Origin of the sequence: Flavobacterium sp. FlaQc-48, from assembly GCF_044007335.1 — a bacterium.
Lineage (GTDB): Bacteria > Bacteroidota > Bacteroidia > Flavobacteriales > Flavobacteriaceae > Flavobacterium.
Genome location: NZ_JBIPCR010000022.1, coordinates 57,672 through 114,338, shown reverse-complemented (window position 1 = coordinate 114,338; position 56,667 = coordinate 57,672). Strand labels below are relative to the sequence as shown.

At 34.7% G+C, this 56,667-nt stretch carries 57 protein-coding genes and 2 tRNA genes (1 of these 59 cut by a window edge); 30 read left to right on the top strand and 29 right to left on the bottom strand.

Annotated features, from left to right (window positions below):
- A partial coding sequence (locus ACHRWY_RS24615; RefSeq protein WP_395358129.1) for a hypothetical protein occupies positions 1 to 257 on the top strand: 257 nt, incomplete at its 5' end.
- Positions 258 to 304: 47 nt separating this feature from the next.
- Here the strand turns inward: ACHRWY_RS24615 and rsmG are convergent.
- Positions 305 to 934 carry a 16S rRNA (guanine(527)-N(7))-methyltransferase RsmG gene (rsmG, locus tag ACHRWY_RS24610; protein WP_395358127.1) on the bottom strand — a complete coding sequence of 210 codons (630 nt, stop codon included), beginning with the start codon at positions 932 to 934 and terminating at the stop codon, positions 305 to 307.
- 107 nt (positions 935 to 1,041) lie between these two features.
- On the opposite strand from rsmG, the gene ACHRWY_RS24605 reads away from it, so the two are divergent.
- The 8 genes from ACHRWY_RS24605 (at position 1,042) to ACHRWY_RS24570 (ending at position 9,084) form a co-directional block, all read left to right on the top strand.
- Positions 1,042 to 2,136: a fatty acid desaturase family protein gene (locus ACHRWY_RS24605; protein ID WP_395358125.1), complete on the top strand. Its 1,095-nt coding sequence runs from the start codon at positions 1,042 to 1,044 to the stop codon at positions 2,134 to 2,136.
- A gap of 71 nt (positions 2,137 to 2,207) precedes the next feature.
- Entirely contained in the window at positions 2,208 to 3,398 is a 1,191-nt protein-coding gene (locus tag ACHRWY_RS24600; RefSeq protein WP_395358123.1) for a pyridoxal phosphate-dependent aminotransferase, read from the top strand.
- Positions 3,399 to 3,759: 361 nt separating this feature from the next.
- Positions 3,760 to 4,215, top strand: a complete 456-nt coding sequence (locus tag ACHRWY_RS24595) for a PA2169 family four-helix-bundle protein (RefSeq protein WP_395358121.1) — start codon at positions 3,760 to 3,762, stop codon at positions 4,213 to 4,215.
- 244 nt (positions 4,216 to 4,459) lie between these two features.
- Positions 4,460 to 6,331, top strand: coding sequence for a U32 family peptidase (locus tag ACHRWY_RS24590; RefSeq protein ID WP_395358119.1), 1,872 nt, complete (start codon positions 4,460 to 4,462; stop codon positions 6,329 to 6,331).
- A gap of 212 nt (positions 6,332 to 6,543) precedes the next feature.
- Positions 6,544 to 7,032, top strand: a complete 489-nt coding sequence (locus ACHRWY_RS24585) for a hypothetical protein (RefSeq protein WP_395358117.1) — start codon at positions 6,544 to 6,546, stop codon at positions 7,030 to 7,032.
- Positions 7,029 to 8,189, top strand: a complete 1,161-nt coding sequence (gene purT, locus ACHRWY_RS24580; protein ID WP_395358115.1) for a formate-dependent phosphoribosylglycinamide formyltransferase — start codon at positions 7,029 to 7,031, stop codon at positions 8,187 to 8,189. Before ACHRWY_RS24585 ends, purT begins: the two co-directional genes overlap by 4 nt.
- A gap of 2 nt (positions 8,190 to 8,191) precedes the next feature.
- On the top strand, positions 8,192 to 8,509 hold the full coding sequence (locus tag ACHRWY_RS24575; RefSeq protein ID WP_395358113.1) for a DUF6370 family protein: 318 nt from the start codon (positions 8,192 to 8,194) through the stop codon (positions 8,507 to 8,509).
- Entirely contained in the window at positions 8,509 to 9,084 is a 576-nt protein-coding gene (locus tag ACHRWY_RS24570) for a Crp/Fnr family transcriptional regulator (RefSeq protein WP_395358111.1), read from the top strand. The genes ACHRWY_RS24575 and ACHRWY_RS24570 overlap by 1 nt, the downstream gene beginning before the upstream one ends.
- 139 nt (positions 9,085 to 9,223) lie before the next feature.
- On the opposite strand, the gene aceA is transcribed toward ACHRWY_RS24570, so the two are convergent.
- Together aceA and aceB are read right to left on the bottom strand one after the other, a co-directional pair.
- Complete coding sequence (gene aceA, locus ACHRWY_RS24565; RefSeq protein ID WP_395358109.1) at positions 9,224 to 10,504, bottom strand: isocitrate lyase; 1,281 nt, start codon at positions 10,502 to 10,504, stop codon at positions 9,224 to 9,226.
- A gap of 259 nt (positions 10,505 to 10,763) precedes the next feature.
- On the bottom strand, positions 10,764 to 12,365 hold the full coding sequence (gene aceB / locus ACHRWY_RS24560; protein ID WP_395358107.1) for a malate synthase A: 1,602 nt from the start codon (positions 12,363 to 12,365) through the stop codon (positions 10,764 to 10,766).
- Positions 12,366 to 12,561: 196 nt separating this feature from the next.
- Between aceB and ACHRWY_RS24555 the strand changes: the two genes are divergently transcribed.
- The 5 genes from ACHRWY_RS24555 (at position 12,562) to ACHRWY_RS24535 (ending at position 16,655) form a co-directional block, all read left to right on the top strand.
- Positions 12,562 to 14,043 (top strand): helix-turn-helix domain-containing protein, encoded by a 1,482-nt coding sequence (locus tag ACHRWY_RS24555; RefSeq protein WP_395358105.1) that lies wholly within the window; start codon positions 12,562 to 12,564, stop codon positions 14,041 to 14,043.
- 6 nt (positions 14,044 to 14,049) lie between these two features.
- Positions 14,050 to 14,409 (top strand): hypothetical protein, encoded by a 360-nt coding sequence (locus ACHRWY_RS24550; protein WP_395358103.1) that lies wholly within the window; start codon positions 14,050 to 14,052, stop codon positions 14,407 to 14,409.
- A 424-nt stretch (positions 14,410 to 14,833) separates the two neighbouring features.
- A complete protein-coding gene (locus ACHRWY_RS24545) occupies positions 14,834 to 15,550 on the top strand; it encodes a pirin family protein (protein ID WP_395358101.1) in 717 nt (238 codons plus the stop codon).
- Between the two features lie 171 nt (positions 15,551 to 15,721).
- Positions 15,722 to 15,955: a (4Fe-4S)-binding protein gene (locus tag ACHRWY_RS24540; protein ID WP_395358099.1), complete on the top strand. Its 234-nt coding sequence runs from the start codon at positions 15,722 to 15,724 to the stop codon at positions 15,953 to 15,955.
- Between the two features lie 166 nt (positions 15,956 to 16,121).
- The gene (locus ACHRWY_RS24535) at positions 16,122 to 16,655 is read left to right on the top strand and encodes a YceI family protein (protein WP_395358097.1); all 534 of its coding nucleotides are present in this window, start codon (positions 16,122 to 16,124) and stop codon (positions 16,653 to 16,655) included.
- 176 nt (positions 16,656 to 16,831) lie between these two features.
- Here ACHRWY_RS24535 and ACHRWY_RS24530 read toward each other — a convergent pair whose 3' ends face one another.
- Positions 16,832 to 17,695, bottom strand: a complete 864-nt coding sequence (locus tag ACHRWY_RS24530; RefSeq protein ID WP_395358095.1) for an AraC family transcriptional regulator — start codon at positions 17,693 to 17,695, stop codon at positions 16,832 to 16,834.
- Positions 17,696 to 17,876: 181 nt separating this feature from the next.
- Between ACHRWY_RS24530 and ACHRWY_RS24525 the strand changes: the two genes are divergently transcribed.
- The 4 genes from ACHRWY_RS24525 (at position 17,877) to ACHRWY_RS24510 (ending at position 20,300) form a co-directional block, all read left to right on the top strand.
- On the top strand, positions 17,877 to 18,239 hold the full coding sequence (locus ACHRWY_RS24525; protein WP_194618105.1) for a DUF983 domain-containing protein: 363 nt from the start codon (positions 17,877 to 17,879) through the stop codon (positions 18,237 to 18,239).
- A 73-nt stretch (positions 18,240 to 18,312) separates the two neighbouring features.
- Positions 18,313 to 19,188 carry an ACP S-malonyltransferase gene (gene fabD / locus ACHRWY_RS24520; protein WP_395358093.1) on the top strand — a complete coding sequence of 292 codons (876 nt, stop codon included), beginning with the start codon at positions 18,313 to 18,315 and terminating at the stop codon, positions 19,186 to 19,188.
- A gap of 143 nt (positions 19,189 to 19,331) precedes the next feature.
- Positions 19,332 to 19,661, top strand: coding sequence for a LytR/AlgR family response regulator transcription factor (locus ACHRWY_RS24515; protein WP_395358091.1), 330 nt, complete (start codon positions 19,332 to 19,334; stop codon positions 19,659 to 19,661).
- Positions 19,662 to 19,805: 144 nt separating this feature from the next.
- Positions 19,806 to 20,300 (top strand): hypothetical protein, encoded by a 495-nt coding sequence (locus ACHRWY_RS24510; protein WP_395358089.1) that lies wholly within the window; start codon positions 19,806 to 19,808, stop codon positions 20,298 to 20,300.
- Position 20,301: 1 nt separating this feature from the next.
- On the opposite strand, the gene ACHRWY_RS24505 is transcribed toward ACHRWY_RS24510, so the two are convergent.
- From ACHRWY_RS24505 to ACHRWY_RS24485, 5 genes are all read right to left on the bottom strand, one after another.
- Positions 20,302 to 20,631, bottom strand: coding sequence for a hypothetical protein (locus ACHRWY_RS24505; RefSeq protein WP_395358087.1), 330 nt, complete (start codon positions 20,629 to 20,631; stop codon positions 20,302 to 20,304).
- A complete protein-coding gene (locus ACHRWY_RS24500; RefSeq protein WP_395358085.1) occupies positions 20,616 to 20,810 on the bottom strand; it encodes a hypothetical protein in 195 nt (64 codons plus the stop codon). The genes ACHRWY_RS24505 and ACHRWY_RS24500 overlap by 16 nt, the downstream gene beginning before the upstream one ends.
- Positions 20,811 to 20,968: 158 nt before the next feature.
- The gene (gene galE, locus ACHRWY_RS24495) at positions 20,969 to 21,982 is read right to left on the bottom strand and encodes a UDP-glucose 4-epimerase GalE (protein ID WP_395358083.1); all 1,014 of its coding nucleotides are present in this window, start codon (positions 21,980 to 21,982) and stop codon (positions 20,969 to 20,971) included.
- A 16-nt stretch (positions 21,983 to 21,998) separates the two neighbouring features.
- Positions 21,999 to 22,439 carry a nuclear transport factor 2 family protein gene (locus ACHRWY_RS24490; RefSeq protein ID WP_395358081.1) on the bottom strand — a complete coding sequence of 147 codons (441 nt, stop codon included), beginning with the start codon at positions 22,437 to 22,439 and terminating at the stop codon, positions 21,999 to 22,001.
- A gap of 2 nt (positions 22,440 to 22,441) precedes the next feature.
- Positions 22,442 to 23,575: a DegT/DnrJ/EryC1/StrS family aminotransferase gene (locus ACHRWY_RS24485; protein WP_395358079.1), complete on the bottom strand. Its 1,134-nt coding sequence runs from the start codon at positions 23,573 to 23,575 to the stop codon at positions 22,442 to 22,444.
- A 135-nt stretch (positions 23,576 to 23,710) separates the two neighbouring features.
- Here ACHRWY_RS24485 and ACHRWY_RS24480 point away from each other — a divergent pair, with 135 nt between their 5' ends.
- Together ACHRWY_RS24480 and ACHRWY_RS24475 are read left to right on the top strand one after the other, a co-directional pair.
- Complete coding sequence (locus ACHRWY_RS24480; protein WP_395358077.1) at positions 23,711 to 24,940, top strand: 3-deoxy-D-manno-octulosonic acid transferase; 1,230 nt, start codon at positions 23,711 to 23,713, stop codon at positions 24,938 to 24,940.
- A gap of 346 nt (positions 24,941 to 25,286) precedes the next feature.
- Positions 25,287 to 25,511: a hypothetical protein gene (locus tag ACHRWY_RS24475; protein ID WP_012023801.1), complete on the top strand. Its 225-nt coding sequence runs from the start codon at positions 25,287 to 25,289 to the stop codon at positions 25,509 to 25,511.
- A gap of 121 nt (positions 25,512 to 25,632) precedes the next feature.
- Here ACHRWY_RS24475 and ACHRWY_RS24470 read toward each other — a convergent pair whose 3' ends face one another.
- The 4 genes from ACHRWY_RS24470 to mutS all read right to left on the bottom strand — a co-directional run bounded on the left by ACHRWY_RS24470 (position 25,633) and on the right by mutS (position 29,180).
- Positions 25,633 to 26,007: a DUF1508 domain-containing protein gene (locus tag ACHRWY_RS24470; protein ID WP_395358075.1), complete on the bottom strand. Its 375-nt coding sequence runs from the start codon at positions 26,005 to 26,007 to the stop codon at positions 25,633 to 25,635.
- 244 nt (positions 26,008 to 26,251) lie between these two features.
- Positions 26,252 to 26,337, bottom strand: a tRNA-Leu gene (locus tag ACHRWY_RS24465).
- A gap of 14 nt (positions 26,338 to 26,351) precedes the next feature.
- Positions 26,352 to 26,424 (bottom strand) — tRNA-Gly (locus ACHRWY_RS24460).
- A 149-nt stretch (positions 26,425 to 26,573) separates the two neighbouring features.
- The gene (gene mutS, locus ACHRWY_RS24455) at positions 26,574 to 29,180 is read right to left on the bottom strand and encodes a DNA mismatch repair protein MutS (protein WP_395358137.1); all 2,607 of its coding nucleotides are present in this window, start codon (positions 29,178 to 29,180) and stop codon (positions 26,574 to 26,576) included.
- Positions 29,181 to 29,337: 157 nt separating this feature from the next.
- Between mutS and ACHRWY_RS24450 the strand changes: the two genes are divergently transcribed.
- From ACHRWY_RS24450 to ACHRWY_RS24440, 3 genes are all read left to right on the top strand, one after another.
- Entirely contained in the window at positions 29,338 to 29,757 is a 420-nt protein-coding gene (locus ACHRWY_RS24450) for a DUF1573 domain-containing protein (protein ID WP_395358073.1), read from the top strand.
- A 77-nt stretch (positions 29,758 to 29,834) separates the two neighbouring features.
- On the top strand, positions 29,835 to 30,377 hold the full coding sequence (locus ACHRWY_RS24445; RefSeq protein ID WP_395358071.1) for an RNA methyltransferase: 543 nt from the start codon (positions 29,835 to 29,837) through the stop codon (positions 30,375 to 30,377).
- Between the two features lie 112 nt (positions 30,378 to 30,489).
- A complete protein-coding gene (locus tag ACHRWY_RS24440) occupies positions 30,490 to 32,676 on the top strand; it encodes a T9SS type B sorting domain-containing protein (RefSeq protein WP_395358069.1) in 2,187 nt (728 codons plus the stop codon).
- A gap of 75 nt (positions 32,677 to 32,751) precedes the next feature.
- On the opposite strand, the gene folK is transcribed toward ACHRWY_RS24440, so the two are convergent.
- The gene (gene folK, locus ACHRWY_RS24435; protein WP_395358067.1) at positions 32,752 to 33,885 is read right to left on the bottom strand and encodes a 2-amino-4-hydroxy-6-hydroxymethyldihydropteridine diphosphokinase; all 1,134 of its coding nucleotides are present in this window, start codon (positions 33,883 to 33,885) and stop codon (positions 32,752 to 32,754) included.
- Positions 33,886 to 34,155: 270 nt separating this feature from the next.
- On the opposite strand from folK, the gene sppA reads away from it, so the two are divergent.
- The 3 genes from sppA (at position 34,156) to ACHRWY_RS24420 (ending at position 39,641) form a co-directional block, all read left to right on the top strand.
- The gene (sppA, locus tag ACHRWY_RS24430) at positions 34,156 to 35,913 is read left to right on the top strand and encodes a signal peptide peptidase SppA (protein WP_395358065.1); all 1,758 of its coding nucleotides are present in this window, start codon (positions 34,156 to 34,158) and stop codon (positions 35,911 to 35,913) included.
- A 13-nt stretch (positions 35,914 to 35,926) separates the two neighbouring features.
- A complete protein-coding gene (locus tag ACHRWY_RS24425) occupies positions 35,927 to 36,874 on the top strand; it encodes an alpha/beta hydrolase (RefSeq protein ID WP_395358063.1) in 948 nt (315 codons plus the stop codon).
- A 172-nt stretch (positions 36,875 to 37,046) separates the two neighbouring features.
- Complete coding sequence (locus tag ACHRWY_RS24420) at positions 37,047 to 39,641, top strand: AsmA-like C-terminal region-containing protein (RefSeq protein WP_395358061.1); 2,595 nt, start codon at positions 37,047 to 37,049, stop codon at positions 39,639 to 39,641.
- Between the two features lie 50 nt (positions 39,642 to 39,691).
- On the opposite strand, the gene ACHRWY_RS24415 is transcribed toward ACHRWY_RS24420, so the two are convergent.
- Together ACHRWY_RS24415 and ACHRWY_RS24410 are read right to left on the bottom strand one after the other, a co-directional pair.
- A complete protein-coding gene (locus tag ACHRWY_RS24415; RefSeq protein WP_395358059.1) occupies positions 39,692 to 40,771 on the bottom strand; it encodes a glycosyltransferase family 9 protein in 1,080 nt (359 codons plus the stop codon).
- A 257-nt stretch (positions 40,772 to 41,028) separates the two neighbouring features.
- On the bottom strand, positions 41,029 to 41,823 hold the full coding sequence (locus ACHRWY_RS24410) for a DUF2797 domain-containing protein (RefSeq protein ID WP_395358057.1): 795 nt from the start codon (positions 41,821 to 41,823) through the stop codon (positions 41,029 to 41,031).
- Between the two features lie 261 nt (positions 41,824 to 42,084).
- Between ACHRWY_RS24410 and ACHRWY_RS24405 the strand changes: the two genes are divergently transcribed.
- Together ACHRWY_RS24405 and ACHRWY_RS24400 are read left to right on the top strand one after the other, a co-directional pair.
- Complete coding sequence (locus ACHRWY_RS24405) at positions 42,085 to 43,593, top strand: GH3 auxin-responsive promoter family protein (protein ID WP_395358055.1); 1,509 nt, start codon at positions 42,085 to 42,087, stop codon at positions 43,591 to 43,593.
- 122 nt (positions 43,594 to 43,715) lie between these two features.
- Positions 43,716 to 44,309 carry a Zn-dependent protease gene (locus ACHRWY_RS24400; RefSeq protein WP_395358053.1) on the top strand — a complete coding sequence of 198 codons (594 nt, stop codon included), beginning with the start codon at positions 43,716 to 43,718 and terminating at the stop codon, positions 44,307 to 44,309.
- 424 nt (positions 44,310 to 44,733) lie between these two features.
- On the opposite strand, the gene serB is transcribed toward ACHRWY_RS24400, so the two are convergent.
- From serB to ACHRWY_RS24370, 6 genes are all read right to left on the bottom strand, one after another.
- Positions 44,734 to 45,963 carry a phosphoserine phosphatase SerB gene (gene serB / locus ACHRWY_RS24395; RefSeq protein ID WP_395358051.1) on the bottom strand — a complete coding sequence of 410 codons (1,230 nt, stop codon included), beginning with the start codon at positions 45,961 to 45,963 and terminating at the stop codon, positions 44,734 to 44,736.
- Positions 45,964 to 46,116: 153 nt separating this feature from the next.
- Positions 46,117 to 46,566, bottom strand: a complete 450-nt coding sequence (locus ACHRWY_RS24390) for a VOC family protein (RefSeq protein ID WP_395358049.1) — start codon at positions 46,564 to 46,566, stop codon at positions 46,117 to 46,119.
- 187 nt (positions 46,567 to 46,753) lie between these two features.
- Positions 46,754 to 47,191 (bottom strand): SRPBCC domain-containing protein, encoded by a 438-nt coding sequence (locus tag ACHRWY_RS24385; protein WP_395358048.1) that lies wholly within the window; start codon positions 47,189 to 47,191, stop codon positions 46,754 to 46,756.
- A gap of 2 nt (positions 47,192 to 47,193) precedes the next feature.
- On the bottom strand, positions 47,194 to 47,601 hold the full coding sequence (locus ACHRWY_RS24380) for a VOC family protein (protein ID WP_395358046.1): 408 nt from the start codon (positions 47,599 to 47,601) through the stop codon (positions 47,194 to 47,196).
- A gap of 189 nt (positions 47,602 to 47,790) precedes the next feature.
- Positions 47,791 to 48,195: an SRPBCC family protein gene (locus ACHRWY_RS24375; RefSeq protein ID WP_395358044.1), complete on the bottom strand. Its 405-nt coding sequence runs from the start codon at positions 48,193 to 48,195 to the stop codon at positions 47,791 to 47,793.
- Between the two features lie 63 nt (positions 48,196 to 48,258).
- Positions 48,259 to 48,663 carry an SRPBCC domain-containing protein gene (locus tag ACHRWY_RS24370; RefSeq protein WP_395358042.1) on the bottom strand — a complete coding sequence of 135 codons (405 nt, stop codon included), beginning with the start codon at positions 48,661 to 48,663 and terminating at the stop codon, positions 48,259 to 48,261.
- A gap of 164 nt (positions 48,664 to 48,827) precedes the next feature.
- On the opposite strand from ACHRWY_RS24370, the gene ACHRWY_RS24365 reads away from it, so the two are divergent.
- Positions 48,828 to 49,790 (top strand): GlxA family transcriptional regulator, encoded by a 963-nt coding sequence (locus ACHRWY_RS24365; RefSeq protein ID WP_395358040.1) that lies wholly within the window; start codon positions 48,828 to 48,830, stop codon positions 49,788 to 49,790.
- Between the two features lie 161 nt (positions 49,791 to 49,951).
- Here the strand turns inward: ACHRWY_RS24365 and ACHRWY_RS24360 are convergent, their stop codons facing one another.
- The 7 genes from ACHRWY_RS24360 to ACHRWY_RS24330 form a co-directional block, all read right to left on the bottom strand.
- Positions 49,952 to 50,617: a murein L,D-transpeptidase catalytic domain-containing protein gene (locus ACHRWY_RS24360; protein WP_395358038.1), complete on the bottom strand. Its 666-nt coding sequence runs from the start codon at positions 50,615 to 50,617 to the stop codon at positions 49,952 to 49,954.
- 106 nt (positions 50,618 to 50,723) lie between these two features.
- Complete coding sequence (clpX, locus tag ACHRWY_RS24355; RefSeq protein WP_395358036.1) at positions 50,724 to 51,956, bottom strand: ATP-dependent Clp protease ATP-binding subunit ClpX; 1,233 nt, start codon at positions 51,954 to 51,956, stop codon at positions 50,724 to 50,726.
- A gap of 174 nt (positions 51,957 to 52,130) precedes the next feature.
- Entirely contained in the window at positions 52,131 to 52,805 is a 675-nt protein-coding gene (gene clpP / locus ACHRWY_RS24350; RefSeq protein ID WP_395358034.1) for an ATP-dependent Clp endopeptidase proteolytic subunit ClpP, read from the bottom strand.
- Positions 52,806 to 53,012: 207 nt separating this feature from the next.
- The gene (locus ACHRWY_RS24345) at positions 53,013 to 54,335 is read right to left on the bottom strand and encodes a trigger factor (protein WP_395358032.1); all 1,323 of its coding nucleotides are present in this window, start codon (positions 54,333 to 54,335) and stop codon (positions 53,013 to 53,015) included.
- 118 nt (positions 54,336 to 54,453) lie between these two features.
- Entirely contained in the window at positions 54,454 to 54,798 is a 345-nt protein-coding gene (locus tag ACHRWY_RS24340; RefSeq protein WP_395358030.1) for a phage holin family protein, read from the bottom strand.
- A gap of 214 nt (positions 54,799 to 55,012) precedes the next feature.
- Positions 55,013 to 55,777: an alpha/beta fold hydrolase gene (locus ACHRWY_RS24335; protein ID WP_395358028.1), complete on the bottom strand. Its 765-nt coding sequence runs from the start codon at positions 55,775 to 55,777 to the stop codon at positions 55,013 to 55,015.
- Positions 55,778 to 55,801: 24 nt separating this feature from the next.
- The gene (locus ACHRWY_RS24330; protein WP_395358026.1) at positions 55,802 to 56,515 is read right to left on the bottom strand and encodes a pyridoxine 5'-phosphate synthase; all 714 of its coding nucleotides are present in this window, start codon (positions 56,513 to 56,515) and stop codon (positions 55,802 to 55,804) included.
- Between the two features lie 117 nt (positions 56,516 to 56,632).
- On the opposite strand from ACHRWY_RS24330, the gene ACHRWY_RS24325 reads away from it, so the two are divergent.
- Positions 56,633 to 56,667: the beginning of a CBS domain-containing protein gene (locus tag ACHRWY_RS24325; protein ID WP_395358024.1), read on the top strand. The gene runs 625 nt beyond the window's last position; the window shows 35 of its 660 coding nt (coding positions 1–35); the start codon lies at positions 56,633 to 56,635; the stop codon falls past the right edge of the window.

Sequence of the window (56,667 nt, the reverse complement as noted above, 5' to 3'; positions counted from 1 at the left end):
CTTCAATTGAAAAAGGATTATGGCCATTAATTGGAAATATTCCCTTTGAAAATGAAGAAGAAGAATGGCCTGGCCCTCGCAAACAAGTTTCAAAAATACGACCCGATGTTAGAATGGTTGTCTACAAAGGACATTTTATATCTGAAGAAAAATTTGGTGAGTATGACAATTTACCTGAATATAAAAAATTAACTGATGAGCATCTTATCGAAGAAATTAACCTAAACCCAACGCTATATCATCATATAGAAAAATAAAAAGAGCTTTAATAAAGCTCTTTTTGTAATTTATTTCTTACCCATAATTAAACCTGAAACTTCAAAGGCAAATGGACCACTTTTTTAGTTTCAAAAAATTCGTCTTCAAAAATAGTAGACAAATCATATAAAGTTGCTTTTGGGAAATCTTTTAGTTCTTCGGTCAAATCTCCGCCTTTTAGATATAAGATTCCATTTTTCAGGGTATGCTTATGTTGTTTTTTGATTTTATCTTTTATCCAGGAAACAAAATCCGGCATATTGGTTACAGCACGGCTTACAATAAAGTCAAAGTCCCCTTTTACCAATTCGGCACGTTTTTGTTCTGCTTTTACGTTCTTTAATTCCAATGCATCCACAACGCCCTGAACTACTTTTATTTTTTTGGCAATAACATCAATCAGGTAAAAACGGGTTTCGGGAAAAAGAATCGCTAACGGGATTCCGGGAAATCCTCCGCCGGTTCCAACATCAAGAACAGTTGCACCAGGTTCAAATTTCATGATTTTTGCAATTCCTAAAGAATGTAATATGTGTTTTGTATATAAGGCATCAATATCTTTTCTTGAAATCACATTGATTTTTTCATTCCAGTCGTGGTATAAAAAGTCTAATTTTTGAAATTGTTCGATTTGAATATTGGTCAAATCCGGAAAATATTTCAATATCTCATCCATTGCTTTAATTTTTTAACAAAAGTACTACTTTACGATCGAAATATTTAACTCAATTTTGCAAATTGAAAATTTATAATAATTACCTTTGAAAACTATTTAAATTAATTATGAATAACACTGCGCCTACATTTGCCAAGCAAGACAATCTGAAGTTCTTCAGAACACTTAACTCACGAGTAAACAATTACTTCAAGGAGAATAACATTCAGAAAACAGGAAACTGGAAGTTGCATTTAAAAGCCATTATTCTTTTTGCCGTTTTTCTAACCCCTTACTTTTTGATACTAACCCTTGACATGCCGTTTTGGGCACAATTGCTATTGAATATTCTAATGGGAGTTGGAATGGCCGGAATTGGAATGAACGTAATGCACGACGGAAACCACGGATCTTATTCTTCTAAATCATGGATCAACAAAATTATGGGAGGAAGCATCTATGTTTTGGCCGGAAACGTTCACAACTGGCAGGTTCAGCATAATGTACTGCACCATACGTATACTAATATTCACGGTCATGATGAAGATCTTGATGCCGGAAGAATTATTCGTTTTACAAAAAATGCCGAATGGCACCGTTTTCATAAATTTCAACATTATTATTCTTTCTTTTTATACGGACTTTTGACTTTCAATTGGGCTTTAACAACCGATTTTAAGCAAATGAAAAATTATCTGAGAAGAAAATTATCTTACGGGGCACCACAAAGCCCAACTAAATTATGGACTGTTCTGGTCATCACAAAAATCATCTACGTTTTAATCTGGATGGCTTTGCCTATGATTTTGGGCGTAACATGGTGGAAAGTAGTAATTGGCTTTTTCGTCATGCATTACACAGCAGGATTAATCCTGAGTATTGTTTTTCAATTAGCACACGTCGTAGAGGAAACTTCAAATCCAATTCCGAATGAAGAAGGGGAAATGGAAAATACCTGGGCCATTCACCAATTGTATACTACGGCTAATTTTGCTCCTAAAAACAAAGTGGTCAATTGGTTCACAGGAGGATTAAACCACCAGATCGAGCACCATATTTTCCCGAATATCAGCCACATTCACTACGGAAAAATTGCCGAAATCGTAAAACAAACCGCCATCGAATGTAACCTGCCTTATCATGAATTCAAAACGATGCGAGGAGCAGTTATTGCACATTACAAACATTTGAAGGAGCTTGGAATGAAACCGGAACTGGCATAAAATAAAAAAATCTATTAATAATTAACCTTCCTTAATTAAAGTTGAAATTAAGGACATTCAAAAATTTTATAATGAATCATATTCTTTCAGACAGAATCAACAACTTAGCGACATCACAAACTTTAGCAATGGCTGCTTTAGCACGCGAACTAAAAGCACAGGGAAAAGACATTATCAGTTTAAGTTTAGGCGAACCGGATTTTAATACTCCTGACTTCATCAAAGAAGCGGTAAAAAAAGCAGTTGACGAAAATTACAGTACTTATTCTCCGGTAGAGGGTTACTTAGAATTGAGAGAAGCCATTTGCAGAAAATTCAAAAGAGACAATAATTTAGAGTACAAACCAACTCAAATCGTAGTTTCTACAGGAGCAAAACAATCTTTATACAATATTGCCCAGGTAATGTTAAATGATGGTGACGAAGTTATTTTACCGGCACCTTACTGGGTTTCTTACTTTGAAATCGTAAAACTTTCAGGCGGAGTTCCGGTTGAAGTACCAACATCTGTAGAGACTGATTTTAAAATTACACCGGAACAATTAGAAGCTGCCATCACGCCAAAAACAAAAATGATGTGGTTCAGTTCTCCTTGTAACCCATCAGGATCTGTTTACAGCAGAGAAGAGTTAACAGCTCTTGCAAAAGTGTTAGAAAAACACCCCAATATATATGTAGTTGCCGATGAGATTTATGAGCACATCAATTTCTCAGGAACTTTTTGCAGCATCGGTTCAATCCCGGGAATGTTAGAAAGAACCATTACAGTAAACGGAGTAGCAAAAGCATTTGCTATGACAGGATACAGAATTGGTTATATCGGAGCTCCGGAATTCATTGCAAAAGCGTGTACAAAAATTCAGGGACAAGTAACTTCAGGAGCAAATTCTGTAGCACAGCGTGCTACCATTACTGCTGTAGAAGCTGATCCAAGCGTATTAAACCACATGGTTCAGGCTTTCCATACCCGTAGAGATTTAGTGGTTGGATTATTAAAAGAGATTCCAGGAGTAAAAATCAACGTTCCGGAAGGCGCATTTTACGTATTCCCAGACGTTTCTTCTTTCTTCGGAAAAACGTTAAGAGGAACCGAAATTAAAGATGCAAACGATGTTTCGATGTACCTTTTGGCCGAGGCAAACGTAGCAACCGTTACAGGAGACGCTTTCGGAAATCCAAACTGTATTCGTTTCTCTTACGCAACAAGCGACGATATCTTAAAAGAAGCATTACGCAGAATCAAAGAAGCTTTGGCTGCATAATACCAAATAAGTTTTATTAAAACGGCTTAAGGTTCAAAGTTTCATCACTTTATACTTTAAGCTGTTTTTTTATGCGGTTATTTTGGGTGTGTTCTTCCGGGTCGTGCTATTCGCTCCAAGTCCCTGCTCTTCCTTTGTCAGGCTGCGGGCTATACGCTTTTATCCCTCACGCAAATTGGCAAACAAAACCAATCCTTTTTTTAAGAAAATTAGCTTTAATATGCTAATTCTGCGTGAAACCTTTTTTTGCCTTTCAAAATTCCCATTCCACAATATTGTAAAATGGCGAATGTAATCCTGTAAAACATAACACTTTAAAAGTTCTCAACTTTGTAATGTATTAATTTAAAAACTATTAGTCATGATACATACAGATGAAACCACACAGGAAGCAGTAAAAACTTTAGAAGGATTAATTTCAATTCTTGAAGATGGAAAATTAGGATATACAAACGCTGCTGAACATGTAGAAAACCTTGCTATAAAAGCAGATTTTCTGGAATATGCACGAGAAAGAGCCTTATTTATTGTAGAACTGCAAGACGAAATCAACAAACTCGGAAAATCAACAGACACTTCCGGAGGAGGTCCATTAGGAGCTTTACACCGCGCCTGGATCGATATCAAATCCTCTTTTACAAGTGGTGATACTGAAGCTATCATAAAAGCATGTGTTACCGGTGAAGAAGCTGCCATCGAAAAATACAAAATGGCCTTAGAAGAAAATCATTTGGAACACAATCAGGTTTCAGTTGTTTCAAAACAATTAAACAGTATTCAAAATACTTTATCTCAAATTAAAATGAAAGCGAATTAATAATTATTGAAGCTTTTTATTTTAGAAAAACTACTTAGTCAAAAGACTGGGTAGTTTTTTGTTTTAAATTCTGAACGGATTAAAATATACTGAGCATCAGAAAAAGCAAGAACCTTAAATATCATCATTCCATATTAGTTAACTATTTCAAAAAAAGTCAGTTCAGTATTAGTAATCTCGAAATATTTATAAGAACTTTGCAAACTTTTTTCCGTGAATACCACAGAACGTTAAAGTCTTAAAAATGAAGAAGATCGAAATATTAGCTCCGGCTAAAGATTTAATTGGAGGAATGGCAGCCATAAACAGTGGTGCCGATGCTGTTTATATTGGTGCGCCACAATTTGGGGCACGTTCAAATGCCAACAACTCAATTGAAGATGTTGCAGCATTGGTTCAATATGCGCACTTATTTAACGCTCAGGTTTTTGTGGTTATGAATACCATTTTATACGACAATGAATTAGAGACTTGCCGCCAAATGATCTGGGAATTATACGATATTGGTGTCGATGCACTGATCATTCAGGATATGGCTATTATGGAAATGGACTTACCTCCTATTGTACTTCATGCCAGTACACAAGCCAACAATCGTGACGCAGATAAAATCAAATTCCTAAAAGATGCCGGAATCAAACGTGTGGTTTTAGCCCGCGAACTGAACCTGCATCAAATTAAAACGATTTACGACGAGGCAGATGTTGAATTAGAATTTTTCGTAACCGGAGCTTTGTGCGTTTCTTTCAGCGGAAACTGCTATATGAGTGTGGCCAACGGAGAACGCAGCGCCAATCGTGGTTCTTGTGCCCAAAACTGTCGTTTACCGTATAACTTAATCGACGGAAACGGAGAAACTTTAATTAAAAACAGTCACTTGCTTTCGATAAAAGATTTAGATATTTCAGATCAGATTCCAAATTTAATTGAAGCCGGAATTGTCTCTTTTAAAATTGAAGGCCGTTTAAAAGATGTTGTTTACGTTAAAAATAACGTGTCCTTTTTACGTCAAAAATTAGACAGCTTTTTAGAAGGAGAAGGAATTGGCAAATATATCAAAGCTTCTTCCGGTACCTGTACCTATACTTTTGATTCTTCTCTAAACAGAACTTTCAACCGTGGTTATACCGATTATTTCGTAAACGACAGAAATCATAGTATTGGTTCCTGGGAAAGCCCAAAATCAAAAGGGCAATATATTGGTAAACTAATCCGAACTGTTGGAAATGCCTACGAAATCGAAAATGGCGAATTATTAAACAACGGCGATGGGCTTTGCTTCATTAACGAAAATAACGAAGCCGACGGAATCTACGTCAACAAAGCCGAAAACGGCAAAATATATCCAAATGTTCTAAAAGAAGTAAAGGACGGAACATTTATTTACAGAAATAACGATGCCGCTTTTATTAAAATTGTAGAAAGAGAAGACAGTGCCGTTCGAAAACTAAACACGACTTTACTCCTAACAGAAAACGAAACAGGTTTTGAATTAATCGCAACCGATGAAGACGGAAATGTAAGTATTGTAAATTTAGAGCATGCTAAAGAGCAAACTAAAAGCGGAGAATCGATAGAAGAAAATATCAAAACACAATTGGCAAAAACGGGTTTCACCCCTTATACTGCTAATGAAATCAACATTATGTTTTCTCAAAACTGGTTCCTTCCTATCTCAAAAATCAATGAAATGCGAAGAACCGTTTACGATCAGTTAACCCAAATTCGTTTAGCCAATTACAAACGCGAAGAACACCAATTGGTAAAAACATCGCATCCGTATCCTGAAACCAAACTGGATTTCATGTACAATGTTTCGAACAAGACAGCACGTAAATTCTACGAACGTCATGGTGTAACCGAAATCGAAAAAGCATTTGAACTACAATGGGATCCGGGAAAATCGCGTGTAATGACAACCAAATATTGCATCAAATACGAATTAAAAAAATGCCCAATACACCAAAAAGATATAATGGGTGTTAAAGTAAAAGAACCATTGGTTTTAAAACAAGGCGAGCTGGAATACAAACTAAAATTCAATTGCAAACCCTGCGAAATGGAAATTTGGGAAAAAGACGCCGAATTCGAAATCGAAGAAGATCAATTTCATTAATACCTAACCGCAAAGTTCGCTAAGGATTACGCAAGGTTCGCAAAGTTTTTTATAAAGCGTTGCGAACCTTTTTTTGATTTTTACATGAAGCTTTGCGTTCTTCCCGTAATCCTTAGCGAACTTTGCAGTTAAATTAAATCTGCTGAATCTGCAAAATCTGCGTGAGAATAAATTCCATTTTATTTATCTTTACTCTCAAAATCACAATCAAAATGGAACAAAAAACCAGCATCCGAAAAGATTCAATTATAGCTGGATTTTTTGTAGGCTCGATTTTTCCACTTTTGATATTCTCAAAAAGCTATTTCTTTGATCTTTGTATCCAAATATGCGATTTTGGTATTTTTTGGAATCCAATTTTCTGGGGAATTTTATTCCCATTATTTATTGTTTTTCTCTTTTGGAGTACTGCTAAAAAAATCAGCTTTTCATTAAATCAAATAACATATTTTAAAGCTTGCTCTCAATTTTCTTTTGGAGTAAGTTCAAAAATCATATTAGCTCTTTTTACACTTTATATAATCGGAAAATTCATTAATGGAATATCCGCTCCATTAAGATCTCAATTTCCGGATCAGATTATTTTTTCTATACTCACGATATTATTTTTATCCTTTGTATTAATGGTTCTAACTTTTATAAGCAGTTTAATAATTGTAAAACTGAGCCAAAATTCTCAATCTCTAAATCAAACAAAATGAAAATACTACTCCTTGGTTCAGGCGAATTAGGCAAAGAATTTGTCATCGCTGCACAACGAATCGGACAAACCATAATTGCTGTTGACAGTTACGAAAATGCACCTGCCATGCAGGTTGCGCATGGATTCGAAGTCATCAACATGCTGGACGGCGAAGCTCTTGACCGGATCGTTGCCAAACATAAACCTGATTTTATCGTTCCCGAAATTGAAGCCATTCGTACCGAACGCTTTTACGATTACGAAAAACAAGGCATCACTGTTGTTCCTTCTGCGAAAGCGGCCAATTTTACGATGAATCGTAAAGCTATCCGCGATTTAGCGTCAAAAGAACTGGGACTTAAAACAGCCAAATATCAATACGCAACATCGGCTTCAGCATTGCAAAAAGCCGTTCAGGAAGTTGGAATTCCTTGCGTGGTAAAACCCTTAATGTCATCTTCCGGAAAAGGACAATCGACTATAAAGACTGAAAGTGATATCGAAAAAGCATGGCAATATGCCGTTGCAGGTTCTCGTGGCGACGTAATCGAAGTTATAGTAGAAGCATTTGTAGATTTTCATTCAGAGATTACACTTTTAACGATTACTCAAAATAATAATCCAACTTTGTTTTGTGCACCCATCGGGCACCGACAAGAACGTGGTGATTATCAGGAAAGCTGGCAACCTGCAAAAGTCTCTGAAGCCGATTTATATGAAGCACAGGATATGGCCGAAAAAATCACCGAAGCACTGGGCGGCGCCGGACTTTTTGGTGTTGAATTTTTCCTGACTAATGATGGGGTTTATTTCTCTGAACTTTCTCCGCGTCCACACGATACCGGAATGGTAACTTTAGCCGGGACTCAAAATTTCAACGAATTCGAATTGCATTTGCGTGCCATTTTAAGTCTTCCAATTTTCGAAATCACTTTAGAAAAAGCCGGAGCAAGCGCTGTAATTTTAGCATCAGAAGATTCAACAAACCCAACTTTTACCGGAATTGAACAAGTAGCCGCTTTACCTAAAACCGATTTCAGAATCTTTGGTAAACCAACTTCAAGACCGTATCGCCGAATGGGAGTTGTTTTAAGCTATGATTCATTAGCAACTCCAATCGAAGAAGTAACAGAATGTGCAAAAACAACTTCAAAATTAATAACCGTAAATTCTTAAAAATGAAAAAAGCATTATTTATAGTATTCCTATTCATTGGAATCACAACACAGGCTCAGGATAAAAAAACAACCGAAAAACCTCAAATTGTAGAAACTGCCTGTGGCGAATGTCAATTTGGAATGAAAGGCAAAAGCTGCGATTTAGCTGTTCGTATTGACGGAAAACCGTATTTTGTTGACGGAACTTCTATCGACCAACATGGTGACGCACATGCCGAAGATGGTTTTTGCAATAAAATCCGTAAAGCTTCTGTTACCGGAAAAGTAGAAAACGGCCGTTTTAAAGCCACTTCATTCACTTTGCTTAAAGAAAAATAATGGAGTTAATTCTTGAAAACATTGCCAAGCACGTTTCGTTAACACCGGAAGAACAAGCTCATTTTTTATCTAAAACGGAAACACATATTTACAAAGCCAAAACCATTTTACTAAGTGCCGGCGAAGTATGCAAACACTCCTATTTTGTAAACTCAGGAATTTTAAGAAGTTTTAATATCAACGATAATATAGTAGAACATGTTCTGGCATTTTCCTGCTCAGGCTGGTGGATGAGTGACATGTACAGTTTCTTTTCGCAAAAACCGGGGCAACTTTTCATCGAAGTTTTAGAAGATGCCGAAGTAGTTTCACTTTCTAAGGAAAACCAGGAACAATTATACCTTGAGATTCCCAAACTGGAACGCTTCTTCAGAATTTTAATTGAAAATTCATTAGTTGCGAATCAACAGCGTTTAATGGATAATTTAAGCCTACCCGCCGAAGAACGTTTTGAGAAATTTTGCAGCAAGTATGGAACACTGGTGCACAAAGTGCCTCAAAAACAAATCGCCTCTTTTATTGGTGTAACGCCCGAATTTTTCAGTAAAATGAAAGCAAGGCTTTTAAAGAAATAAAAATAATTTTACCCTTAAGATATTAAGTTTCATTAAGAGCAAACCTTAATATTCTTCATTAAGGCTAAAACTTAATTCTCTTAATATCTTAATGGTAAAAAACAAAAAACCAGTTCATTGAACTGGTTTTTATTTTGAATTAAAATTGCTCAACTTCAGTAGAATGTTTCATTGCTGTTATGGTTGATTTTCCTATCATCACTGTGTTTTGTACCGCATCAAAATAAGAAGTTCCCACAAAAGCCTGATGTTTTACCGCTCTGAAACCGTTTTTCTGTAAAGCAAATTCTCTTTCCTGCAATTCAGAATATCCTGCCATTCCGCGTTCTTTATAGGCTTTAGACAATTCAAACATACTGGTATTCAAAGCATGGAATCCGGCCAAAGTAATGAATTGGAATTTATATCCCATTGCAGCCAGATCTTCTCTGAATGTTTCCATTTCGGCAACAGATAATTTCGCAGCCCAGTTAAAAGAAGGCGAACAGTTGTAGGCTAACATTTTATCCGGAAATTCCTTTTTCATGGCATCCGCAAACTTTTTAGCATAAACCAAATCCGGATTACTGGTTTCCATCCAGATTAAATCGGCATAAGGAGCGTAGCTTAATCCTCTTGCAATTCCCTGTTCGATTCCGTTTTTTACGTAGAAGAAACCTTCAGCGGTTTTTTCGCCCGTAATAAATTTAGCATCTCTGGGATCAGCATCACTCGTTAATAAATTTGCTGCATCGGCATCCGTTCTTGCAACAATAAGCGTAGAAACTCCCATAACATCTGACGCCAAACGCGCAGCAATTAATTTATTTATTGCTTCCTGAGTGGGCACTAAAACTTTACCGCCCAAATGTCCGCACTTTTTAGCAGAACTCAATTGATCTTCAAAATGAACTCCCGAAGCTCCGGCTTCAATCATTGATTTCATTAATTCGAAAGCATTTAAGTTTCCGCCAAAACCTGCTTCGGCATCAGCTACAATCGGAACCAGATAATCTTTTTTATCTTCAACTCCGTTTACCGTCTGAATCTGATCAGCACGCAACAAAGCATTATTTATTTTTTTAACTACCATTGGCACACTATTTACCGGATAAAGCGATTGGTCAGGATACATTTCTCCGGCCAAATTTGCATCGGCAGCCACTTGCCAGCCGCTCAAATAAATCGCTTCAAGACCAGCATCGACTTCCTGAATCGCCTGATTTCCTGTTAAAGCCCCCAAACCAGCAACATAATCCTGACTTTTTAACTTTCTCCATAATTTTTGCGCTCCCATTTTGGCAATAGAATGCTCAATTTGATAGGAACCCTGAAGTGTCACAACTTCTGTAGCGGTATAAGGACGCTCAACACCTTTCCATCTTGGGTTCGTAATCCAATCGTTAATCAATTCCTGAATTCTGTCTTCTGTTGTTTTCATAAATAGTATAGTTAAGTTGGTTAGTGAGTAATCGTTTTTAGTCACCGTTTTGAATTGGGACAAAAAAACATTAATTAGTATGTTGAGTTTATTCTTAAACACATAGGGACATAGCTTTTCTTTGTGGTTAAAGGCGTTTCACTTGTTTGAATACACATAGTGATGTGTGAAAAACTTGTTTTTTAAAATTTTCTAAAATTAATTTTAGCAATTTTAAACCTATGTTTCTATGTGTTTAAAAATTAAACGCAACGATTTTTTATAAATATTTATAGCAGGGAATGGTTAAGAAATCAACGAAATCGGGATTTACAACCAATCTTTCCAATACTTTTTCAGCTAGAGGAAATTGACGTTTTTCGTGATTTTCTTCGCCTAACTCGTCTTTGATTTTCTGGAATTCATCTAAAGCTAATTCGTGATAATACGCCAGATCTAATTTTCGGCCATTATCCAAAACCACTTTATTCTGAAGCCATTGCCACAATTGCGATCTTGAAATTTCTGCCGTTGCTGCATCTTCCATTAAGTTATGCAAAGCAGCTGCGCCTTGTCCGTTCAGCCACGAAGCCAAATACAATACACCAACATTGATGTTTTTTCGAACACCGTTTTCACTTATTATTCCTATTGGTGGTTCAATCAGATCAGCTTCTGTTATTTTGCGATGTTCTCTTTTTACCTGAATTTGATTGGGAGTTGGCATTCCGGCGTCAAAAACTGATTTTGCCAATGCAACCAAATCCGGATGTGCCACCCAGGTTCCGTCGTGACCGTTTCGGACTTCACGTTCCTTATCTGTTTTTACTTTTGCAAAAGCAGCAGCATTCGCTTCTTCATTATTCTTAATCGGAATTTGGGCCGCCATTCCGCCAATTGCATGAATGCCGCGTTTATGGCATCTCTGAATTACAAGGTTAGAATAGGCATTCATAAAAGGCGAAGTCATATTTACCTGATCACGATCCGGAACAATAAACTTCGGGTTCTTGCGAAACTTTTTGATATAAGAGAAAATATAATCCCAACGTCCGCAATTCAATCCTACGATATGTTCTTTAAGCTCATAAATAATTTCATCTAACTGAAAACTGGCTGTTATGGTTTCAATTAGAACTGTCACTTTTATAGTTCCTCTTTCCAGTTTTAAATAATCTTCGGTACAATCAATTACATTGTTCCACCAGCGTGCTTCCAGATAATGCTCTAATTTTGGAATATAGAAATAGGGCCCTGAATTGTTTTCTAAAAGCCTTTTGTGATTATGAAAAACATACAATCCAAAATCTACCAAAGAACCTGAAACTTCTTTTCCTTCAATTAAAAGATGCTTTTCCGGCAAATGCAAACCACGCGGACGCACAATTAGCGTGGCAATTTTTTCATTTAAGTGATAGGACTTTTGCTTCACCAAATCGGTGTACGTAATCGTTTTGTTTACCGCATCAATCAAATTCATTTGGCCGTCCATCAAATTTTGCCAGGTTGGTGAAGTACTGTCTTCAAAATCAGCCATAAAAGTTTTCGCACCAGAATTCAAGGCATTGATGATCATCTTGCGATCGACCGGACCGGTAATCTCCACTCTTCTGTCTAATAGATCTTTTGGAATTGCTCCGGCTGTCCAGTTACTTTCTCTGACACTTTTAGTTTCAGGTGTAAAAAGCGGCATAATGCCCTGATCAAAAGAGACTTGTTTTTGCTCTCTTTGCAAAAGCAATAATTTTCGTTGCGATTCGAATTTTCGATGCAATTCGGTTATAAAAGCAATCGCTTCATCTGTCCAGATTTTTGGATAAGAAAGCTTTTTTTCGGCTAAAAATTCCATTGCCGTTTCGGTAATTTCTAATTGGTTCTTCATAGCTGCGGATTTTATTTTCATTAGTAACAATCAAATCATTTTTGTCGTTTTTAAATTAAACAAACACAACAATCTGATATCTAATATTTTCTACACCACAATATTAGAAAAAAGTTTTATACAAAACAAGCGAACGTTCGCTAAATATCAAAAATAATTTTTTGGCGATTATTTTTCAAATGCTTATATTTGATACATGGATATCGAAAAAGACTATATAAAGCTGATATTTGGGCTAAAACTCAAGCAAGTCAGAACGCAAAAAAATCTTTCTCTTTTTGGCTTGGCCAAATTGACAAACCTTTCAAAATCGTACTTAAACGAGATTGAAAAGGGAAAAAAATATCCTAAAACAGATAAAATTTTACTTTTGTGCGAACATTTGGATGTGAGTTACGACCAGATGGTATCCTTAAAACTGGACAACAACCTTGCTCCGATTGGAGAAATTTTAAAATCGGGTATTTTAAAAGAGATTCCACTTGAACTTTTTGGCATTCAGGAAGCTGACTTAATCGATATTATTGCCAATGCTCCGGCCAAAGTCAATGCCTTTATCAGTACGATCATAGAAATTGCCCAACATTATAATTTAAGTCGCGAAAGTTTCTTTCTGGCCGCTTTAAGATCGTATCAGGAAGCACACAATAATTATTTTGAAGATTTAGAAGATAAAGTCATTTCGTTTTCGAAATCATTTCAGATCAATTTAGATTCTAAAGTAAGTATCGAAGAATTAGAGGCCATTTTAAAAGAAGAGTACGATTATAAAATAAAAGAAATCATATTTTCTGAACAGGAAGCTTTGGGCGATTTACGTTCTATTTATGTTCCTAAAAGCAAAACACTATTACTATCGACAGAATTAGACCATCCGCAGAAAGCATTTATTTTAGCCAAAGAAATCGCTTATAATTACTTAAAAATTTCAGATCGCTTACTTACTTTTAGCTGGATCAAGTTCGAAAATTTCGATCAGGTGCTGCACAACTTTTATGCCTCGTACTTTGCGGGAGCTTTGTTATTACCAAGACAATTGGTTGCCAGCAAAATCAATGATTTCCTGAATAACGAAAAACCAAATCCCGAAGAATTTGTGGCGTTAATAGAGAGTTTTGAAGTTTCTCCGGAATCTTTCTATCAGCGACTGACCAACTTATTACCCAAAGATTTTCACCTGAAGAATTTATTCTTTTTAAGAATGTCGCATAAAATTGGCTCGGATAAATATCTAATCAAAAAGGAATTACACATTACCAACCAACAGGAACCGCACGCCAACGAAACCAATGAACATTACTGCAGAAGATGGGTTTCTATAAAAACCATAGACGAAGCTATCAGGCAAAACAAAGCTCATTTTTTTGATGCTCAAATTTCAAGTTATGCGCATAGCGGAAATGAATATTTAGTTTTTTCATCGGCTACTAAAGATCCTTTTGTAGAAAATTGCATCAGAAGCATCTCTGTTGGAATCCTGATTACCCCGGCAATGAAAAAGAAATTCAAATTTATTGAAGGAAGGCCTTTAGTAAAAAGAATTGTTGGTGTTACCTGCGAAACCTGCGATGTAAAAGATTGTTCTGAAAGAGCCGCACCGCCAGTTGCATTAGAGAAGAAAAGACGTCATGAGAATACTGATGTAGTTGTACAGCAGTTTATTAATCAATTCAGCTAAAACAATATGAAATATTTCACTTTAATAACAACGCTGTTTTTTATTACTCTAAACCAGAAAACAGACAAACTTACCGGCCGTTATAATTATTTAACAGAAGACAACAGTTCCTACATCCAAAAAGATAAAATTACTTTTAATGATAGTGTTTTTGTGTTTGATAATAAGTATTTGCCAAAAGGAAGAATCTCATATGGCAATATTATACTATTGGACCATTTTATCAATACAGATTTAATTATAAGCATTTCAAAAGATCAAATCAAAAAAGATACTATTCTGTTTTACATGCATGATAAGCAAAGTTCAGCTTCGAATTACCTTGACGAAGTGGTTGGAAAAGGGAAGTTAATTAGGATTAAATAATTTATCCCTGTCTTTTTAGCATGTATCATTTGTGTTGTTACTTTTTATTTGCGTGGTTACTTTGAGGCTAAAAAAGACTTTGTAATTTCTAATCTTTGTCGAGCTTCGAGTGTGATCCTTCGTTCCTCAGGATGACCAACTGAAACCTTTCTACTTCTGCCATTTTACATCTAAACAACTTCTAAAAACAAAACTTCTAACTTAGCCCCGATAGAAGTGAAAATCCTTTTGTGCCGGCGTTCGGCACAAAAGATTGAAACGGATAGCGGGACTAGACGTCTTTTGAAAACCAAATTTCTGCTTCACAAAAGACTTAGAATCTTAGCAACTTAAAACCTCAGAACCTTTCTTAATCTAGGTTAAGTGCATTACCTTGACCTTGGCGGTATCTTTGTACTATAAAAATAACAAAACATCTATCATCATGGAAAATATAGTATTACACCAAGCAGAAACAAGAGGAAATGCAAATCACGGATGGCTTAATGCTTACCATAGCTTTAGTTTTGCAAGCTGGTACAACCCGGAAAGAATCCAGTTTGGAGCACTTCGTGTTTTAAACGATGACACCATCGCCGGGGGAATGGGTTTTGGAACTCATCCACACGACAACATGGAAATCATTACGATTCCGCTGGAAGGTGATTTAGCTCACAAAGACAGTATGGGAAATACTGAAATTATCAAAAATGGCGATATTCAGGTGATGAGTGCCGGAACCGGAGTTCAGCATAGTGAGTTTAATCCGAATGCAGATCAGCAAACTAAATTGTTGCAAATCTGGTTGTTCCCAAACAAAAGAAATGTAGATCCGCGTTACCAGCAAATCACTCTGGATGTGGCGGACAGACACAATAAATTAGCACAAATTTTATCTCCAAATGCTGATGATGAAGGAGTTTGGATTCACCAGGATGCCTGGTTTAATATGGGGAATTTTGATGCTGGAATTACAACTGAATACAAAATCAAAAAAGAAGGAAACGGAGTTTACGCTTTCATTTTAAAAGGAAACGTTACCATCAACGGTCAGGAATTAAATACTCGTGATGCTGTTGGAATTTCAGGAACTGATACTTTAAACATAAAAGCAAATACGGATGCTGAATTTTTATTGATGGATATTCCGATGAACTATTAATTCAAAGATTACAATTAATATTTTTTTCAGGAAACGATATATGAGTTGATATTCAACTTGTTATCGTTTCTTTTTTACCCAATTTTCATCCCCCTTAAAAAGAAATCGTATTTTTATGAATGACAATTGCCCCGTAACTTATTAAAAACGAACCCTTTAAAATTCCTAACCATGAATCCAGATAACCTAACCAAAGAATACACAAACGGAGAAGTAACTATAGTCTGGCAATCCGGAAAATGCATTCATTCTGCCAATTGCGTGAAAAATAATCCTGATGTCTTTCATCCAAAAGAAAAACCATGGATTTTACCTGAAGCTTCGACTTCTGAAAAAATCATGCAAACCATTCAAACTTGTCCTTCGGGAGCCTTGACTTATTATATAAACAATCCCGAATTATGAGGGACCTAAAAGGTTTTACAAACCTGTAAGGTCCTATAAACAAAAAAATGTCTCGATCAAAAAATATCCCATCCTTTATTTCTTAATCTAGGTTAAGTGTGATTCGGGTACGACGGACGTAACTTTGTCCTATCAAAATGAAATTAATTATTTAAAAATAAAAATTATGGCAACTACAAAATGGTCAATTGACCCAACACATTCAGAAATTGGTTTTAAAGTTAAACACATGATGTTTACAAATGTTTCAGGTAAATTTGGAACTTACGATGCTACAATTACTACAGACGGAGACAACTTCGAAAATGCAGATATCCAATTTTCCGGAGATATCGCTTCTATCGATACTGCAAATGCAGACAGAGACGGTCACTTAAGAAGTGCTGACTTTTTTGATGTAGAGAACAATCCAAAATTGACTTTCAAAGCTTCATCTTTCAAAAAAATTGATGCTGGTGATTATGAAATAACTGGTGATTTAACGATCAAAGGTATTTCAAAATCTGTAACATTTCCTGTAGATTTTAGCGGAATCATGACTGATCCTTGGGGAAATACAAAAGTAGGTTTAAGTATAGAAGGGAAAATTAATCGTAAAGATTGGGGTTTAAACTGGAACTCAGCTCTTGAAACTGGTGGTGTTTTAGTTGGAGAAGAAGTTCGTTTGAACATTGAATTGCAATTTGCAAAACAAGCTTAATTCTTACGACGGAATTTAATTTGGTTGGTTGAAAAGCCTGCACTTTTTAGGAAGTGCAGGCTTTTTTTGTTGATAAAAAAACCGCCACGAATTCACGAATTATACTCAAATTAAGCCTCTAAAAAATTAGTAAAATTGCTTCGCCTGTTCGCTATCGCCCGGGCCGCGGCTAAAAATTATCGCATTGTACTTCTAAATTCTGTTGGAGACAATCCGGTTTGTTTTTTAAAAAGCCTGGAGAAATACGAGTAATCTTCGTAGCCTACTTTATAAGCAATTTCATTTACCGCTAATTGTTTGTCGATTAACATTCGTTTGATTTCCAGAATTACGCGATTCATAATAACTTCGGTTGCGGTTTTTTGCAGAATTTCATTGCATATTCGGTTCAAATGTTTCAAAGTGATGTTTAATTTTCCGGCATAAAAAGAGGGTAATTTTTCTGTCCTGAAATACTGTTCTAAAAGTATTTCAAATTTATCGATTTTAATATTGTAAGAATGAGTCTGATGCGAATACGTTTCGTTGTATTTACGCGCAATTTCGATATGAATACAGTCTAATAAATTCAGCATTTTATCGAGTTGATATTTGTTTTCCTGATTGTTTTCCTGAATTAACAAATCAAAATAAGGTTGAATTTTTGGAGTTTCTTTTTCTTCAAAAACCATTTCCGGCCGATTATGAATAGAATGATAAAAATTATATTCATTGATGTTTTTTTGTCCGAAATACAAGTTATATAATTCCTGTGAAAAGATGACGACAAATCCTTCAACATCCTCAGACAAACTCCAATGATGCATTTGACCGGGCTGCAAAACAAACAAACTCCCTTTTTTAATTTCAAATTCATCAAAGTCGACTTCGTGCTGTCCCGAACCATTGGTAAAAAACACCATTAAATAAGAATCATGACGATGCGGTTCTTCGACAAAACTGTGACTTTTTAAATGTTCCTTGAATGTATTTACATAAAAATCACGATGAATATCATTACAATTAAAATTCTGAACACTATAAACAGGATATCTTTTCATACGCAGATAATATTTGTTTTTTATATGGAATATAAAATTACCATTCTTCATTCTGTTTTGTAATTTGAAATCATGATAATTCTACAATAAATGTCTTTATTGTGCTATAAGTGGCGAAGATATAAAAAAAACTTTTATAAGTCTCTTAATTACCTTTGTATAAATAAAAAACAACAAGATCATGTCAAGTGCATTAACTCATATTTTAAGCAATGAATGTCCTATTTGTCATAAAGGAAAAGTATTTAAAGATAAAAGTATTTTTTTGACTTTTGGCCTTCCAAAAATGAACGAGTACTGTAGTCACTGCAATTATAAGTTCCAGAAAGAACCAGGCTATTTCTTTGGCGCTATGTACGTAAACTACGGACTAACAGTCGCTCAGGGAATTGCCACATACTGTATTGCACAGTTTTTCTTTGAAAAAAATTTCGATTTAAGAATCATTCCCATTATTGCAGTTGTCATTACTTTACTCACTTCTTTCAATCTCCGATTTTCAAGATTAGCATGGATTTATATGTTTAAGGATTATACGAAATAAAAAAATGCTATTTTTGCCTTTCAATTGAAACCAATTTTCAATTCAAAAAAAAAGCAAAAATTAAATCAGACAAATGAAAGCATACGTATTTCCGGGTCAGGGTGCACAGTTTACAGGAATGGGCAAAGACTTATATGAAAATTCGGCTTTAGCCGCAGCATTATTCGAAAAAGCCAATGAGATTTTAGGTTTTAGAATTACAGATATCATGTTTGAAGGTACTGCCGAAGAACTAAAAGAAACTAAAGTAACACAGCCGGCTGTTTTTTTACACTCGGTTATTTTAGCCAAAACTTTAGGTGAAGATTTTAAACCAGAAATGGTAGCAGGACATTCTTTAGGAGAATTTTCAGCATTGGTTGCCAACGGAACTTTATCTTTCGAAGATGGGCTTAAATTAGTTTCTCAACGTGCTCTTGCGATGCAAAAAGCCTGCGAAATTACTCCATCTACAATGGCCGCTGTTTTAGGTTTAGCCGATAATATTGTGGAAGAAGTTTGCGCTTCTATCGACGGAATTGTGGTTGCAGCCAACTACAACTGCCCTGGACAATTGGTAATTTCAGGAGAAACTACTGCCGTTGAAAAAGCTTGTGAAGCGATGAAAGCTGCCGGAGCAAAACGCGCATTAATCCTACCTGTTGGAGGAGCTTTTCACTCACCAATGATGGAACCGGCAAGAGAAGAATTAGCAGCTGCAATTGAAGCGACTACATTCTCTACTCCTATTTGCCCGGTATATCAAAACGTAACGGCAAGCGCTGTTTCTGATGCAAACGAAATCAAAAAGAACTTAATCATACAATTGACTGCTCCTGTAAAATGGACTCAATCTGTACAACAAATGATCGCTGACGGCGCTACTTTATTTACTGAAGTTGGACCAGGAAAAGTATTAGCAGGTTTGATCAATAAAATTGACAAAGAAGCGGTTACGGCGAATGCTTAAATTTTAAGTGTTCAGTCCCGGTGACAGTTTTCAGTTATTGATGACATAAATAAAATCCTCATGAACAGCTTGTTTATGAGGATTTTTTATATAAACCACTTAAATTTACTCCAGAATCTCAATCCTTTAAAATAAGGTCAAATATGATAAAAGAAGAAAAATTTACATTCATAAAAACGGATAAAAAAATCATAAAACTCCATTTTGATTCCATTGCGATAATCAAAGGTTTAGGGAATTATGTTCAGATTATAACAATCGAAAATATCAAACATACCTATTATAAATCTTTAAAAGATTTAATAGATGTATTACCAAATGAATTTATGAGGGTTCATAATTCATTCATAATTAACCTAACCAATATAGATAGCATAGAAGACAATCATATTATAGCGAAAGGAAATAAAATTACTATTGGCAAAACCTACAAAGATTGCCTGACAACAGCAATCAATAAGTTTATGCTGTAACTATCAACATAAAAAAAGACCCCGTCTGAATACTATTTAACCATATCTGTATAAAAAAGTTTCTTATGCTATTTGCTATGATTTTATTTGCCTGAACTTAAAAACTCAGCAATGATAAAATCAATTTTAAAAATAACATTAATTATGATAGCAAATACAACCCTTTCAAGCGGACAGGAGATCCAATATCCATTAAAAGATGACGTAAAATCAATAGACGGAATAATAAAAGCTTCTTATGAAGTTGTTTCCGGTAATATTGGAGAAAAAAGACAATGGAAAAGAGATCTTTCGTTGCATAATTCAAATGCGATTTATTGCTTTCCTACAGTAAATTCAGAAGGGAAAATCAAACAAACAGTAATGCCTATCAGTGATTTTCATAAATTAACAGATGACATGGTATTAACAACGCCTTTTTACGAAAACGAAATCAATCGAGAAGTACAAATATTCGGAAACATTGCCCATGTATGGAGCACATATGAAACAAGATTAATAAAAAACGGCCCGGTTGCCCGAAGAGGAATCAATAGTATTCAGCTCTATTTTGACGAAAAAAGATGGTGGATAATATCCTGGATATTTGACAAAGAAACTGAATTACAAAAAATACCGTCAACTTTTGACCGACATTAGTTTACCAAAGCTCTTTCGCTTCAATACAATGATTATTAGTAATTCCGGTAATTAGATAGTTTTGATCTCTTTTTTCAAAGAAGATATACCAAGTCGTTCTACTACTAGTGTTATAAAAAATATAATTAGAGCCTAAATATTGAAGAGGTTTTGGAGTTTTCTTATGGGGAGATTTTTTAATTCTTTCCGGAATGGCATCGTAAATATCATCAACATATTCATCTGCAAATTCTATAAAACCAAAGTATTCTTTTTTATACAGGATTATAACCAAATCATTAAGATAACTAATTACAGAGGGTGTATAAATAACTTCTATTTTCCCCACCATTCCCTAATTCTCCTTTTAGATTCTGCTTTTGCTTCCTCTGGAGTTAAACCTTTTGCAAACTCAGCATCAAAATCAAAAGTCTCGCGATCTATGCCTTTAAATTTAGGTTTTTGAATTTCATATTCAATAGCAGGCTCTTCAACCTTGTTATTTTTCGGATCTTCTTTTTTCTGACTCATAACTCCTACAATTTAATCTTACAAATTTACAAAATAAAATCTTTCTAAAATAAAAATCCCAAACAATCAGATTAGATTATTTGGGATTTCTATTATGCTTTAGTTAGACGCACTGCTGTGCGTCTCTACTGAAAACTGTCACTGAGACTGTAAACTTATTAAGAACGAACTTTCTGTTCCCACTTCCAGGCACTTGCCATGGCTTCGTCTAAGCTTAATTGTGCTTTCCAGCCTAAAACATTATTTGCTTTATCTGTGTTGGCATAAGCTTCGGTGATATCACCTTCACGACGCGGTTTAATTGCGTATGGTAATTTTTTATCGCTTACTTTTTCGAAACTATGAATGACTTCCAAAACTGAACTTCCAGTTCCGGTTCCTAAATTGAAAGTCTCTACTTTTTGTAAATTCTTTTTATTGAATAAACGCTGGAGTGCAATAACGTGCGCTTTTGCTAAATCTACTACATGAATATAATCGCGAACTGCAGTTCCGTCCGGCGTTGGATAATCATCTCCAAAAACAGATAATTCTTTACGCAATCCTACTCCGGTTTGTGTAATAAAAGGCACTAAATTTTGAGGAACTCCAAGAGGCAATTCTCCAATTTCAGTACTTGCATGTGCTCCAACCGGATTGAAATAACGTAATAAAATCGCACTGATATTCGTAACCTTAGCCGTATCTGTAATGATTTCCTCTCCAATTTGCTTCGTGTTTCCATAAGGCGACATTGCTGTTTGTACCGGAGCATCTTCTGTAATTGGCATTTTTTCGGCCTGACCGTAAACAGTACAAGACGAGCTAAAAATAAAGCTTGCCTCAGGTTTTTGCTGTAATTCCTGTAACAAATAAACTAACGAAGCAATATTGTTTTCATAATATAACAAAGGTTGTTCTACACTCTCACCCACCGCTTTTGAAGCTGCAAAATGAATAACTCCGGTAACATCATTATGTTTTTTAAAAAAATCCTGAACTGACGCTTTTTCTCTTAAATCTAATTTTTCAAATAAAGGCGTTTTTCCTGTAATTGCCGTAATTCCTTTTAAAACATCTTCTGATGAATTCGAAAGATTATCGATTATCACTACTTCAAAGCCTTCATTTTGCAATTCGACTACGGTGTGAGAACCAATAAACCCTAATCCTCCTGTTACTAATACTTTCATTTTGTGGTTGTTTTTTTTATGTAGTTAATTTGTATGCCTGCCTTGCAATAAGAATCCAATTGTTTTTTTGTTTTTGCCACACCAGCATTATCCCTATTTTAATATCCCTGTCAATTCCATCATCTTTGGTGTGAGCAGACAAAATATGTCGTACTATTGCCACATCATTCTGGATCGATATCGTTTGGTTTTGAAACTCTATTGTGACAAAATCTGATTTCCCACTAACGATTCCGTCTATAAATTCTGCCTGATTCTGCAAATTACCATTCGAATGAACATACGTCAGTTTTTCAGAAGTTAATGCTTTTAATTTTGCTCCATCAGGATCGATCATGGCTTTACGCAAAATTTCAACCTGATTACTGACAGCTTCTTCATCTTTTACATTTGTTTTTTGAGCAAAAGCTGAAAATGAAACAAGAATCATCAAAATTAAAACACGGAAACTTCTCATAATTATTTATTCAAAAATTCTAAAACAGCATCTGTTATAAATTTAATTTGCTCATCATCTAATTCTGTATGCATTGGCAAAGCAATAACTTCTTTCACCAATTGATTGGTAACCGGAAACTGCTCTTCTTTATAACGAGAATCAACGTAAGCTTTTTGTGAATGCAACGGAATTGGATAATAAATCGCACATGGAATTTGCTTATCCTGCAAATGCTGCAATAAAGCATTTCTGTCTGCATCGATAATTCTCAATACATATTGATGAAAAACATGATCATTTTCGTTTGCATCAAATTCCGGAGTAATAATGTGTGCATTTCCGGCAAAAGCTGCATTGTATTTTGTAGCAGCTAAACGACGCGCTGTATTATATTCATCTAAAAGAGGCAGTTTTGCATTTAAAACTCCTGCCTGAATACTGTCTAAACGTGAATTTACCCCCACAACATCATGATGGTAACGCTCGTACATTCCGTGATTTACAATTCCGCGGATGATGTGTGCTAATTTATCATCGTTGGTAAAAATTGCTCCGCCATCTCCATAACAACCTAAATTTTTAGATGGAAAGAATGACGTTGCAGCAACGTGACCAATTACTCCTACTTTGCTTTTTGTTCCTGATTTAGAAATATAATCGGCACCTATTGCCTGAGCATTATCTTCGATTACATATAAATTATGTTCTGCCGCAATTTCCATAATCGCATCCATATTAGCAGCGCGGCCAAATAAGTGCACCGGAACAATTGCTTTTGTTTTTGGCGTAATTGCTTTTTTAATCGCATCAATATCAATGTTCATATTTGTGATATCAACATCGACCAAAACCGGGGTTAATTGCAACAAAGCAATAACCTCAACAGTAGCCGCAAAAGTAAAATCGGCTGTGATTACCTCATCACCCGGTTTTAAATCTAATCCCATCATGGCAATCTGCAAAGCATCTGTACCGTTTGCACAAGGTATTACATGTTTTGCCCCCAAATAATCTTCGAGATTTTTTTGGAACTGATGAACCAAGGGTCCATTTATATAAGTATTGGTATCTAAAACTTCCTGAATAGAAGCATCAACAGTAGTTTTTATTTTCTCGTATTGACTTTTTAAGTCAACCATTTGAATTTTTTTCATTTTCAATATATTTTAAAATTAAAGACCTGTTTTATGATCAGAATCTCTAAAAGGAAGAACAAAAATAGTTATTTAATACCTTCAAACCAATGAAAATAATCGAAAGAAATGTAATTTAGCCACAAAAACAAACAGATGCTTTTTCTATATAATTCAGTTGTTTCTATTGCGGGATTTTTCCTGAAAATTGTAGCGCTTTTTAGTCCGAAAATTAAGCTTTTTACAGAAGGCCGAAAAAATGTTTTCTCCATTTTAGAAGAAAAAATAAAACCAACAGACAAGACAATTTGGTTTCATTCTGCATCACTTGGCGAATACGAGCAAGGTTTGCCCGTGATTGAAAAAATCAAAGAAAAATATCCTTCACATAAAATCATTGTAACCTTTTTTTCCCCATCCGGATACGAAGTGCGTAAAAATAACACAGTCGCTGATGTTACCATATACCTGCCTTTAGACACCAGAAGAAATGCGAAGAAGTTTTTAAAACTTACGCATCCTGAACTGGCTTTCTTTATTAAATATGAATTTTGGCTGAATTACTTAAAAGAACTTGAAACCAACAAAATACCAACCTATCTCATCTCAGGCATTTTCAGAGACAATCAGATGTTTTTTAAATGGTATGGCGGATTTTACAGAAAAGCACTAAAAGCATTTACGTACTTTTTTGTTCAGAATGAACGTTCTAAAGAAAAAATTGAAACGATAGGTTTTGGCAATGTGATCGTTTCCGGTGACACCCGTTTTGATCGTGTGAATACCATCCTGGAAAGAGACAACAGTCTTGATTTTATTGAAAATTTCAAAAACAACATCCCTACTGTAGTAATAGGAAGTTCATGGCCAAAAGACGAAGCTTTGCTGGCGCAATATATTAATGAATCATCCGATCAGGTTAAATTCATCATTGCACCACACAATATCAAAGCAGATCAAATCGCAAGTCTTACATCTCAAATTATAAAACCCACCATACTATTTTCAGAAAAAAAAGATCAGGATTTATCTGATTACAATGTCTTTATAATAGATACTGTAGGGCTATTGACTAAAATTTACAGTTACGGAACCATTGCCTACGTAGGAGGCGGTTTTGGAAATCCGGGAATCCACAATATTTTAGAACCTGCAACATTTGGGGTTCCGATTGTAATAGGCCCGAATTATTCGAATTTTGCAGAAGCCGTTCAACTGGTTGAACTTGAAGGATGCATGGTAATCTCTAATTATACAGACTTAAAAGAAAGTCTCGATCGTTTACTTAGAGATCAGCATTTCCTGGAAGAAAAAAGCCGAATTTGCAAATCGTACATTCAGGACAATAAGGGAGCAACCGACACCATCATGAGCATCATTTCTTAAATTATCTATTCCTGCAAAGCGTTTTTGACGACGTTATTATTCACAAAAGAGTTTAAATACATCCATTTTATTTTTTTAAACTTGCTAAATAATGATTCAAAAACAAAACAAACTGCAAGTAATAAAATGAAACAGCCAATTCTCTTATTGAATATTCAACGAAAAATAATTTATACGAAAAATACAATAATATAATATTTATTTGTTAATTTGGCATATTATTTGATAACTAAGATAATCGTGAGCAATGAAAATATTTTAAAAAAAAAATAAAAAAATATTTTACATATTAAAAAATTTATATCTTTGCCACGAATTAATAATTAACCTTTTATAATAAAGTAAGATGAAAAAAGTATTTTTAAGTTTAGCTGTTGTTGCTGTTTTAACTGTTGTATCTTGTAAAAAAGCTGACGCTGCAGCTACTGAAACTGTAGATTCTACTGCTGTTGCTGTTGATTCTGCTGCTACTGTAGTTGATTCTGCTGCTGCAACTGTTGATTCTGCTGCTGCAAAAGTTGATTCTGCTGCTGCAAAAGTTGAAGACGCTGCTAAAGAAGTAAAAAAATAATTAGAACCTAAGTTCTAAAGATTTTAAAACCATCCTTGAGATGGTTTTTTTTTATGATTAAATCAAATTTAATCATTGCAGTAAAAAAAAGAGCTCACCATTGGTGAACTCTTTTTTTTTATTACTCCATTTCCTCTTCAAAAACCACATCATCTTCAAAAATTGACTCACTCGAAGAAAAATCCAGAATCTCTGATTTTGAAGCATAATTCACAATCTCTTTAATTCCCTTCTGCAAAAGCAATTCCGTTGTGTATTTACGACTTGTTGCAAAGTGAAGCTCACCCAACATCAGCTTAAAAAAATACTTCCCACCTGAGCCTTTAAATTTCAAAAACCTGGCCGACTCAATATCCAGCTTAAATTTCTCTATCTCTTCTTCACATTCAAATTTCAACTCATAACTCAAACTTGTAAATATCACCTTGCCTTTCCTGGAAGTAAATACGAACTTATATTCATCGTTAAACCTTTTACTAATTACAAAAGCACCCATTTATTATTTTAGATTTTAGATTATTGATTTTAGATTCTTAGATTCTTAGATTCTTAGATTCTTAGATTCTTAGATTCTTAGATTCTTAGATTCTTAGATTCTTAGATTCTTAGATTCTTAGATTCTTAGATTCTTAGATTCTTAGATTCTTAGATTCTTTAAATAAATTTACTGCGTAAATTTATTTAAAGCTGCACGCGAGTTTACACAATAAAAAAAGCCTCTTCAAAAGAAGAGGCTTTAGTACTCAGAGCGGGACTTGAACCCGCACGAACATTGCTGTTCACTGGATTTTAAGTCCAGCGTGTCTACCAATTTCACCATCCGAGCATTATATAGTATTGAGCGAAAAACGGGGCTCGAACCCGCGACCTCGACCTTGGCAAGGTCGCGCTCTACCAACTGAGCTATTTTCGCATTTCAAATTCTTGTAAGAACTACAATACCTGAATTGTTCTGTATTGCGAGTGCAAATTTAGGACATTTATTCAATTACACAAGCGTTTTTTGAAAAAAAATTATACTTATTTTATAACCTTCTGATAACCTAAACTTTAAAAATGAAATTATTTCTTAACCAACATTCTTTTGATCTCATTGAGTTTCATTAGGGCTTCAACCGGAGTTATGGCATTTATATCAAGACTCATAATCTCCTCTTTTATCTCTTCTAACAAGGGATCATCCAGATTAAAGAAACTCATTTGCATTTCGTCAGCGGCTTCTTTTATTCCGTTTAAGGCATCACTTGAATGATTCTTCTCCAGCTTCTTCAATAGCTTCTGCGCTTTCAGAATTACAATTTGAGGCATTCCGGCCATTTTTGCCACATGAATTCCAAAACTGTGCGCACTTCCTCCTTTTACCAGCTTACGAACAAAAAGAACAGTATCTTTTAACTCTTTTACCGCAACATTAAAATTCTGGATTCTCGTCAGTGATTCCGTCATTTCATTTAACTCATGATAATGTGTTGCAAATAATGTTTTAGGTCTTGACGGATGCTCGTGTAAAAACTCGGCAATAGCCCACGCAATCGAAATTCCGTCATACGTACTTGTTCCTCTTCCAATCTCATCTAACAACACCAAACTACGATCTGAAATATTATTCAGGATCGAAGCCGTTTCATTCATCTCTACCATAAAAGTAGATTCTCCCATCGAAATATTATCCGACGCTCCTACTCTGGTGAATATTTTATCAACAATTCCCATTCTGACACTATCCGCCGGAACAAAACTCCCCATTTGAGCCAACAATACAATTAAAGCCGTTTGTCTTAAAATAGCCGACTTACCAGACATGTTGGGACCTGTAATCATGATGATTTGCTGCGTTTCCCTGTCCAAATAAACATCATTGGCAATATAAGGAGTTCCAACAGGCAATTGTTTTTCAATTACAGGATGTCTTCCGTTTTTGATTTCCAACTCAAAAGTTTCGTCAATCACAGGACATACATATTGATTCTCTATTGCCAATTGCGTAAAGGAACACAAACAATCTAATTGCGCCACTAAATTGGCATTCATCTGAACGGGTTTAATATACGTTGCTATCCAGGCAATCAACTGTTCAAAAAGCTCTGATTCAATTTTCTGAATTTTTTCCTCGGCACCCAGAATTTTTGTTTCGTATTCTTTGAGTTCCTCGGTAATGTAGCGTTCTGCATTTACCAATGTCTGCTTACGAATCCATTCTGCAGGCACTTTATCCTTATGTGTATTTCTAACTTCAATATAATACCCAAAGACGTTATTGAACGAAATTTTCAAAGAAGAGATTCCGGTTCTCTCCGATTCCCTTTTTTCAATTCCTTCCAGATATTCTTTTCCCGATGTAGAGATAGCACGTAAATCATCCAGTTCTTCGCTAATTCCTTTTGCAATAGCATTTCCTTTTGCGATGGCAACAGGCGCATCCTGATTTAAGGTTGTTTTGATTTTTTCCCTCAATAAATCACAGGCATGCAAGCTATCCCCAATAACTTTCACTGCTTCCTGCGGACTTTGAAGTGCGAGGGTCTTAATTGGTATAATCGCATCCAGGGATTCTTTCAAATACACGATTTCGCGCGGAGAAACCTTTCCGGCAGCAATTTTCGAAATCAAACGCTCTAAATCTGAAATCTGTTTAATCTGATATTGAATATTCTGTAAAACTTCGGGATCTGATTTCAGATATGAAACCACATCATGACGTCCTTTTATTTTATTACTGTCTTTTAATGGCAAAGCCAGCCAGCGCTTCAATAAACGTCCACCCATTGGCGAAAGCGTTCTGTCAATCACATCTAACAGCGTTACAGCATTTGGATTATAACTATGATATAATTCCAGGTTTCTTATGGTAAAACGATCCATCCAGACATAAGCATCTTCAGCAATACGCTGAATTGCCGTGATATGCTGAACACGATTGTGTTGTGTTTCTGACAAATAGTATAAAATAGCTCCTGAAGCAATAATTCCTTCCTTCAACTCTTCAATTCCAAATCCTTTTAAAGAAACGGTTTGAAAATGTTTGGTTAATGTTTCTAAAGCATAATCTTCCTTATAAATCCAGTCTTCCAGGTAAAAACTGTGAAAGTCATCTCCAAAAGCAGCTTTAAAATCTCCTTTATTATTCTTTGGAACCAGAACTTCACTCGGATTAAAATTCTGCAATAATTTATCGATGTATTCTGCATTTCCCTGAGCCGTTAAAAACTCTCCGGTTGAAACATCCAGAAATGAGATTCCGATACTTTTATTCGCAAAATATACAGACGCTAAAAAGTTATTGGTTTTGGATTGTAAAACCTCATCATTCAGTGAAACTCCAGGAGTTACAAGTTCCGTAACACCACGCTTTACAATTGTTTTTGTCATTTTTGGATCTTCAAGCTGATCGCAAATGGCTACGCGAAGTCCGGCTTTAACCAATTTTGGCAAATACGTATTAACAGAATGATGCGGAAAACCCGCCAGAGCAGTCTCCGTTTCAGAACCTGCACCTCTTTTAGTCAAGGTAATTCCTAATATTTTAGAGGCTCTAATGGCGTCTTCTCCAAAGGTTTCATAAAAATCTCCTACTCTGAAAAGCAGACATGCATCAGGATATTTTCTCTTGATTTCGTTGTACTGTTTCATTAAGGGTGTTTCTTTCACCACTTTCTCTTTAGCTGCCAAATTATTGTATTTTAAATGAAAAATTAAGACAGCGAATTTATAATATTTTGAAGGAATATCGAAGTGGTTCAAAAATTAAAATATTTTAAGTTTTTTTTATGTTGAGATATAAGAATTTTATCTAGATTTGTTCATAATTAAAAAAAGCCTCTAAAAGATGAAAAAAATAATTTTAATTGCGATGTTAGCTGTAGTTGGTATCACTGCTTCTAACGCTCAAGCTAAAAAAGCTAAAGCTGCTAAAGTTGAAGGAGCCGGAATGGCTTTCGAAACAGAAACTATTGATTACGGTACTATTGCTCACAATGCTGATGGAAAACGTGAATTCGTTTTTGTAAACAACGGAACAAAACCATTAATCATTACTAACACACAAGGATCTTGTGGTTGTACTGTACCAACAACTCCAAAAGAGCCAATCGCTCCGGGTGCTAAAGGTATTATTGGTGTAAAATATGCTACTGACAGAGTTGGAGCTTTTACAAAAACCGTAACTGTTACTTCTAATGCAGAAGGACAACCAACAAAAGTACTTACAATTAAAGGTACAGTTTTACCAGATCCTGTTAAAAGCTAATCTGAAAAACAAAATAAAATAAATCGAAAAAGCTTCCTTATCTTTGGAAGCTTTTTTTATGACCTGAATTTACACCAATGAGAAAACTGGAAAATAGCGAACTGGACCGAAAATCAATTGAAGATTTTAAGAAATCAGATAAAACACCTTTAATTTTAGTATTAGACGATATTCGTAGTCTGCACAACATTGGATCTGTTTTTAGAACTGCCGATGCTTTTTTGATTGAAAAAATAATTTTGTGTGGCATTACAGCAACCCCACCAAATAAAGAAATTCATAAAACAGCTCTTGGCGCAACAGAAACGGTAACCTGGGAACACCATGAAAATGTACTAGAGGTTATTGAAAACCTTAAAAAAGAAAACATTTTGACTATGGCTATTGAACAAGTAGAAAGCGCTGTTTTTCTTCAGGATTTTAAAGTCGAACCCAATCAAAAATATGCACTTGTTTTTGGGAATGAGGTTTATGGCGTTGCTCAGGAAGCAGTTGCTCTTTGCGATGGTTGTATCGAGATCCCTCAATTGGGAACCAAACACTCTTTAAACATTTCGGTTAGTGCCGGAATTGTAGTTTGGGATTTGTTTCAAAAGTTAAACTGGCCAGGTACAATGTAACAAAAAAAACAATAAAAAGCTCTTAAAATGTTATTTTACAAAAGATTCTAACTTTAAATGTTAGAATTTGAAATATATTTTTTTGTTCTTATAAAATTGATACTTTTATAAAATGAAAAATATCAATTTCTTTATAATACCCGTTTTATTTCTCCTTTGTTACGTTAATCAATCTCATGCAAATGAGAACTTTAAAACAGGGAACAAAAATGCAATTGATACAAAAGAAGACACCCTTAAGTCAGGCGGAAAAAACAATAGAAAAGTAATTTTTGCTATTACTCCTCCTGTAATCAGGGCAACCGGAGATCAATTATACTGTTCCCAAAACAGCCTCAATATTGTAAGCACTATTACCATTACACACGATCCTCTTGAACCGGGAACTGAAGCTGGTTATATTCAAATTTCTTCGGGTTATTCCAGCGGTTTAGACAAATTAGAACTTTCAAACGCAGCTGCTCATCCAACAATTACAGCAACCTGGGACGCTATTGCGGGAAAATTAAAATTATCAAATCCAACGGGAGCTACTGTCTTATACGCTGATTTAGAGTCTGCTATAAAAGATGTTGTTTTCTCTAATTCTTCGGCTACAGCTTCAGGCACCAGAACTTTTTCGATAACAATTGGTCAGGCCAATTATTTACCGTCTACACAACACTATTATTTATTTGTTCCAAGCACAGGAATCACATGGACAGCTGCAAAAGCTGCTGCTGAAAACAGCACTTATTACGGACTCAAAGGGTATCTCGCCACCATTTTATCTGCTGATGAAGCCCAATTAATTGGAGAACAAGCCTCGGGAACCGGGTGGATTGGCGGTAGCGATGCCGAAACCGAAGGCGTATGGAAATGGGTTACAGGACCCGAAGCCGGAACTATTTTCTGGAATGGGGCCGCAAATGGCGCTACACCAAATTTTGCCTTCTGGAATACTGGAGAGCCAAACAATCAGGGAGATGAAGATTATGCACATATTACCCAACCAGGAGTTGGAATAAGAGGTTCATGGAATGATTTATCAAACACGGGAGATCCAAGTGGTAATTACCAACCTAAAGGTTATGTGGTAGAATATGGCGGCATGCCGGGCGAACTCCCTTTAGAGATTGCCGCAAGCACTAAAATAACCATTCCGGTTGCAATTCCTGGCGCAAATCCAAGTCCGGCTTGTGATTCAGGAAGTTTTACATTGACTGCAACTGCAACTGCAGGAGCAACAATAAGCTGGTACAGTTCAGCAGTAGGCGGAACTGCTTTAGCGACTGGAAATTCTTATACCACCCCAACAATAAATAGTACAACAACATATTATGTAGATGCTGGTTGCGAATCAAATCGAAAATCAATAGTTGCCAATATAAATACGACTCCTGCAACTCCTGTTGCTGCAAACTCTACATATTCCAATTGCGGGCCAGGAAGTATAACTATCAATGCAACTTCCAATATGGGCATCATTAATTGGTTTACAACTTCTACGGGAGGAACAAGCCTTTTTTCCGGAAATAATTTTAAAACACCCATAATCTCTGCCAATACAACCTACTATGCCGAAGCATCAAACAACGGCTGCATCAATACAACCCGCACTCCTGTAGGCATTGTTATTTATACCCCTCCGGCAGTAGCAGATGAAAATGTAACTTTATGTCAATTTCAAAAAGTGACACTTGACGCAGGAATTTCAGGAATGACTTATCTATGGAATACAGGCGATACAACTCCCACTATCGATGTTACAACGGGCGGAACTTATACAGTCGATGTTACAAGTCCTGCGCCTGAAAATTGTACCAGTCGAAAAACAATTAAGGTTGAGGAACATCAGGTTCCGCAGATTGAGCGAATCGATGTAAACGGCACAAGAGCTGTCATTTACCTTAAAAAAGAAACTGATTATTTTGAATATTCGGTAGACGGAACAAATTATCAGGATTCTAATGTTTTTTATGACGTTCCGGGTGGTTTACAGACCGCTTATGCAAGAGAGAAAAGCGGTTGCGGAATATCTACACAAACTTTTGTTGTGCTTGTTTTTCCTGCATTTTTTACTCCAAACAACGATTCTTATAATGATTTATGGGAAGTTACCGGAATGGAAAATTATCCTCAGGCACAAGTCACTATTTTTGACCGGTACGGAAAGCTAATTGCACAATTAAATACTTCTAAAATGAGTTGGGACGGCACTTTTGACAAAACTCCCTTGCCTGCTTCTGATTATTGGTATGCATTAAAAGTTGATAACACGAAACCCGTTTTAAGAGGTCATTTTTCGTTGAAGAGATAAATTAATCAGGTAATTAGATAATTTTAGATATCGCAATTTTAATTGTCCCATTTTCTAATGGACAAATCATCTAAATTAATTCAGTTTCTTCTGGATTTCACTTAAAATAAAAAGATAGTCTTCGTGTTTTTTTACAAAATCACGATCCGAAACATCGATAACCAAAACATTCAAATCGGTTTGGGATTTTATATATTCCAGGTAACCATTATTGATTTTATCTAAATACTCTGCTTCGATATTTTGTTCGTAAGTTCTGCCGCGTTTCCTAATGTTTTGCAGCAAGCGTTCGGTATTTTGATACAGGTAAACATACAAATCCGGTTTCGGCATTTCTTTGTATATAATATCGAACAGGTTTCGGTATAAACGATACTCATCTTCTGCAAGTGTAATTTTAGCAAAAATCAGGGATTTAAAAATATGATAATCGGCTACAATAAAATCTTTGAATAAATCAAACTGAGCCAAATCATCTGATAATTGCTGATAACGATCTGCCAGAAAAGACATTTCTAACGGAAAAGCATATCGGTTTTGATCTTTGTAGAATTTCGGTAAAAACGGATTATCAGCAAAACGTTCTAAAACGGTTTTAGCATTAAAATCTTCTGCTATTTTGTGTACCAACGTTGTTTTACCGGCTCCAATATTTCCTTCAAAAGCAATATAGTTAAACTTTTCTAACGGAATTTCAAGCAAAGGATTTTTTAAATTATGTATTATAGTACAAACACTATCGTCCGGCGAAATGGTAATCATCTCTGAAATGGTTTTATGAAAAACAGGATGTTTCCAGTCTAATTTTAAATCCTGCATAGGCAACAAAACAAAATTTCTGTTTTGCATTAAAGGATGCGGAATCTGTAATTTTTCAGAAGTGATTATTTCGTCATCAAAAGTGATTAAATCGACATCGATAATCCGGGATTGATATCCTTGTTGTTCTGAACGAATGCGTCCTAATTGTTTTTCGACTTTTAAAACCTGATTCAGTACTTTTTGCGCTGATGAATTGGTATGCAAAAGTAACGCACAATTGTAAAAAGCATCACTTTCAAACCCCCAGGCAGGAGTTTCATACAGCTTAGAAACCCTGATTACGGTCCCCACTTCCTGATGTATTAAAGCAATACAACTTTCGATGTTTTCTAACCTCTTTCCCTGATTGCTGCCTATAGATAAAACGATTTGATGCTGTGACTTCATAATGAATGCAAATTAACTAAAACTATTTTAGAATTACCTACATTATTTGATTCAAGAATCAGAAGTTTCCAACTATCTTCTATATTTTATTCCGAACATTTTCTTTAAAAAAACTGGAAACTTCTTACAAAAAACAGTATCTTTAATTTAGAAATTCAAAAATGTAAAAACTACAACTATTTCGCGAATTTGTATATTAGAAATAATTTGTTTTTAGATTACATTTGTAACAAACCAACCATTGTTGATACTTATTAAAAAAATATACTTATGAAGTTTTTAGGAAATGTAATTGCCACAGTTATTGGTATTTTTGTATTTATTATGCTCTTCTTTTTTGGAGTAATTCTTATTGGAGCTATTTTTGGCGGAGATGACGCCATTTCAGTTAAAAACGATTCTGTTATAGAGTTAAATTTAAAGCAAATTCAAAATGATTATGCCGGAAAATATAAAGATCCCTGGGTAACTGTTTTTTCAGACAAAAAAGAAATTGGATTAACAGATGTTATCAATGCAATCGAGGCCGCAAAAACAGATGACAATATTAAAGGAATTTCGATTTTAAATGATGAATCGTCTTTAGGGCTCGCACAATATAAAGATTTAAGAAATGCCCTTGAAAGTTTTAAAAAATCAGGAAAATTTGTTTGGGCGTATGCCAATACCTATTCACAAAAAGAATACTATTTAAACTCTGTTGCCAATACGGTTTATATAAATCCTGCAGGAGATTTAGATTTTAAGGGACTTTCGTCTGAAGTAATGTTTTTTAAAGATTTTCAGGATAAGTCCGGTATTCACATGGAAGTGATTCGTCACGGAAAATACAAAAGTGCCGTTGAACCTTTTTTAGAGAACAAAATGAGCGATGCTAACAGAGAGCAGGTAACAGCTCTTTTAAACTCGATCTGGGCGACCGTTTCTACCGATATTTCGAAAAGCCGAAACATTCCGCTTCCTAAATTAAATGAGATTGCAAATGGTTTATTGGCACGAACTCCCGAAATGGCAAAAGCGCAACATTTGGTTGATATTGTAGCCTACGAAGATGTGTATCACAATGCCATCAAAAAAGCTCTAAAAGTAAGCGGTGACGATGATTATAACAAAATTTCGATTTTAGATTATACTCAAAATAACATTACAACAGCTTTAACAAATACTGCAACAGATCAAATTGCTATTATTTATGCCCAGGGCGAAATACAAAGTGGTGAAGGAGATGTTACTGTAATTGGCGAAGGTTCTATGCGCCGTTCTTTACAGGAAGCGCGTAAAAATGATGATGTAAAAGCAATTGTACTGAGAATTGACAGTCCGGGTGGAAGTGCCTTGACATCTGACTTAATATGGAGAGAAATTGAAATTACCAAAAAAGTAAAACCTGTTGTAGTTTCTATGGGTAATTATGCTGCTTCAGGAGGATATTATATCGCTTGTAATGCCAACAAAATTTTTGCTGAAAGCAATACAATTACGGGCTCTATAGGTGTTTTTGGGATTTTACCCAACTTTAGCCCGTTAGCCAATAAATTAGGCATTAATACCGAACAGGTAAAAACACATGAAAACTCAGCAAACTATAGTCCGTTTGTGCCTGTTGACGAAAAGTTTAAAGCCTTTACTTTAGAAGGAGTTGAGCATATTTACAATACTTTTGTAACACATGTGGCCGAAGGCCGAAAAATGACTTTCGCGCAAGTTGATGCTATTGCACAAGGAAGAGTATGGTCCGGAACTGAAGCTTTGAAAATTGGTTTGGTGGATAAAATCGGGGGATTAAATGATGCCATTGCGGAAGCCGCAAGAATTGCCAAAATAAAATCATACAGTACTCAAAACTATCCGGAATACGAGAAAAAATTTAGTGATATGCTTTCCGGATTGCCTTTTGCACAATCTAAAGAGGCTTTCATAAAAGAAGAAATTGGCGAAGAAAATTATATGCTTATTGAGCAGGTAAAAAGACTTCAAAAACAAAAAGGCGTTCAGGCTATGCTTCCTTTTGGATTAAATATTAAATAATTCCATTGTCAAAATGAAAAAGCTATTTGCTGTTATTGGTGTTTTATTTATGAGCATTATTTATGCACAGGATAAAAAAGAAATTACCTTTAAAGAAACTCCTATAATTTTAAAAATAAATATAGATCAGCTTTTTGGTACTTTAACTACTCCTGATTTAAAGACAAAATATCCGGTAGCACTGATAATTTCCGGTTCAGGACCAACAGACAGAAATGGAAATAATCCGATGATGAAAAACAATTCCCTGAAAATGCTGGCTGAAACTCTGGCAAAAAACGGAATCGCATCATTACGATATGACAAAAGAGGAATTGGCGAAAGCAAGGCCTCTGCAGTTTCAGAACAAACTTTAGTATTTGAGAATTATACCGAAGATGCCAAAAGCTGGATTAATTTATTAAAACAGGACAAACGTTTCTCTGAAGTTATTGTTATTGGTCATAGCGAAGGTTCTTTAATTGGGATGATTGCCTGCGCAAAAGCAAATAAATTTATTTCTATTGCAGGTCCTGCAGAATCAGCAGATAAGTTGATAAAAACTCAAATTACATCTAAAGCAAATAAACAATTAGAAGAATTAACTTTTCCCATTCTTGATAGCCTCAAAAGCGGTCACTATGTCCAAAAAGTAGATCCGATGCTTAATTCTTTATTTAGAGCAAGCATTCAGCCTTATTTGATTTCATGGTTTAAATATAACCCGCAGGCAGAAATTAAAAAAATAAATTTCCCAATTCTAATCCTTCAGGGAAATAAGGATTTACAGGTAACGGTAAAAGATGCTGAGCTTTTATCTCAGTCAAACAAAAATGCTGAACTTTTGATTGTTGACGACATGAATCATGTCATGAAAATCATCAAAGGTGATAATCAGGCAAATATAGAAAGTTATAATAATGAGAGTTTACCTATTTCAGAAGTGATGACAAACAAGATCATTTCTTTCATTAAAAAATAACTGAAATCATAAAATCATTAAAAATCCGTTTGAACTATATTCAGACGGATTTTTTTTTCAACAAAATCAGGGATATTTCTTATATTTTACAAAAACTTTATCTGCGAACTCCATCAAAAAAAGTTATTTTTGCACGAGTCGATTATCAATTTAAACTCTCAAATCTATTTATATGTTAAAGAAAATTTTAAAAATTACAGCCATTGTTCTCGTGGTGATTGTAGCCGCATTATTTGCCATTCCGTATTTCTTTAAAGATCAGATAAAAGCTAAGATTGCCGAAGCCATTAACGAAAGCGTTGATGCTAAAGTAAGTTTTGCAGATGCCGATTTAAGTTTGTTTAGAAACTTTCCGAATGCGACGGTTGGAATCGAAAAACTGGTCATCATCAACAAAGCACCTTTTGAAGGCGATACTTTGGTTTCGTTAGGCGAATTAAACCTAAAAATGAGTATTAAAGAACTTTTTAAAGGAAAAGACGAACCTTTAAGTATTCAGGGAATTAGCTCAACAAATGGTTTGATTAATATTATCTTCAATAAAGATGGTGTAGGAAACTTTGATATTGCTCTTAAAGACAAAGAAAAAACCGAGAAAGACGATAAGAGTAAACCGCTTTCTTTAAAAATTCAAAACTATAAAATTGAGAATTTTACTTTCAGATATATCGATCAGGGTTCTAAAATAAAAATGGTAATCGATAGCTTAAACCATGAAGGAACAGGTGATTTTACCAATTCAAAATTAGACCTGACTACAAAATCAACTGCTAAGGTTTCTTTGGATATGGATAAGATCAATTACATGAAAAATGTAAAATTAACTTTAGATGCCGTTTTAGGAATAGATTTAGAACAAAGCAAATATACATTTAAAGAGAATAAAGCTTTAATCAACCAATTGCCTTTAGAATTTGACGGATATATTCAGATGGTTGAAGCGGGTCAGAATTATGACTTAAAATTTAAAACGCCAACTTCATCCTTTACCAACTTCTTAGGCTTAATTCCTTCAGCTTATTCTTCAAGTCTTGATGGCGTAAAAACAACAGGAGATTTTACTGTCGTTGGTTTTGCAAAAGGGCAATTGACAGATACAACTGTTCCTAAATTCAATATTGCTATTGCATCAAACAATGCTTCTTTTCAATATCCTAACCTGCCAAAATCAGTTCAGAATATTGTGATCGACACAAAAATTATTAACGAAACAGGGATCTTAAATGATACTTACGTTAACTTAGACAAGCTATCGTTTAGAATAGATCAGGATGTTTTTAATGCTAAGGCAAATATTAAAAACATAACCGTGAATCCGTTTGTGGATGCGGCTCTAAAAGGAACTATCAACCTGGCTAATCTTTCAAAAGCATATCCAATTAAAATCGACAAACCTCTTGCCGGTATTTTAAAAGCTGATGTTACAACACAATTTGATATGGCCTCTGTAGAAAAAAGCCAATATCAAAACATTAAAAATGCCGGAACGATGAGTTTATCAGGATTTAAGTATACGGATGAAAACAACAAATCGATGAATATTAGCACGGCTTTGGTTGAATTTAATCCAAGTACAATCAATTTGAAAAAATTTGATGCAACAACCGGAAAAAGCGACCTAAGCATTAATGGAGTTCTTGAAAATTTCTATGGTTTTATGTTCAAAAAACAAGAACTTAAAGGAAACTTCAATATGAGTTCAAACCAGTTGGCTGTTGATGATTTCATGACTGCGGGAGAACCTGCAACGGCTAAAACAGAGGCAAAACCAACCGAGGCAATGAAGATTCCTGCTTTCTTAAATTGTACTATAAATGCAAAAGCAACAACGGTTTTATATGATAATTTAAAATTAAAGGATGTTTCCGGAAAATTGATTGTAAAAGATGAAAAAGCGACTTTAGAAAACTTCAAAACATCAATTTTTGGAGGAACGATTGGTTTAACAGGAACGGTTTCAACCAAAGCAAAAGTCCCTACTTTTGACATGAATTTAGGTTTTAATCAGGTTGATATTGCACAAACTTTTACGCAATTGGACATGATGAAAAAAATTGCACCTATCGCAGGAATCATCAATGGAAAATTGAATTCGACGATAAAATTAAACGGAAATCTTGATGCCAAAGAACTTACTCCGGATCTAAAATCGATTTCAGGAGATTTGATAGGACAATTACTTTCTACTACTATAAATTCTAAAAATTCGACTGTATTAAATGCTTTAACTTCAAACATTAAATTTATCGATATGAATAAGGTGAATTTAAATGATATTAAGGCTGCTTTAACTTTTGAGAACGGGAAAGTAAATGTAAAACCATTTGACATTAAATATCAGGACATTAAAATTACAGTGGGTGGAACTCACGGTTTTGACCAAACTATGAATTACAACTTAAAATTAGATGTTCCGGCTAAATATTTAGGAAATGAAGCGAATGCGTTTCTTGCAAAAATGTCGCCTGCAGATGCTGCAAAACTGGAAAACATTCCAATAAATGCTATGATTACAGGTAATTTTTCTAATCCGAAAATATCGACTGATATGAAAAGTGCGGTTACCAGTTTAGCTTCACAGGTGGCAAATCAGCAAAAAGAAAAGCTAACCCAAAAAGGTGCCTCTGCCCTTAGTGATTTAATCAATAAAAACACAAAAGCAAAAGACACAACGCAAGCTGCAAAAACAGAAAAAGAACAAAAGACTCAGGAAGTCACTAAAAAAGCAAGTGACTTAATAAATGGTTTATTTAAGAAGAAAAACTAAAACAAAAAAAGGCATCCACAACGGATGCCTTTTTTTTGTTACTCTATTTTTTATATCGCGTTTGAATAAATATTTAATTTTCCGTTGTTTAAAATTGAGTTTATTGTTTTTATGTACTCTTTTTTAGTATACAAATTAACATCTACTGCAACACTGCAATTATCATAAGGTTCATATTTTTTTATATTTGCTCCGGAAAACAATCCTATAGTTGGAGTTTGTGCAGCACTTGCCAAATGCATAATGCCACTATCGGCACCAATAAACAAATCGGCATTGGCAATGACAGCTCCTATTTCGCGAATATCTTTACTATAAAATGTTGGCGCCTTAAACCCTATTTGAGAAACATTTTCTACAGGCAGGATTTCAATGATATTGTAGTGTTTATATTCGGCCAGGAGTTGTGCATAAAATTTTTCCCACCATTCTTCCGAAAGACATTTTGCTCCGGTTGCATAAGTAAAAATACAGATTGTTTTTTTGTTATCATCTCCTAAATCATGTAATGTTTTCTTGCCCAGGGCAATTTCAGAAGATGATAATTTAAGGTCGAGAGGAGCTACTATTTTATTACTTTTCTTTAATCTAAGCTTTGTTAAATAGTGGCGGAAGTTATAAACGGGGTACTTTGCAATGTGATCAAAATCATTTTTTTTGTCTGTTTCCTCATGTCCTGAGTCTCCATAGAATTTATATTTGGCATTTGAAAACCGCACTGCTAATCTGCCTGAAGAAGAATTTTGATCAACATTGATGGCCATATCATATGGCTCCTTTTTTATAGAGATCCAAACCTTTATATATTGAAGTAAATTTTTAAAAGGTTTTTTAGGCAAGTGAATTGTTTTATTGACGACATCGTAATTTTCAAAAATAATAGGTGCCAGAGTACCTTTTACAAATAAGTCAATTTTACAATTTGGAAATGTTTCCGAAACTTCCTGAACGAGAGGCGTTATCAATAAAAGATTTCCTAATCTTGCATTTGGCCTGCAAATAAGAACCCTCTTAATTTCAGTTTTATCAACCAGAATAAAATCATCTTCCATTTTTGGTTTTCCAATATCCTTCGTCAGGTTGCGCATTATACCACGCCTATAGTCGTTTATTTTGCTTAAAACACTCATCTATTAAATAATTTATGAATTATAAAATTTTCAATTAATTTTAGAAATAAAGCTTGAAATGATCAAATCAAATCTAGGTTCTTTTATTTTTTAAAATTAAATTCTTCCAATAAGCATTTGTTACAAAATTGTAACGAAATGTATTAATATTCACATGTTTATGCCTTGGAAAGTGATATAAAATTACAATAAATTATTCTTTAAATAACAATATAATAGACAGTTAGCAGCAAAAAGTCGACGACTTGCGACTATCACTAGACGTTTATAGTGACAACATACCCTTCTGAACCACGAATGTTAAAAACTGTTCCGTTTTCGAAAATTAGATATTGACCCTTGATCCCGGTAAGCTTTCCCTGAAAGGTTGGGGTTTTATCTAAATTCAAACTTGCCACTTTAGCAGGATAACTTAAAACCGGATAATTCAGTTCATATAGATCATTTTTCTGATTGTAAAAATACTCTTGTACCTCAGCTGGAATTAAACTTTCAACTTTAGCTTTTTCAGCAAGCAAATCAAAAACCCCGCTTGTATTCTGGAGCATTTTTCTCCAATTTGTTTTATCTGTATAATGATCTTTTAAAGCGACTTCAGTAATTCCGGCCAAATATCGGTTGGGGACCTCAACAATGGCAATTGCCTGCGTAGCACCCTGATCAATCCAACGGGTTGGCACCTGAGTTTTTCGGGTAACCCCTACTTTCACTTCACTTGCCAAAGCCAGATACACAATATGAGGCTGCAATTGTACTTTTTGCTCATATTCTAAATCACGGTCTGCAATGCCTAAGTGTGCCGTACTCAGTTCCGGTCGCATAATCCAGTCCCCAACGGCAGGACTCGAATAAAAACAATCATAGCAAAACCCCTGGCGGAATATTTTTTTCTTTTTATGACAATTCAAACATTCAAAACCTGCAAAATTAATCTCAATTTCTTTATTCAATAACTGATTCATGTTTAGAAAACTGTCTTCGAAAACCAAATAATACTGAATTGGGTTTCCTAGTTCAGTTTGCATTTTGGTAAGTACTCCTTGATATGTCATTAGAATTGGTGAATTTTAGATTTAGATTGCTGATTTTAGATTAAAGACAATTTCTTAAAATCTGAATTTAATACTAAATTCAATTTTTAAAGTACAATCTTTTACTCCTTAATGCTGTTTTTTTTTACAAAAAAATACTATTTTTGATACAACGGCAAAGTTAATATTTGTCAATCGATATTCAAATTTTAAATTTCCTGATTTTACTACCATTGAAAAATCTAAAATTTAAAATCAGCAATCTAAAATCCAAAATCATCCATGCCCTTATCAATAATCAACTCTTTTGCTTCCTGGGTCCTAAAACAAAGGATACATCAAATCGAACTTTTTTTAAAATATCCAAATGAAGTTCAGGAAGAACTGTTGCATAATTTATTAACGGCCTCTGAAAACACAATTATAGGAAAACAATATGATTTTGAATCCATAAGCTCTTATCAAACCTTTACAGAAAGGGTTCCGATTGCCACTTATGAAGAACTTCAGCCTTTAATTGAACGTACTCGTCAGGGTGAACAAAATGTATTCTGGGAAACTCCTATAAAATGGTTTGCCAAATCAAGCGGAACTACAAATGCTAAAAGTAAATTTATTCCGGTAAGCAACGAAGCGCTGGAAGATTGCCATTATAAAGGCAGTAAAGATTTACTTTGCTTGTATCTGAACAACAATGAAGATTCTGAATTATTTTTAGGGAAAAGCCTTCGTTTGGGTGGAAGCTCCCAGATTTACGAAAACAACAATACTTTCTTTGGTGATTTATCGGCTATATTAATTGAAAACATGCCTATTTGGGCTGAATTTAGCAGTACGCCCAGCAACAAAACTTCATTGATGAGCGAATGGGAAGCTAAAATTGCTGCCATTATAAACGAAACCAAAAATGAAAACGTAACGAGTTTTGCCGGAGTTCCTTCGTGGATGCTGGTTTTAATGAATAAGGTTTTAGAAAATACAGGCAAAGAGAACTTATTGGAAATTTGGCCCAATCTGGAAGTTTACTTTCATGGCGGCGTGAGTTTTTCTCCTTATAAAGAACAATACAAAAAAATATTACCTAGTAAAGATTTTAAATATTACGAAATATACAATGCTTCTGAAGGCTTTTTTGCTATTCAGGATTTGAACAATTCAAGCGATTTATTGCTGATGCTGGATTATGGCATTTTTTACGAATTCATTTCAATGGACACTTTTGGAACTCCCAATCAAAAAGTAATTCGTCTGGCAGATGTTGAATTAAATAAAAACTATGCGATTGTGATTACTACAAATTCAGGATTATGGCGTTATCTGATTGGAGACACGGTTCGTTTTACTTCTTTAAATCCATACAGAATCAGGGTTACCGGCAGAACCAAACATCATATTAATGTTTTTGGGGAAGAATTAATGGTAGAAAATACCGATCAGGCAATTGCCAAAGCCTGTCAGCTTACCCAAACGGAGGTAATTGATTATACCGTTGCTCCAATTTTTATGCAGGATAAAGAAAAAGGTGCCCACGAATGGATGATTGAATTCAAGAAAAAACCGGCAGATGTTGGTCTTTTCCAGAAAGTACTGGACGAAACGTTACAAACTTTAAATTCTGATTATGAGGCCAAACGCCATAACAATATGACTTTAAACCCTTTGGTAATTAATGTGGCACGTGAAAACTTATTTTACGATTGGTTAAAAGAACGCGACAAATTAGGCGGACAACATAAAATTCCCAGACTTTCGAATCAGAGAGATTATTTGGAGCAATTGAAGGAAATGTAGAACCTAAAGCTTGCCACTAATTTACATCGTTAGTACAAATGTTTCCGTTCTAAATACAATCAATTTCTAACTACTCATAAATAGTACACTTAGAAAAAGTTCAAAACAATCGACTTCATAAAATGAGACATTACATTTTGATTTTAGTTTTTGCTTTTATTTCCTGTACAAAAGAACAGCAGCACCAAAAAACAATTGTACTTCAACCTTTAGGAGATTTTAAAACGGAACAGGCAAAGACGGTTTACAACAAAATACAGGCAATTAATCCAAATGTTGTATTAAGACAGAATATTCCTTTCCCTGAGCAGGCGTATTACGAACCAGGAAACAGATACCGGGCTGACAGTATTATCAGAATCATCAAAAATAATATTGGAAAAGATTCTGTAATTGTAGGTTTATCAAACCGTGACATTAGCGTAACAAAAGGAAAAATTAAAGATTGGGGCGTAATGGGATTGGGGTATCATCCTGGCAAGTCTTGTGTAGTTTCTGATTTTAGACTGAGTAAAAGAACCAAAGAAATACAATTCTATAAAGTAGTTTTACATGAATTAGGTCATACCGAGGGATTGCCACATTGCGCAACAAAAACCTGTTTAATGAGAGATGCTGAAGGCAAAAATCCTATTGATGAAGAAAAAGACTTTTGTTTAAAATGTAAAAACTATTTAATTGGAAAAGGGTGGAAATTAACCCTGTCTAACTCTTGATTTACCGCCAGCTTTAGCTAGTGAAACAAAATAAAGCTATTGCTATACTTCTCCTTCAGCTAAAGAAGGAGGCTATTCAAACTAAACTGCTTATAAAAACTACAGTTCATTAATTTACGAATTATGCTAAATCGCATAAGGGACAGGAGTGGAAATCCTTTTTGTTTTTTCTTTAAAAACAAAAAGATTGGAACGTATAGCCCGACCCGGAGGGACATGCCCATAAAAAACCTTAGCTTTTATTGAAGACTAAGCCTTGTATATCTTTATTAAGTTCTGTTTGTTATTTCGACAAAGGAGAAATCACACCCGTAATTCCGTAAAGAATGTCGCCAATCTTTGCCGGGCTATGAGTTGTGACTTACTTCATCTGTTTGCTATCGCCCGAGTCTCCCTTGGTCGGACATGAGAAAAATTCTTTCGATTACATCATATCAATATATCGATCATGATACCCTAGCAAATATAAAACCCCGTCAAGACCTAAACTTGAAATTGAGGTTGCTGCGTTTTCTTTTACTTTGGGTTTGGCATGAAAAGCAATTCCCAGACCAGCTAAGTTTAGCATTGGTAAATCGTTTGCCCCATCTCCAACCGCAATCGTTTGGTTGATGTGGATACCTTCTTTTTCTGCAATAGCTTTTAGGTACTCTGCTTTCTTTTGTCCGTCAACAATATCTCCTAAATATTTACCGGTAAGTTTTCCGTCTTTTATTTCTAACTGATTGGCGTGAACGTAATCGATTCCGAGCTCTTTTTGAAGATATTCTCCAAAATAAGTGAAACCTCCGGAAAGAATTGCCGTTTTATAACCATAATATTTCAGGGCTTTCATTAAACGATGGGCACCTTGTGTAATGGGCAAATTGATGGCAACATTCTGCAAAACATCTTCACTCAAACCTTCTAACAATGCCATACGCTGTTTGAAACTTTCGTTGAAGTCAATTTCACCATTCATTGCTGATTCGGTAATGGCGCGCACTTGTTCTCCTACTCCATTTAATTCCGCCAGTTCGTCGATAACTTCGGTTTGGATTAAAGTAGAATCCATATCGAAGCAAACCAAACGACGGTTTCTTCTGTAAATATTATCTTCCTGAAACGAAATATCAACATTTAAAGTTCTGGAAATTTCCATGAAACTTGCTGTCATGATGATCTTGTTTACAATTTCTCCGGTAACGGATAATTGAATACAAGAACGCGGATATTGTTCTTTTTCAACAATAGACGTTCTTCCTGTCAATCGAATTATAGAATCGATATTCAGGTTTTGATCTGACATTATTTTAGTTACTGCGGCCAACTGTGACGCTGCCAGTTTCTCTCCTAAAATATTAATTATATAGCGCTGCTTTGATTGTGATTTTACCCACGTTTCGTAATCTTCGATAGAGATTGGAATGAACTTTACTTTAATTTCCAGTTCATAGGCCTTAAACAATAAGTCTTTTAAAACAGGTCCCGAAGAAGAACCGGCTTCAATTTCGAACAAAATCCCCAAAGAAAGGGTATCATGAATATCAGCCTGGCCAATATCTAAAATATTGGCATCATAAGTAGCCAATACAGCTGTTAAACCTGCTGTAACCCCTATTTTATCATGTCCTGAAACTTTTAATAAAATAATTTCTTTATCTTCTATTGCCATTTTATCTGTGTTGATTTTGAAGCGACAAAAATCGGCAATCTCTTGCTGATAAAAAAGGATAATCTTTGTTTTTTTGAAAAGAAAAAGCACATAATGATGTGCTTTTTCAAGTAATTTAACAATAATGTTCCGCTATTAAAATAACGTAACTTTTTAATTATTTCCTGGCTGATTTTCGTCAAAGTTAACCATCCAGCTTATCCCGAATTTATCTTTGAACATTCCAAAATAAGCTCCCCAAAACGTTTTATTCATGGGCATGTAAATGGTTCCTCCTGCTGAAAGTCCGTTGAAGATTCTATCGCCTTCTGCTGCGCTTTCGACATTTATTGATACCGAAAAATTTCCTCCAAAAACGACATCGCCAGATTGGTCGTTACTATCACTTCCCATTAAAATGGTATTTCCAATTGGCAGCGAAACGTGCATTACTCTATTGGCATCTTTTTCTGATATTTGGGCACAACCTCCATCTTCACCTGCAGGCATGTCTTTAAATTTTCCGATATAAGGAAATTCTCCTCCAAAAACGGATTTATAAAATAGAAATGCTTCTTCGCAATTTCCGTTAAATATTAAATAAGGGTTTACTGATGTTGCCATGATATTTTGTTTTTTTGTTATTTTCTTTCTTCTATTTTCTTTCTTCTATTTTCTTTCTTCTATTTTCTTTCTTCTATTTTCTTTGCTCTATTTTCTTTATTCTATTTTCTTTATTCTATTTTCTTTATTCTATTTTCTTTGCTCTATTTTCTTTATTCTATTTTCTTTATTCTATTTTTCTTTATTCCTAATTCTCTGAAAGTTGTTTTACTATTTCCAGCCCTTTCGGAAAAGCATCCTTGAAATAATCAATAAATTTTTCGACTACATCAACCTGAACTACAAGATCTGTAAACCCATCATCAGGGGTTAATCGATATATTTCTATTGCACCACTCCATTTTTCCGTTTCTTCATCAATAGGCAGTTCTTTAAAATCTTTAATTTCTCCCAAATGCTTAAAAGCCATATATTCATTTGGGATTTTTCTCTCGATTATGCTATGCATTCCTCCACCATTAGGCCCCAGAAAATGTATTTTTCCGCCTTCTTTCCAATCACTTACGGCATATGACCCTTCATAAAAAACTCCCGCCCATTTTCTGTAGGTTTCATCATTCCATAAAACCGACCAGACTTTCTCTGCTGAAGCTTTGATTCTTATTTTAAATTCTAAAGTTTCCATGATTATGATAATTTACTAAAATCCATAAATAAAACATTCCAGCGATGACCGTCTAAATCAGCAAAACCAAAGCCATACATCCAGCCCTGACTTTCGGCAGGAGGCGTAAAGACATTTCCGCCGGCTTCTTCGACTTTCTTTGCTAATTCATCAACTTCCGCTACACTTTCTGCATCAATAGAAATCAGAATTTCTGAACTTGATTGTGTATCCGTTAGTTTATTTTGAGAAAAACCTGCAAATAATGATTCTTCAAAAAGCATTACCACAAATTTTCCTTCTCCCACCAACATACAAGTTGAGCTTGGCGTGTCGTGTTCTTCATTAAAAGAGAAACCAATTTTCGAAAAAAAAGCTTTAGATTTTGCCACCTCTTTTACCGGCAAATTCAGCCAAATTTGTTTTATCATCTTTTTTATTTTAAAATTTTAAACCATATAATTATAGAAGGCAATTTAATGTATGCTCCTAAAAGGTGCTTATTGGATCGTAAAGACGCGAGGTATAAAGTTTTTTTTAAGTTTAATTTCAAGTTTTCAAAAAAGAAAAAAAAAAACAGCACCTGTATAACTTTGCCATTTTGAACCTTTAGAAAAAAACTAATTATTCTCAACATAATTTTTAAAATTATCCAGAATAGCCTGCCATCCTCCGCGTTGCATTTCTTCCGGATTTTGAGTTTCAGGATCAAAACTTTCAATTACCTCTACTCCGTCTGATGTTTCTGTAAAACTAATTTCAACTTTTCTTCCATCGCCCAGAATGTATTCAATTGCTTTGTTTTTTTCTACCAGAGTATATTCGCCCCCAAAATCAAAACTCATACTGCCATCTTTTGCAGCCATGGTCGATGTAAATTTTCCGCCTTCTCTTAAATCATTTTCAGCATAAGGTGTGTGCCATTCCGGAGAAGCAAAACTCCATTTTGTAATATGTTCCGGTAATGTCCAGAATTCCCAAACTTTATCTATTGATGCATGAATTGTATTTTGTACTGTTATCATTATATATTTTTTTTTAAAATTACACTTTTACAAACTGGGTTATTCTTCTTTGATTTAAAAGAACTAAAAACTTTCGACATATGTTTTAAAATTATCAATTACGTTCTGGCACCACTCTTTCTGCATATTTTCAGGATTTCCTGCTTCAGGTTCAAATACCTCCGTTATTTTTACTTTATTGCCAATGCTTTCAAAATGTACGCTACCGGTTCTGCCATCGACAAGTTTGTATTCTATTATTGAAAATTGTTCGACTTTAGTATACCATCCTTCAAAATCAAATTGCAGGCTTTTATCTTTGGCCGCCATGGTGTATTTGAATTTTCCCCCAACTTTCAAATCATTTTCGGCATAAGGAGTATGCCAGCTATCGTAGGCATTATTCCATTTTTGAATGTGCTCGGGAATTGTCCAGATTTTCCAAACTTTATCTATAGCAGCACTGATTGTATTTTGAACTGTTATCATTATATTTTTCTTAAAATTAAGCGTAGTTTTTATATAAAATTACAAATTATTTAAAGCAAATTTAAAATATTACAATTAGCTTTGAGATACATTAAAAGTCAACTTTAGGGTCATTTAAGACAAAATCGTTATTTTTGCATAGTTTTCCTAAAAACAAAAATATCATGAGTAAGAAAATAGGTTTAATTGTACCGCACGACTATAAATTATTAAGTATAGCTGCCATTTTAGAAGTTTTTGAAACGGCTAACAAACTCTCTAAAAATGAAAAGTATTTTGAAATTATGGTTTTTCAATCGGCTGAGCAAATCAGTCAGGAAATACTATTTGGTTATGAAGTCAATTCAATACAAGACTCTGTTGAAATTTTAGATTTGATTTTAATCCCTGCTTTCACCACTGATAATATGAACGAAATGATTGCCAAAAATAAGAATTTCATTCCGTGGTTAAAAAAACAACATCAGGCAGGAGCCGAATTGGCCAGTTTTTGTACAGGTGCTTTTTTGTTTGCCGCTTCAGGCTTATTGAACGAAAAACTCGCTACAACGCATGTTGATGCCTGCAGTGCTTTTACAAAAGCTTTTCCCATGGTAAAATTAAAACCCGAAGAAACCTTGACAGCCGATGGCAGTTTATACACCAGTGGCGGCTCAACCTCCACTTTCCATCTATTGATCTTGCTGATTCAGAAATATTGCGGAAATGAAATTGCCGTTCAGATCGCCAAAATATTCTCAATTGACCTTAACCGATACAAGCAAAGTTATTTTAGCACTTTTAGGCCCAATCATTTGCATAATGATACTTTAGTTGCGATGTTACAGCAAAAAATCGAAAGCCAGTATCACAGCATCGAAAAACTGGAAGAAATCACTAAAGACATTCCAACAAGTGCCAGAAACATGACACGCCGTTTCAAACAAGTGACAGGTATTCCGCCAATTGAATATTTGCAAAATATAAGAGTAGAAAGTTCTAAAAAATATCTGGAACAAACACAGCTTTCGATTTCTGAAATTATTGAAAAAACCGGATATAATGATCCAAAAGCATTCCGAAAAGTATTTTATAAAATGGTTGGCATGAAACCCATCGAATACAGGGAAAAGTTTAGAGTACAGTAATATTTTAAGGAGCAGAAGCCAGGTTATTCCAAATCACCTCTAGTCCTGCTCTACACATATCTATTGTTGCAAACGCCGCAACAACAGGATATCGTTTCGATCAGGGCTATACCGGAAACATATTTTTCATAATTGACAAAATGCGGCAAAGAATATGGTAATCATGATTTAATAATCCACATTAAGACCTTATTATGAGTTTTCAAAAGCTCGTCAATTTCTTTCATACTTTCGTTCGAGACTGCCGGGCATCCCCAACCTTCAGGGGTGCCCACGGGATAAACTTCATCATTTGGAATAGCTTCCCAGGAATGCAAAACTATAGCACGGCTTCTGGCGTTTGAATTTGTTTTATCTTTTCCCTGCAAAATATAATTCACCTTAATCCCCCATTGACTTACGCCCCGATCCAAGATAACAAATTTCCCTATTGAAGAACTGTGTGAATCAAATTCATTACTTATTGAAGCGTTGTCTTTTGTCAGGGTTGCTCCCCATCTATTATCTCCGCAACCATGACTTACCAGATAGGATTTCAAAACTTTATCTTTTTTAAAATCATATACAAAAAACCTTTTTAAACCGGAATGAACTCCCAGATCTATCAAAATAAAGGTATCCTGATTTAGATTCTTCTTTTTGCAATATTCTCGTGCTTCTTTATAATAAGTACTGTAATCAATCTGTTTAATCTCATCCCGGGGTATTATTTTCGAAGTTGTTTCATCTGTATGTACAGCACCTGATAAATTTACTTCATGAACATCTTTATTCTTATTACAGGACAAAAACAGGATTAAATTCAAAGCAAAAAATATTTTTTTCATGGTCATAATTTACACAAAACAGAAACAGTCTTATAAAAGTATAAAAAAACCTGTTCAAATAAATGAACAGGTTTATATATAAACTCTGAAAAAGTTACTTCAATATTTAAGAAGCAATTTCCATTCGCTTCAATAAATTTTTATTCAAAGTATGTTTTGCATAATCTTTGTCGATTGTCAAAATTTTATCATCTGAACTTGGCAATTCATACATCGCATCTGTCAGGATAGCTTCACACAATGATCGTAATCCACGAGCTCCTAATTTGTATTCTAAAGCTTTATCAACAATAAAATCTAATGCTTCATCACTAATATTAAATTCAACATCATCCATTAAAAATAACTTCTGATACTGTTTGATTAAGGCATTTTTAGGTTGTGTTAAAATAGCACGTAAAGTTTCTCTGTCAAGAGGATCCATATGTGTTAAGACCGGCAAACGACCAATAATCTCCGGAATCAATCCAAAATCTTTAATATCTTTTGGAATAATATATTGAAGCAAATTGTCTTTGTCAATATTGTCAACGTTTTTAGAAGTAGAATATCCAACTGCCTGACGGTTTAAACGTTTAGAAATAATACGTTCAACGCCATCAAATGCTCCACCTGCAATAAACAGGATGTTTTGAGTATTTACTTCAACAAATTTCTGGTCCGGATGTTTACGACCTCCTTTTGGTGGCACATTTACAACTGTTCCTTCCAGTAATTTCAATAAAGCCTGCTGTACACCTTCACCAGAAACGTCACGTGTTATAGATGGATTGTCGCTCTTACGGGCAATTTTGTCAATTTCATCTATAAATACAATTCCTCTTTCGGCTTTGGTCACATCATAATCAGCAGCTTGCAGCAAACGTGTCAAAATACTTTCGACATCTTCACCTACATAGCCTGCTTCTGTAAGTACGGTTGCATCTACGATAGCCAGAGGAACGTCTAACATTTTTGCGATAGTTTTGGCTACCAATGTTTTTCCGGTTCCCGTTTGACCTACCATGATGATGTTACTTTTTTCAATCTCTACTTCGTCATCTAATTGCTGTTGCATTAAACGCTTGTAGTGATTGTAAACCGCAACCGACATTACTTTTTTTGTCTGGTCCTGACCAATAACATATTGATCTAAGAAAGCTCTGATTTCTTTTGGCTTCTTTAAAATTAAGTCTCCAACAAGTTTTGCACTTCCGCTTGATTTTAATTCTTCTAATACAATTCCGTGTGCCTGTTCAATACACTTATCACAGATGTGTGCATTAATACCTGCAATCAATAAATTGGTTTCTGGCTTTTTTCTTCCACAAAACGAACATTCTAATACTACTTTAGCCATTCTTTTTTAGTTACTAAGCTGCAAAGTTACTAAGTTTCTGAGATTTATTACTAAAACCTCAAAAACTTAGTAACTTATTAACTTTTATTTTTTTGTTTCAAGTTTAATTTTGTTTCAAGTTTCAAGTTAATCTTTGGACCTTAGTTCCTTTGCAACTTCGAACCTTAAAAAAATTTAGCTTCTTCTCAATACTTCATCAATCATTCCGTACTCTTTAGCTTCATCGGCTTTCATCCAGTAATCACGCTCACTGTCTTTGTGTACTTTATCAAAAGTTTGTCCTGAATGTTGAGAAATAATATTATATAATTCATCTTTCAGCTTCAGCATTTCACGCAGGTTAATTTCCATGTCAGTTGCAACTCCTTGTGCTCCTCCTGATGGCTGGTGAATCATTACTCTTGAATGTGGTAAAGCCGAACGTTTTCCTGCTGCCCCTGCACATAATAATACAGCTCCCATAGAGGCTGCCATACCTGTACAAATTGTAGCCACGTCTGGTTTGATATATTGCATGGTGTCATAAATTCCTAATCCTGCGTAAACGCTTCCTCCAGGAGAATTTAAGTAAATCTGAATGTCTTTTGAGGCATCGGCACTTTCTAAGAATAATAATTGTGCCTGAACGATATTTGCGATCTGATCATCAATACCTGTTCCTAAAAAGATAATTCTGTCCATCATTAGTCTTGAAAACACATCTAATTGAGAAACATTCAACTGACGTTCTTCGATAATGTATGGAGTCATATTAGTTGGATTCATTGCTGCTACGATTTTGTCGTAGTACATTGCGTTTACTCCCTGGTGCTTTGTAGCAAATTTTTTAAATTCTTTACCGTAGTTCATATTTTAAGTGTTCTAAGTTTTACGTTATATCTGTACTATTCTTCCATCAAAGGTTATACCTCTTTCTAAAGGATGTCAATTTGTCTTATTTTTTGTTTCAGGTTTAATTTGTCTCAAGTTCCCGAACTTCAATAAACCTAAAACAAAAAAATAAGCGTCAGGAAAAAAATTCTCCTGACGCTCAAATATACTTATTTTTTTTAGAAATTATTCTCCGTAAGAAGCAGCAATAAATTCTTCGTAAGTCACTTCTTTAGTTGTTGGATTTGCTTTTTCTTTAAACACTTCCAACAATTTTTCAGCCACAACCTGCTCAGAAAGTCTTTTTACTTCTTCCTGGTTAGATAAAACTCTGGCCACAATTCCCTGTACTTCTTCGTCAGTTGGATTTGTTTGTCCAAATTGAGCCATTTGTTGTCTGATAGCGTTTGTTGTAAAAGCTTTCAAATCTTCAAATGTAATTTGGATATTGCTTTGAGCCATTGCTTTTCCTTCGATCAATTGAAAACGTAATCCTTTTTCAGATCTTGCGTATTCAACTTCAGCTTCTTCTGCAGAAAGTTTTTTCTCTCCAACAGTTTGCAACCATTTTTTAAGGAATTCAGCCGGTAAATCAAATTTTGTATTTTCGATTAGGAAATCCTGAACGTCTAATAATAATTTTTGATCTGCCTGCTGTGCGAATTGAGCTTCAGCATCTTCTTTAATTTTAGCTTTCAAATCTTCAAGGGAAGCTACTTTTCCTTCACCAAAAAGTTTATCAAATAACTCCTGGTTTAATTCTGCCAATTCAGCTCCGTTGATAGCTTCGATAGTAAAGTTTACTTCGATATCTAAACCGTGAACATCATCATGGCCCACTTTTAGGTAATCCATTAACTGGTGGTCATCTTCGAATAAACCTTTTGTGCTTACAGCAACAACATCTCCAACTTTTTTACCGATGAATTTATCAGCAGCAGCTTTATTGAAAGTAGATAATGCAATTGTAGTAGTATTGTTGATCCCTTTTTCTTCGTTAGAAAAAGTTCCTGTCAAATCAGAATCAGCAGAAACCGTTTCTTGTGGAATTGCTTTTCCAAATTGTTTTTGGATACGCTCTACTTGTCCGTCGATTAATTTATCATCAGCAGTAACGATATATTTTACGATATTGTTTTTTGCTTCTAAATCAATTTCGAAGTTAGGCACTAAACCAATTTCATATTCGAAAGTTAGTTCTTCAGCATCCCAATCAAAGTTTTCGTTTTCTTTAGCAAGAGGAGTTCCTAAAAGATTTAATCTTTCAGATTGAACAAAACGCTCTAAAGCCAAATCAACTACTTTTTTAACTTCTTCCTGCTTAATCGCTTTTCCGTATTGTTTTTCAACAAGGTCTTTAGGAACTTGTCCTTTTCTAAAACCTTTAACGGTAGCCAAAGGCATTTTTTCGTTTATTCTTTTTGCTACTTGACCTTTATAATCCATGTGAACAACTGTCATTACAATTGTTTCATTCACAGCGTCTATTGCTACTCTTTTAATATCCATCTTCTTCTTTAATTTACATAATAAAATTGGGTTGCAAAATTATAAAATTTTTGCAACCCAACCAAGTTTTTAATCTATTGTATTTGAAGCGGTTTTAAACACGCTTTCTTTATTTATTTTATTTATCGTCTCCAAGTATTCTATAAGTAACAGACTGAAGTACAGACAATATAACACTAAATATTAATGCCGTCCAGAAAGAATCGACCGCAAAGCCGCCCACAATATTAGTACACAATAAAATAATGATGGCATTTATTACCAATAAAAACAAACCTAAAGTAATAAAGGTAACCGGCAATGTCAGGATAACCAATATGGGTTTTATAAAAAGATTCAGCAATCCTAAAACAACTGCTACAATTATTGCAGTGCCAAAACTGGCAACATGTACTCCTGTTAGTAAATTAGCAATTAACAAAACCAAGGCTGCAGTAACAAGGAGTCTAAGTAATATTTTCATATTTTTTTTGATTTAAAGTTGTAATAAAAGTAATGAATTTTATATTGGATTAAAAGTGTTTTATTTCACGCAGATTTTTTGCAGATATAGCAGATTTATTTTAAAGCAGTAAAAAAATTGCGAGAATCAGCTTAAATCTTTTTTTGTCTACGTGACGCAGTTATAAAGAAAGAAATCTTTACAATCCTTTTAATCTGTGGCTATAAAATCTTAATTATTCTTTTAAAAACTCAGTTGTCAACTCAAAAAACAGCTTTGGATTTTCGGCATGAAGCCAATGTCCGGCATTTGGAATCGTTTCGAATTTAACATTTGGAAAATGCTGACGGATCGCATCAAAATCTGAATCCGGGATATATCCTGAATTACCTCCACGAATAAATAATGTTGGTTTCTCGAAAATCAAATCATCTGCCAAAGCTTTTCCAATAGCGTCTAAATTAGTATTAAAAACAGCTAAATTAAATCTAAAAGCCAATTGCCCCGGTTCAATCCAATACAGGTTTTTTAATAAAAACTGACGTGTCCCAAAATCAGGAACGTATTGCGATAAAATAGCTTCTACATCATTTCGGCTTGGCTTTACAGAGAAATCAACTGCATTTAAACCTGCCAGAATATCCTGATGGTGTTGTTTGTAAAACTTAGGTCCAATATCTGCGACGATTAATTTATCTACAATATCAGGATGTGTGGTTGCAAAAAGCATCGCTACCTTCCCTCCCATCGAATGTCCTAAAATATCAATTTTAGTTAATTGGTTGGCCTGACAGTATTCGAAAACATCCTGCACCATGGCTTCATAACTCCATTCGTCTGAATGAAAGCTGCGGCCATGATTTCTTAAATCTAAAATATGAACCTGAAATCCGGCTTCTACATATTGTCCCGCCAAAGTTTTCCAGTTATCAGACATGCCCAAAAATCCGTGCATAATGATAAATGGCTTTCCTTCTCCTTCTATTTTTGAGTATAACATATTACAATTTTAAGTATTGAGGAATTACTTCAATTTATTCAAATACATATTCACCACATTATCCAAACCAAGATATAATGCCTCAGCAATCAAAGCGTGACCAATAGAAACTTCTAATAAACCTGGAATATTTTGTTTGAAAAACTGAATATTATCTAAACTTAAATCGTGGCCGGCATTAATTCCCAATCCTAATTCGTTGGCTAATTCTGCGGCTTTTACATAAGGATCAATTCCGTTTTTGTTTCCTAAATCATATTGATGCGCAAAAGCCTCAGTATACAATTCAATTCTTTCCGTTCCTGTTTTTTTAGCCCCTTCTATAATTTCCAGAACCGGATCAACAAAAATCGAAGTTCTGATTCCGTTACGTTGAAATTCCTGAATAACCTCTGTTAAATAAGATTGATTCTTTATCGTATCCCAACCTGCCGAAGAGGTAATGGCACCAATTGCATCGGGAACTAATGTTACTTGTGCTGGTTTACATTCTAAAACCAAATCGATAAAATTATGCTGAGGATTTCCTTCAATATTGTATTCGGTATGTACTATTGCTTTTAAATCACGAGCGTCCTGATAACGAATGTGACGTTCATCCGGACGGGGGTGAATCGTGATTCCCTGAGCTCCAAATTTCTGAATATCGGCAGCCACTTTTAATAAATCAGGAACATTTCCGCCTCGTGCATTTCGAAGGGTTGCAATTTTATTGATATTTACACTTAACTTTGTCATATAAATAGATAATTAATTCTAGTAACACTATATTTGTTACGACAAAAATACAAAGTAAAACGTAGCAGTTTTTGCTATTTTTTGATTATTTTGCAATGAAATATCCTCAATTGATTTATGACAGAAATTACAAACTATATCACCAATGATTT

Bases quoted from the DNA above. Each gene is read 5' to 3' on its own strand.
- galE (WP_395358083.1), bottom strand. From the start codon at position 21,982: ATGAAAGTATTAGTAACAGGAGGATTAGGGTTTATTGGTTCTCACACC.
- aceA (WP_395358109.1), bottom strand. From the start codon at position 10,504: ATGAAAACAACAGAAGACAGAATTCAGGAATTGATTAACGATTGGATT.
- aceB (WP_395358107.1), bottom strand. From the start codon at position 12,365: ATGAAGAACCAATTAGAAATTACCGAAACGGCAATGGAATTTTTAGCC.
- ACHRWY_RS24420 (WP_395358061.1), top strand. From the start codon at position 37,047: ATGTTAAAGAAAATTTTAAAAATTACAGCCATTGTTCTCGTGGTGATT.
- ACHRWY_RS24405 (WP_395358055.1), top strand. From the start codon at position 42,085: ATGCCCTTATCAATAATCAACTCTTTTGCTTCCTGGGTCCTAAAACAA.
- ACHRWY_RS24345 (WP_395358032.1), bottom strand. From the start codon at position 54,335: ATGGATATTAAAAGAGTAGCAATAGACGCTGTGAATGAAACAATTGTA.
- ACHRWY_RS24585 (WP_395358117.1), top strand. From the start codon at position 6,544: ATGGAACAAAAAACCAGCATCCGAAAAGATTCAATTATAGCTGGATTT.
- ACHRWY_RS24340 (WP_395358030.1), bottom strand. From the start codon at position 54,798: ATGAAAATATTACTTAGACTCCTTGTTACTGCAGCCTTGGTTTTGTTA.
- ACHRWY_RS24575 (WP_395358113.1), top strand. From the start codon at position 8,192: ATGAAAAAAGCATTATTTATAGTATTCCTATTCATTGGAATCACAACA.
- ACHRWY_RS24450 (WP_395358073.1), top strand. From the start codon at position 29,338: ATGAAAAAAATAATTTTAATTGCGATGTTAGCTGTAGTTGGTATCACT.
- ACHRWY_RS24595 (WP_395358121.1), top strand. From the start codon at position 3,760: ATGATACATACAGATGAAACCACACAGGAAGCAGTAAAAACTTTAGAA.
- ACHRWY_RS24600 (WP_395358123.1), top strand. From the start codon at position 2,208: ATGAATCATATTCTTTCAGACAGAATCAACAACTTAGCGACATCACAA.
- ACHRWY_RS24530 (WP_395358095.1), bottom strand. From the start codon at position 17,695: ATGAAAAGATATCCTGTTTATAGTGTTCAGAATTTTAATTGTAATGAT.
- ACHRWY_RS24365 (WP_395358040.1), top strand. From the start codon at position 48,828: ATGAGTAAGAAAATAGGTTTAATTGTACCGCACGACTATAAATTATTA.
- ACHRWY_RS24545 (WP_395358101.1), top strand. From the start codon at position 14,834: ATGGAAAATATAGTATTACACCAAGCAGAAACAAGAGGAAATGCAAAT.
- ACHRWY_RS24505 (WP_395358087.1), bottom strand. From the start codon at position 20,631: ATGGTGGGGAAAATAGAAGTTATTTATACACCCTCTGTAATTAGTTAT.
- ACHRWY_RS24400 (WP_395358053.1), top strand. From the start codon at position 43,716: ATGAGACATTACATTTTGATTTTAGTTTTTGCTTTTATTTCCTGTACA.
- ACHRWY_RS24415 (WP_395358059.1), bottom strand. From the start codon at position 40,771: ATGAGTGTTTTAAGCAAAATAAACGACTATAGGCGTGGTATAATGCGC.
- ACHRWY_RS24375 (WP_395358044.1), bottom strand. From the start codon at position 48,195: ATGATAACAGTACAAAATACAATTCATGCATCAATAGATAAAGTTTGG.
- ACHRWY_RS24590 (WP_395358119.1), top strand. From the start codon at position 4,460: ATGAAGAAGATCGAAATATTAGCTCCGGCTAAAGATTTAATTGGAGGA.
- ACHRWY_RS24425 (WP_395358063.1), top strand. From the start codon at position 35,927: ATGAAAAAGCTATTTGCTGTTATTGGTGTTTTATTTATGAGCATTATT.
- rsmG (WP_395358127.1), bottom strand. From the start codon at position 934: ATGGATGAGATATTGAAATATTTTCCGGATTTGACCAATATTCAAATC.
- ACHRWY_RS24525 (WP_194618105.1), top strand. From the start codon at position 17,877: ATGTCAAGTGCATTAACTCATATTTTAAGCAATGAATGTCCTATTTGT.
- ACHRWY_RS24475 (WP_012023801.1), top strand. From the start codon at position 25,287: ATGAAAAAAGTATTTTTAAGTTTAGCTGTTGTTGCTGTTTTAACTGTT.
- ACHRWY_RS24535 (WP_395358097.1), top strand. From the start codon at position 16,122: ATGGCAACTACAAAATGGTCAATTGACCCAACACATTCAGAAATTGGT.
- clpX (WP_395358036.1), bottom strand. From the start codon at position 51,956: ATGGCTAAAGTAGTATTAGAATGTTCGTTTTGTGGAAGAAAAAAGCCA.
- ACHRWY_RS24445 (WP_395358071.1), top strand. From the start codon at position 29,835: ATGAGAAAACTGGAAAATAGCGAACTGGACCGAAAATCAATTGAAGAT.
- ACHRWY_RS24360 (WP_395358038.1), bottom strand. From the start codon at position 50,617: ATGAAAAAAATATTTTTTGCTTTGAATTTAATCCTGTTTTTGTCCTGT.
- ACHRWY_RS24540 (WP_395358099.1), top strand. From the start codon at position 15,722: ATGAATCCAGATAACCTAACCAAAGAATACACAAACGGAGAAGTAACT.
- ACHRWY_RS24335 (WP_395358028.1), bottom strand. From the start codon at position 55,777: ATGTTATACTCAAAAATAGAAGGAGAAGGAAAGCCATTTATCATTATG.
- ACHRWY_RS24570 (WP_395358111.1), top strand. From the start codon at position 8,509: ATGGAGTTAATTCTTGAAAACATTGCCAAGCACGTTTCGTTAACACCG.
- ACHRWY_RS24390 (WP_395358049.1), bottom strand. From the start codon at position 46,566: ATGGCAACATCAGTAAACCCTTATTTAATATTTAACGGAAATTGCGAA.
- fabD (WP_395358093.1), top strand. From the start codon at position 18,313: ATGAAAGCATACGTATTTCCGGGTCAGGGTGCACAGTTTACAGGAATG.
- ACHRWY_RS24485 (WP_395358079.1), bottom strand. From the start codon at position 23,575: ATGAAAAAAATTCAAATGGTTGACTTAAAAAGTCAATACGAGAAAATA.
- ACHRWY_RS24510 (WP_395358089.1), top strand. From the start codon at position 19,806: ATGATAGCAAATACAACCCTTTCAAGCGGACAGGAGATCCAATATCCA.
- ACHRWY_RS24490 (WP_395358081.1), bottom strand. From the start codon at position 22,439: ATGAGAAGTTTCCGTGTTTTAATTTTGATGATTCTTGTTTCATTTTCA.
- ACHRWY_RS24380 (WP_395358046.1), bottom strand. From the start codon at position 47,601: ATGATAAAACAAATTTGGCTGAATTTGCCGGTAAAAGAGGTGGCAAAA.
- ACHRWY_RS24605 (WP_395358125.1), top strand. From the start codon at position 1,042: ATGAATAACACTGCGCCTACATTTGCCAAGCAAGACAATCTGAAGTTC.
- ACHRWY_RS24555 (WP_395358105.1), top strand. From the start codon at position 12,562: ATGGATATCGAAAAAGACTATATAAAGCTGATATTTGGGCTAAAACTC.
- clpP (WP_395358034.1), bottom strand. From the start codon at position 52,805: ATGAACTACGGTAAAGAATTTAAAAAATTTGCTACAAAGCACCAGGGA.
- folK (WP_395358067.1), bottom strand. From the start codon at position 33,885: ATGAAGTCACAGCATCAAATCGTTTTATCTATAGGCAGCAATCAGGGA.
- ACHRWY_RS24440 (WP_395358069.1), top strand. From the start codon at position 30,490: ATGAAAAATATCAATTTCTTTATAATACCCGTTTTATTTCTCCTTTGT.
- ACHRWY_RS24370 (WP_395358042.1), bottom strand. From the start codon at position 48,663: ATGATAACAGTTCAAAATACAATCAGTGCTGCTATAGATAAAGTTTGG.
- ACHRWY_RS24330 (WP_395358026.1), bottom strand. From the start codon at position 56,515: ATGACAAAGTTAAGTGTAAATATCAATAAAATTGCAACCCTTCGAAAT.
- ACHRWY_RS24470 (WP_395358075.1), bottom strand. From the start codon at position 26,007: ATGGGTGCTTTTGTAATTAGTAAAAGGTTTAACGATGAATATAAGTTC.
- ACHRWY_RS24410 (WP_395358057.1), bottom strand. From the start codon at position 41,823: ATGACATATCAAGGAGTACTTACCAAAATGCAAACTGAACTAGGAAAC.
- ACHRWY_RS24515 (WP_395358091.1), top strand. From the start codon at position 19,332: ATGATAAAAGAAGAAAAATTTACATTCATAAAAACGGATAAAAAAATC.
- purT (WP_395358115.1), top strand. From the start codon at position 7,029: ATGAAAATACTACTCCTTGGTTCAGGCGAATTAGGCAAAGAATTTGTC.
- ACHRWY_RS24550 (WP_395358103.1), top strand. From the start codon at position 14,050: ATGAAATATTTCACTTTAATAACAACGCTGTTTTTTATTACTCTAAAC.
- sppA (WP_395358065.1), top strand. From the start codon at position 34,156: ATGAAGTTTTTAGGAAATGTAATTGCCACAGTTATTGGTATTTTTGTA.
- serB (WP_395358051.1), bottom strand. From the start codon at position 45,963: ATGGCAATAGAAGATAAAGAAATTATTTTATTAAAAGTTTCAGGACAT.
- ACHRWY_RS24500 (WP_395358085.1), bottom strand. From the start codon at position 20,810: ATGAGTCAGAAAAAAGAAGATCCGAAAAATAACAAGGTTGAAGAGCCT.
- ACHRWY_RS24480 (WP_395358077.1), top strand. From the start codon at position 23,711: ATGCTTTTTCTATATAATTCAGTTGTTTCTATTGCGGGATTTTTCCTG.
- ACHRWY_RS24385 (WP_395358048.1), bottom strand. From the start codon at position 47,191: ATGGAAACTTTAGAATTTAAAATAAGAATCAAAGCTTCAGCAGAGAAA.